The following is a 44,880-nucleotide window of genomic DNA, read 5'->3' on the forward strand; positions in this document are numbered from 1 at the left end:
CGGCAGCGGCGACCGGCGCGCGGCCCGCGGCAAGATCGACGATGGCCGGCACGAGATCGAGCGTGGTGCGGGACGCACCGTGACCGCCCGCCTCCGTTCCCTGCGCGATGAGGATATCGGCGCCGGCATCAAGCGCCTGCCGCGCCATCACCTCGTCCTGCACCTGGCAGATCAGGCGCGCGCCGGCGGACCTGATGCGCGGCGCGAACGGCGCGGGATCGCCGAAGGAGAGCATGATCGCGGCAGGCTTGGCGGCCAGCGCCACGTCGAGAAGCTCGGGCTTTTTGGCGAGGCTCCAGGTGATGAAGCCGATGCCGAACGGCTCGCGCAAGCCCGCGAGAGCCGCGGTCTCGCGCTCCAGCCAGGCGCGCTCGCCATAGCCGCCGCCCAGGATGCCGAAGCCGCCCGCACGGCTCACGGCCGTCACGAGCCGATGGCCGGCGATGACGTCCATCGGCGCCAGCAGGACGGGATGCGTGATCCCCAGCAGCGTGGTCAGCGACGTCGCAAGCGGCATGGCTTCCTCCCCGATCTGGACAGCGAGACTAGGCGCGATTACCATTCTCTAAAATTGAATTCTACAGAACGCTTCCATCACAAAAGCGAAACGCAATGGAACTCAGCGATCTCCAGACCTTCGCCGCTGTCGCGCGGACCGGCGGCATCACCCGCGCCGCCGAAGAGCTCAATACGGTGCAGTCCAATGTCACCCAGCGCGTGAAGGCGCTGGAGGCCGAGATCGGCACGCCCCTGTTCGAACGCCACAGCCGCGGCATGTCGCTGACCGGCGCGGGCAAGAGGCTCCTGCCCTATGCACAACGGATGACGGCGCTGTCGCGCGAAGCCGTGCTCGCCGCGCGCGACGACGGCGAGCCGAAGGGACCGCTCGCGATCGGTTCGATGGAGACGACGGCGGCCGTGCGGCTGCCGCCGCTGCTCGCCGATTTCCACCGCCGCTTCCCTGCCGTGCGGCTGAGCCTGCGTACGGCGACGACGGCAGACCTCGTCGCCAGCGTGCTCGAAGGCGCGCTGGACGGCGCTTTCGTCGCCGGCCCCGTCGCGCATCCCGATCTCGTCGCGACGAGCGCGTTCCGCGAGGAGCTGGTGCTGGTCAGCGCGCGGTGCTGGACCGGCCTTGCCGAACTGCGCGCGGGCACGCCGGAGTCCGGACCGACCGCATTGGTGTTCCGCACCGGCTGCACCTACCGCCAGCGGCTCGAGCAGATCTTCATCGACTTCGGCTGGCCTTCGGCGACACGCTTCGAACTCGGCACGCTCGACGGCATGATCGGCTGCGTCGCCGCCGACATGGGCGTGACGCTGCTGCCGCGCGCCGTCGTCGAACGCAGCGCGATGATCGGCAGCGTGTCGATCCATGCGCTCAGCCCGGCCCAGGCGCGGGTCGAGACACTGTTCGTCCAGCGCCGCGCCGGCCATCAATACAGCGCGCTCGGCGGTTTCGTGTCCTGCCTGAAAGGGCACGACGAGGTCATCGCGGCCTGAGATGCCATCGCCGCAGCGCGACGAAGGCCCATATCGCCTCGACCAGCCCGAACGGCCAGGCGCCCTGCATGAAGCCATAGGCCGAGCCGAGCGCACAGGACATTGCGAACAGCAGCACGAACCAATGGCTGCGGTCCTCGAGGGCATAGCTGACCAGCATCGCGGTCACGGCGAACAGGCCGAATAATGTCAGCGCATCCATAGTCGAGGGTTCACTCCGCCGCGCGGCGCATGCTATGCGCTGAGACCATGCCGGCTCTTATCCTACCCCTGGTCGATGCTGTAACACACTGGCCCGCGCGCGGAGCGCTGGTCGGGCTCGACCTCGGGACCAAGACCATCGGCGTCGCCGTGTCCGACCCGGATCGGCGGCTCGCGACCGGCGTGGAGACCGTTTCGCGCAAGGCGTTCAAGCAGGACGCGGCGCGGCTGCTCGCGATCGCGGCCGAGCGCAAGGCGGTCGGCTTCGTGCTCGGCCTGCCCATCAACATGGACGGCAGCGAGGGCCCGCGCGCGCAATCCACCCGCGCCTTCGCCCGCAATCTCGCCGGCCTGACCCCGCTGCCGATCGGCCTGTGGGACGAGCGCCTGTCGACCGCGGCGGTCGAGCGCGAGCTGATCGGCATGGATGTCAGCCGCGCCAAGCGCGCCGAGGTGATCGACGAGCACGCCGCGATCTTCATCCTGCAAGGCGCGCTCGACCGCCTCGCCAATCTGCGCACCGGCTGATCCATGGCCGTCGTGATCGCGGCGCTGCTGCCGGTCTTCATCCTCATCGTGCTCGGCGTCGTGCTGAAACACAGCCTGATGCGGCTCGACACCCAATGGCACGGGCTGGAGCGGCTGACCTATTTCGTGCTGTTTCCGATGCTGCTGATCCAGACGCTGGTGAAGGCCGACCTGTCCAGGGTCCCGGTCGCCGGCGTCGGCGGCGCGCTGCTGCTGTCGGCGTTCGCGATGTCGCTGCTCTGCCTCGCGCTGCGCCCGATCCTGGCGCGGCTCGGCATCGACGGTCCCGCCTTCACCTCGATCTTCCAGGGCGCAACGCGCTGGCAGACCTATGTGGCGCTCTCCGTCTCGGCGAACATGTTCGGCGACGTCGGGCTGGCGCTCGCCTCCGTGGCGATGGTCGCGATCATTCCCCTGGTCAACGTCTTCAGTGTCGCCGTGCTCGCCCATTATGCGTCGCCGGAGAAGCAATCCGCCCGCGCCATCGTCATGACCGTGATCCGCAATCCCCTGATCTGGGCCTGCGTCATCGGCCTCGTCATCAACATCATCCACCTGCCGCTGCCGAAGATCTGGCACGAAGTCGCCGATGCGCTCGGCCGCTCCTCGCTGGCGATCGGACTGCTCGTCACCGGGGCCGGACTGCAGCTCAAGGGGCTGTTCCACCCGAGCATCAGCGCGACGATCGGCGTAGCGTTCAAGCTGGTGCTGATGCCGGTGCTCGCGCTGGTGCTCGCCGCCTGGTTCGGCATGACCGGTGACAGCCTTGCGATCGTCGCGATCTGCGCGGCGGTGCCGACCTCGCCGAGTGCCTATGTGCTGGCCCGCCAGATGGGCGGCGATGCGCCGCTTCTGGCGCAGATCATCACGCTGCAGACGATCCTGGCGGCGATCACGATGCCGATCGCGATCGCGCTGGTGGCTTAGCATTCGCCATTGCGCGCCTCGTCATTGCGAGGAGCCCTTGCGACGAAGCAATCCAGGCTCTTTCTCGGAAAGACTCCGGATGGCGTCGCTCGCGATCGCCATGACGGAATGCCTTACCCTCCGAGCCACATCGTCAGCACCACGGCGGTCAGGTTGTTCAGCGCGTGCAGCGCGGTCGTGAGCCAGAGCGAATTGGCGCGGTAGCGCATGTAGCCGAACCACAATCCGATCGTGAAGACCTCGGCCAGAAAGTACATGTCGTACTGCAGATGCACGACCGTCCATACCAGCGACGACAGGATGATGGCGCCGGGCACGCGCAGGAAGCTCGCCGACCAGCCGCGGAAGAGGAAGCCTCGCGCGAGCACCTCCTCCGACATCGGCGCGGCCACGCTGAAGGCGATCAGCAGCAGGAAGGCCGCGCCCTTGTCGCGGCCCGATTTGAGCAGATCGGTCATGAAGCCCGGCGTCGCCTCGCGGCCGAGCGCGCGCGACATCGTCTCCCAGGCCAGCACGAGCACGATGAGGCCGATCGCGCCGAACAGAAGCTGCTTCCACGACGGCCAATACAGCGCGAGATAATCGACGAACGAGGCCTTCTTGATGCGGATGGCGAGCCACACCATCGCCAGCGTGGCCGGCAGGCCCATGATGACCGACAGCGCCAACGCCTGGGGTTCATGGCCGACGAGCTGGATCGAGGCGAGGTCCATCGGCAGGCCACGCTGCGCCACCAGCAGAACGATCGCGCCGATCTGGCCGACGAACATCGCCACGAAGATGAGAAGGCCCCACAGCGCCGTGCCCCAGAACTTCCAGACGCGCGGCGCGGGCTCCGCGGGCGTCACGATGAGCGGCGGCTGGGCGGGATTGAGGGAATCCATCAGGGGGCTTTCGTCAGGTTCAGCAGACTATCGAGGGCTCGTCGTGCCCGGGCTCGCCCCGGGCATCCACGTTCTTCGTGCCGCGCTGTGAGACGGGAATGGCCGGCACAAGCCCGGCCATGACGATGTGGCCACAGCATGCCTGCTCACGGCAGGGCCCGCTCGAGCAGCGCGCGGACGTCAGCGCTCTCCAGGTCCACCGCGCCGTACATGCTGGCGTGACTGGTGGCGAGGCGCGTGGCGGCGAACAGTTCGGCCTGGCGCGGCGACACGCCGTTGAGCGCCGCGGCCGCGGCCAGCAATGCCAGCCTCTCGACGGCGAGACGTGCAACGCGCTCGCCGTCTGCGCGGCGGAAGGCCTTGCCGATGAACGCCACCGCTTCGGCCGCTCCGGGCAGGCTCCTGGTCTCGGCCGCCAGCAATTGCAGCACCGCCATCGCCGCCTCCGGCTCGCGCGCGAGCGCGCGGAGCACGTCGAGGCACATCACGTTGCCCGAGCCCTCCCAGATCGCGTTGACCGGCGACTCCCGGTAGTGGCGCGCGAGAATGCCGTCCTCGACATAGCCATTGCCGCCGAGGCATTCCATCGCCTCGTAGAGGAAGCCGGGAGCGCTCTTGCAGGTCCAGTATTTGATCGCGGGCGTCAGGAGCCGCATGTAGGCGGCCTCGCCTGCATCGTGCGGCGTCCGGTCGAAGGCGCGGCAGAGCCGCATCACCAGCGCGACGCTCGCCTCCACGTGCAGCGCCATGTCCGACAGCACGGCCTGCATCAGCGGCTGATCGGCGAGATGCTTCTGGAACACGCTGCGGTGACGCGCGTGATGCAGCGCATGCGCAAGGCCGGAGCGCATCAGGCCGACGGAGGCGATCGCGCAATCCTGCCGCGTGAGCTGCACCATCTGGATGATGGTGCGGATGCCCTTGCCCTCCTCGCCGACACGTTCGCCATAGGCGCCGGCGAACTCGACCTCGGAAGATGCGTTGGAGCGGTTGCCGAGCTTGTCCTTGAGCCGCTGGAACTGCACCGCGTTGACCGATCCGTCCGGCGCGAAGCGCGGCATGAAGAAACAGGTCAGGCCCTCGTCGGCCTGCGCCAGCACCAGGAACGCGTCGCACATCGGCGCCGACATGAACCATTTGTGGCCGGTGATGCGATAGGCGTTTCCGTCCCGCACGGCGCGCGTCATGTTGGCGCGCACGTCGGTGCCGCCCTGCTTCTCGGTCATTCCCATGCCGAGCGTCATGCCGCGCTTCTGCGGCCACGGCCCGAAGGTGGGATCGTAGCTCCTCGTCGACAGCACCGGCATCACGCGCGCAAGCAGGTCCGGCTGCATCGCCAGCGCCGCGACGGAAGCGCGCGTCATCGTGATCGGACAGAGATGGCCGGTCTCGACCTGCGCAGCCATGTAGAATCTTGCCGCGCGCACGACCTCGGCGGCGTCGCCCGCGGGCCTGCCGTCCGCGGTCCAGGTCGAATTGTGCACGCCGGCATGCGCACTATGCGCCATCAACTCGTGATAGGCCGGATGAAACTCCACCTGATCGCGGCGATTGCCCTTGGCATCGAAGGTGCGCAGCTTCGGCGTGTTCTCGTTCGCGACACGCCCGCGATCGGCCATCGCCGCCGACCCCCAATGCCTGCCGAACTCGGACAGCTCCCGCTCCGCTGCCGCGCCGCCATTGGCCTTCACCGCCTCGACTAGGGGACGGTCGAGCGCGAACAGATCGACGTCCTCGAACGGCGGCGACTGGTTGAAGACCTCGTGGGTCGCGAAACTGGGCTGGGTCATGTCGTTTCCTCGGCGCGGAATCAGTTCCGGCGCGGCTGGATCGGGAAATCATAGGCCGCCCCGCCCGTCCCCGGCAGGGAAAAATGCCACCACTCCTTCGAATAGTTCACAAAGCCTTGCCGGGCCATCGCCGCCAGCAGTCGCTTGCGCCAGGCACGCTGCTCAGGTGTGATCGACGGTGCGGCGGTATGTCCCTTCGCATCGGTACAATCATATCCGGTGCCCATGTCGACGCTGCCCTCCGGCGGCCGCGCGCCGACCGGAGCCGTGCAGTCGGCATAGGTTTTCGACGGGTCGTATCTGCCGGAATTGTCGGCCTTGAGATCGACCAGAGTGAGGTCGAGCGCCGCACCCGTGGAATGCCGCGAGCGGCTCGCGATGTAGCCGAGGCGAAACAATTCGGTCTTGGGAATCCTGGGATTGTAGCGGCGCTCGGCCGCCGTCTCGTGTCCGTTCTGCGACCACTTGACCATGTCGAGCGAGGCGCGCGCCGGCCGGTAGCAGTCGAACATCTTGAGCGACAGGTTCTGCGCCGCCAGTTCCTGCTGAACCGCTTTCAGCCGCAGCCCCACCTCCCGCTTCACCACGCATTCGCCCGCGCCGTAGCCGGCGAGCGGACGGCCGACGAAATTGTTCGACGTGGCATAGCGGATGTCCTGCACGATGCTGGGATCGACATCGCGCAGATAGACGAAGCCGCCGGGGAGCGATTGGGCGTGGGCCGCGCTGAACGTCGCCGCGACCAGAAGAGTCATCGCCATTGTTCTCATCGGTGCCCCCACATCGTCACGGCCGGGCTTGTCCCGGCCATCCACGTCCTTTTTGCGTCAAATGCGATCAAAAGTCGTGGATGCCCGGGACGAGCCCGGGCATGACGGAGAAGATCGCGGTCGGTCACGACGCGGGCACGCGACGTCGGCAGAAACCGACAGACCGGGGGATAACTCGCCCCTTGCGGATTGGCCCTTGCCCACCCCCCCATCCACGCCTATAGCTCTGCTTTTAATGACATCGAAATCGACCTTTGTCCTCGGCCACCGGCATTTGCTGGGCATCGAGGGCCTTTCCGCCGCCGACATCACCGGCCTGCTCGACCTGTCCGAGGAATATGTCGAGCTCAATCGCCAGGTGGACAAGAAGCGCACCGTCCTGCGTGGACGGACGCAAGTGAACCTTTTCTTCGAGGCATCGACCCGGACCCAGTCCTCGTTCGAGCTCGCCGGCAAACGGCTGGGCGCGGACGTGATGAACATGTCGGTGTCCTCCTCGTCCATCAAGAAGGGCGAGACGCTGGTCGACACCGCGATGACGCTGAACGCCATGCACCCGGACATCCTGGTGGTGCGCCACCACGCCTCCGGCGCGGTGGAACTGCTGGCGCGCAAGGTCGACGGTTCCGTGATCAACGCCGGCGACGGCGCGCACGAGCATCCGACCCAGGCGCTGCTCGACGCGCTCACGATCCGCCGCAACAAGGGCCGGATCGAGGGGCTGGTCATCGCCATCTGCGGCGACGTGCTGCATTCGCGCGTCGCGCGCTCCAACATCATCCTGCTCAACACCATGGGCGCCCGCGTCCGCGTCGTCGGCCCCTCCACGCTGCTGCCGCCCGGCATCGAGCGCATGGGCGTCGAGGTCGCGCGCGACATGCGCGAAGGCCTCAACGGCGCCGACATCGTCATGATGCTGCGGCTCCAGCGCGAGCGCATGAACGGCTCGTTCGTGCCGTCGTCGTCCGAATACTTCCATTACTTCGGGCTGGACCAGAAAAAGCTCGCTTACGCCAAGCCCGATGCGCTCGTCATGCATCCCGGCCCGATGAACCGCGGCGTCGAGATCGACACCGCGGTCGCCGACGGCGCGCAGTCCCTGATCCGCGAACAGGTCGAGATGGGCGTGGCCGTACGCATGGCCGTGCTCGAAGCGCTCGCCCGCAACTTGCCGAACGCGTGATGCCGATGCTGACCGACCGCCGCCCGATCCTGCTCGCCAACGCCCGCGTCGTCGATCCCTCCCGGGATTTCGACGGCATCGGCGACGTCCTGATTGCCGACGGCACCGTCCGCGAGACCCGCCGCGGCATCGGTGCGGCCGGCGTTCCCGAAGGGACCGACATCGTCAACTGCTCCGGCAAGATCGTCGCGCCGGGCCTGATCGACATGCGCGCCTTCGTCGGCGAGCCCGGCTTCAGCCATCGCGAGACATTCGCCTCCGCGAGCCAGGCGGCCGCGACCGGCGGCATCACCACCATCATCTGCCAGCCGGACACCTCGCCCGTCATCGACAATTCCGCCACCGTCGACTTCGTGATGCGCCGCGCCCGCGACACCGCGATCGTCAACATCCAGCCGATGGCGGCACTGACCAAGGGCATGCGTGGCGAGGAGATGACCGAGTTCGGCCTGCTCAAGGCGGCCGGTGCGGTCGCCTTCAGCGACGGCGACAAGAGCGTGACCAATGCGCAGGTGATGCGCCGCGCGCTGACCTACGCCCGCGATTTCGACGCGCTGATCGTGCACCACACCGAAGATCCCGATCTCGTCGGCGAAGGCGTCATGAACGAAGGCGAGTTCGCCTCGCGGCTCGGCCTGATGGGCATTCCGAGCGCCGCCGAAGCCGTGATCCTCGAACGCGACATGCGCCTCGTCGCACTGACCGGCGGCCGTTATCACGCCGCCTCGCTGTCCTGCGTCGACTCGCTCGACATCCTCAAGCGCGCCCGCGATGCCGGGCTCGCCGTCAGCGCTTCGGTCTCGATCAATCATCTTGCGCTGAACGAGAACGACATCGGTCCCTACCGGTCGTTCCTGAAACTGTCGCCGCCGCTGCGGACCGAGGACGACCGCCGCGCGCTCGTGGCGGCGGTGGCCTCAGGCCTCGTCGACGTCATCATGTCCGACCACAATCCGCAGGACGTCGAGGTCAAGCGCCTGCCGTTCGCGGAAGCGGCGCCCGGCGCCGTGGGTCTCGAGACCATGCTGCCCGCCGGCCTGCGGCTCGTGCACAATGGCGAGATCGAGCTGAAGACGCTGATCAGGGCGATGTCGACCCGGCCGGCCGAACTGCTCGGCCTGCCCGGCGGCACCCTGCGCCCGGGCAGCCCGGCCGATATCATCGTGATCGATCCCGATACGCCCTGGATCGTCGATCCCGCGGACCTCAAATCGCCGTGCAAGAACACCCCGTTCGACGAAGCCCGCTTCTCGGGCCGCGTGGTGCGGACCATCGTCGGCGGGCGGACGGTCTTCGAGCATGTCTAGGGTGACGGCCTCACACAGCGCACGGCCGGGGACGGATCTCCGCCGGCGTCGCAATCGGACACGGAGATGCGGCCATGGGGCTTGAAACGTTCCTGCCGATCGCCTTCGTCATCGGCTACCTGCTGGGCTCGATCCCGTTCGGGCTGATCCTGACCCGGCTCGCCGGCACGCAGGATCTACGCTCGATCGGGTCCGGCAATATCGGCGCCACCAACGTGCTGCGCACCGGGCGCAAGGGCCTCGCCGCGGCGACGCTGCTGCTCGACGCGCTCAAGGGCACCGCGGCGGTGATGATCGCGGGCTACATCGCCGGTCCCAACGCCGCGATGCTGGCTGGGCTCGGCGCTTTCCTCGGCCATCTCTTCCCGGTCTGGCTGAAGTTCAGAGGTGGCAAGGGCGTTGCGGTCTATATCGGCATCCTGCTCGGCCTGTTCTGGCCGGGCGCGGTGGTGTTCTGCCTGCTGTGGCTCGCGACCGCCACGACCACCCGCTACTCCTCGCTCTCGGCGCTGGTGGCTGCCTTCGTCACGCCGCTGTTCCTGTGGTGGTTTGGACATCTGGCCCTGGCCTCGCTGTTCGCGATCCTGACGCTGCTCCTGTTCTACATGCATCGCGAGAACATCAAGCGATTGCAATCGGGCAAGGAAGGCCGGATCGGCGAGAAGGCCTGAGCCGGAAAAAGTACGGATACCGCCGCACCCCCTCCGCAATATATGCCAAATTCTGTTCGCAACTCATGGCCGACCCGCGGCCGGAGTGGCGAACGGGTTCCATGCCTGTCATCGTGACGGCGGAAATGGCGTTACGCGGTTGCTCAGAATGAGCGAGAAGTTTGTCGGCCCGCATCGTGATGATGGTTCGCAGGATGGCGCGCGCACCGCGGCCAGCCGGCTGCTGTCGATGACCAGCATCTGGTCCGATGCCCCACCCTCGCCGCCTCCTGCGGCAGAACCTGTCCCCGTCTTGACGCCGGCACCGCCGCCGCCCGCTCGCGCCGCGCAAGCTCCGGCGCCTGTCGCGGTCGTCGCCAGGCCCGCACCGGTCGAGACGCCCGCCCGGCCATGGCCGCCACGGAAACTCTCGCTGGCACTTCAGGGCGGCGGCACCTTCGCCGCCTTCAGCTGGGGCGTGCTCGAGCGGCTGCTGGAGGAGCCCGCGATCGCATTCGACACGATCAGCGGCGCCAGCGCCGGCGCAATCAACGCGCTTCTGCTCGCATCCGGCCTCGCCGAAGGCGGCCGCGAAGGCGCGCGGTCGCGGCTGAACCGGTTCTGGGTCCGCCTGATGCACGAGGCCTCATTCCGCTCGCTGATGCTGGTCGGCGGCTTTTCGCCGGCGGGCAGCTCGGTCGCCTTCGGCCCGACCCTGCGCTCCGGGCAGTTCGATCCGTTCGATCTCGATCCGCTGCGGCTGGCGCTCGCGCGCGACATCGATTTCGCGGTCCTGCGCGATCCGGCGTGCCCGAAACTTCTGATCGCGGCAACGCGCATCCGCGACGGGCAGCAACAGATTTTCCGCAACGACGCCGTGACCCCTGACGTCGCGCTGGCCTCGACCTGCCCTCCTTTGGTTCACTGCGCCGTGGAGGTCGACGGCGAGGCCTATTGGGACGGCGGCTTCGGCGGCAATCCGCCGTTGGTGCGGCTGGTGCAGGAATCGACGACCTCCGACATCCTGCTCGTCCAGGTCACGCCGGCGCGCGACAGCTATGTGCCGATCACGCTGGCCGCGATCGACCGCAGGCTCGACCAGATCGCGGCCAACGCCGCCCTCAATGCCGAGATCGCGGCGATCGAATGGGCGGCACAGTCGAGCGCGGCAGAGCCCGTCCGTCTCTTCAGGATCGCGGCGGAAGATTCCGTCGACAGCCTGGCGCAGCGCTCGTCGGCCGATCTCGGGCGCGGCTTCATTCGCCTGCTGCACCGGAGCGGCCGCGCGGCCGCCGAGCGTTGGCTCCGGCAGGATGAGAATGCCGATTTCCTGCCGCGTGGGATCGAGCAGCCGGACGTCGCGACCGAACCGGCGCTAGCCTGATTTCGCCAGCGCGTCCTCGAGGAACCACGCCGCCGCGAGCGCACGCGCGTCATTGCCGAAGCGCCCGATCACCTGGACCCCGATCGGCAGACCGCCGACTTTCAGCACCGGCACGTTGACGCAAGGATTTCCCATCAGCGTCCAGAGCCGGTTGAAACGGGGCGAGCCGGTCGAGGCGAGCTCCTTGGCCGGCGCCGGGCCCGGCGCCGAATAGGTCAGCAGCACGTCGACGTTCTCGAACACCTCGCCGAGCTCTCGACGGCCGCGACGACCGACCCGCCGCGCCTCGTCATAGTCCTTCGGCGTCAGTCCAACCGTCGCATCGAGGCTGGCGCGCAGCATCGGCGCGATCTCGTCGTGATGCTCGGAGAACTCCCAGGCGAGCGCGCGATGCGCCTCGAAATCCTGGATGATCGGGTGGATGTGCCAGGCCTCCTGCACCGCCTGGGGCAGATCGATGGTCTGCACGCTGGCGCCGGCCTGCTCGGCCGCCTTGATCGCAGCCTTCAGGCCCTCCTGGGCGGCCGGCTCCGCGGCATCCGCGAATTCCTGCCTGACCACGCCGATGCGCGGAGATCTGGCGGCGACGATTCCGGAGAATTCGGTACGCCCGGTCATCGCCAGCAATCCGCGCGCAAGATCCTCCGCGCGCGATCCGAACAGACCGACCGTGTCGAGCGCCCACGAATAGCATTTGACGCCGACCGTCGGCAGCATGCGGAACGACGGCTTGATCGCGGCAGCGCCGCAATAGGCGGCGGGCCGGATCACCGAGCCGCCGGTCTGCGTGCCCAGCGCCAGCGGGATCATGCCGGCGCCGACCGCCGCCGCCGAGCCCGAGGACGAGCCGCCCGGCGAATGGCCGGTGTCGTGCGGATTGAGCGTCACCGTCGGATCGCGCGAAGCGAACGCCGTGGTCGTGGTCTTGCCGATGATGGTGGCCCCCGCCCGCTTCAGCATCATCACGACCGGCGCATCGCCGCGCGGCTGCCAGCCGCGATAGATCTCCGAGCCCATCTCGGTCGGGAAATCGGCGGTGTCGATGATGTCCTTGATTCCGACCGCGATGCCGCGCAGCGGCCCCGACGCTTGCGCCTTGGCCGACTTGTCGTGACAGACGAATGCGCGGACGTCCTTCTCGCAGGCCTCGATCGCCGCGTGTGATTGGGCGATGGCGGCATCGGGCGAAAGCTCACCGGCTTCGATGCGGCGCTGGAGGTCGGCGAGTGAGATCATGGCGTAATCCTTCTTGTTGGAAGCGCTTTTAGCATCGCGACGAGGTCGCGCAAGCATATGCCGCTGTTGCCCACGCCCTCAGGTTGTTCCATGCTGTGCCCGCAAGGAGACGCCGTGGACGCCATCAATCCCCGCGTGGAGCTGACCGAGCCGGAGCGGATCGACCGCCTGCGGCTGATCCGGTCCGACAATGTCGGGCCGCGCACCTTCCGTTCGCTGGTCGATCATTTCGGCAGCGCACGCGCTGCGCTGGAGCGGCTGCCCGACCTGGCGCGCCGTGGCGGAGCGGCACGATCGGGACGCATCTGCAGCGCCGATGAAGCAAGGGCCGAGCTCGCCGCGAGCCGCAGATTCGGCATCGCCTGGATCGCGCCCGGCGAGGATGGCTATCCGTCGCGGCTGGCGACGCTCGACGATGCGCCGCCGCTGCTGGCGGTTCGCGGCGCCAACGCGACCCTGATGCGCCCGATGATCGCGATCGTCGGCTCGCGCAACGCCTCCGGCGCCGGGCTGAAGTTCGCCGGACAACTCGCCCGCGAGCTCGGCGAAGCCGGCTTCATCGTCATCTCGGGGCTCGCGCGCGGTGTCGACCAGGCCGCGCATCGCGCCAGCGTGGAGAGCGGCACGATCGCCGTGCTCGCCGGTGGACACGACTGCATCTATCCGCCCGAGCATGGCGACCTGCTCGCATCTATCCTCACGCGGGACGGCGCGGCAATCTCCGAGATGCCGCTGGGACACGAGCCGCGCGCCCGCGACTTCCCTCGCCGCAACCGGCTGATTTCGGGCGCCTCGCTCGGCGTGGTCGTGGTGGAAGCGGCGCACCGCTCGGGCTCGCTGATCACCGCGCGCATGGCCGCCGAACAGGGCCGCGAGGTGTTCGCGGTGCCGGGTTCGCCGCTCGATCCGCGCGCGGCCGGCACCAACGATCTGATCAAGCAGGGCGCGACGCTGGTCACGGAGGCGGCCGACATCGTCAACGCGGTCCAGCCGATCATGGAGCGGCCGGTGATGCATCCGCTCAGCGAGCCCGACAGCGAACCTTTCGAGAGCGATCCGCAGGCCCACGACCGCGACCAGATCAGCGGCCTGCTCGGCCCCGCCCCTGTCACGATCGACGACCTCGTGCGGATGTCCGGCGCATCGCCCGCGATCGTCTGCACCGTGCTGCTGGAGCTCGAACTGGCCGGCCGCCTCGAACGCCACGGCGGCGGATTGGTGTCGCTGCTCTAGGTTCGGTCGCTGGGCCGACGAGCAGAGCTCGCCTGCAACCATCCTTCGAAATGTCCGCCTGCGGCGGCCCCTCAGGACGAGGTCGCGTCTCGCGGATGTAAGATCAAGCCCTCATGGTGAGGAGCCCGCACGGGCGGGCGTCTCCGACTACGAGGGCCAAACTCGACCGACAGCCTCTCGACAATCGCAGCTCGGAGAAGCGAACGCCGGGCTCGCATCGCTTCCTGCCGTCACTTCCGCTTCAGGTCTCTTTGCGCTTATCGAAGCGCGAGCGCGCCGATGCGATCTGCTGCTGGTGGTCGATCGCCCATTGTCCGAGCGCCTTCACCGGTTGCTGCAGTCCGCGGCCGAGATCGGTCAGCTCGTAGTCGACCCGCGGCGGAATGGTCGGGAAGATCGTGCGCGTGACGAGCCCGTCGCGCTCCAACCCGCGCAGTGTCAGGGTCAGCATCCGCTGCGAGATGCCGTTGATCAACCGCTTGAGCTCGTTGAAACGCTTCGGCCCGTCGCTCAGCATCATGATCACGAACACGCTCCATTTGTCGCCGACGCGCGCGAGGATCGAGGCAACGTCGCGGCAATCGGCGTGGTCGGGATGCGGCGCTGCCGGCACTGCAGGCAAATGGCTGTGACTCGGTTTCAAGGATGTGCCCGGGGCTCAAAAAAGTGCGTTCTTGCGGGGATTTCGGCAGTCACTCATGTAGTGCGGGTTACAAATCTATACCATGGGTGACCCCAATGAAACTCCTCCATATCGACTCCAGTGTCCTCGGCCCCCACTCCGTCAGCCGGCAGGTTTCCTCCGCGATCGTCGACCGGCTGCGGCAGGCCACGCCGTCGCTCGACATCGTCTATCGCGATCTGACTCAGACCCCGCTCGCCCACCTCTCCGGTTCGCACCTTGCCGCGGCCCAGGGCGCGCCCGCGCCGACCGAGCTCGGTCCCGACCTTGCCGCGAGCGCGGCGGTGTTGAACGAGTTCCTCGATGCCGACATCGTGGTGATCGGCGCGCCCATGTACAACTTCACCATCCCGAGCCAGCTCAAGGCCTGGATCGACCGCATCCTGGTGCCGGAGAAGACGTTCAAATACGGCGAGAACGGCCCACAGGGTCTTGCGGGCGGCAAGCGCGTGATCCTGGCCATTTCACGCGGCGGCTATTACGGCGCGGAGACGCCGTACGCGGCCGGCGAGCATCTCGAAACCTATCTGCGTTGGGTGTTCGGCTTCATCGGCATTAGCAATCCCGAGTTCATCTTTGCCGACGGAATCCAGGTCGGACCTGATCACCGGGAAAAGGCGCTGGCGGGTGCTCTTCAGGCGGCGACCAGCCTCCGCGCGGCGTAAGGCGTGCACCGGCCGGATCTGTCGCCGCCGGTTTTCGGCGGCGGCGGAGCGGTCAGCCGGTGAGACGCCGGGCTAGAACCAGGCGCCCTGCACGCCCAGGATGACCGCGACGAGCGAGACGAGCAGGCCGATGCCGGAAAACAATGCGACCGCGATGAACTCGGAACTGTCGGAACGCTTCGCTGGAATAGCCGATCGTTCGGTGTAAATGCGCGGTTCTGAAACTTGCGAAAAAAAACGCGTTGCTGCCTTCGGCATATCGGGCTCCCTGAAACGAGTCCTATGACCCTCTGCCCGTAGAAATGTCTTCGCGGCCTGCGCGAAGGTTCAACACATCACGCAACGTTCAGAAAATACGCCTCGCAGGACGAGGGAACCATCCGGCGCAACCATCGTGTCGCGCCGGATGGATTCAATTTTCATCAGATTGATCAGCCGCGATAGATCGGTGCGCCGCTCGGCGAAGCCACCGCGCCGCCATCGACGAAGATTTCCTGCCCCTGCACATGCGCGGAATCATCCGAGGCGAGGAACAGCACCGTCCTCGACACGTGATCCGTCTCGCCGATACGACCGAGCGGCGTCGACAGCGCGATTCGTTTCTCGAACGCCTTCTCGGCTTCGGGCGTGGCGGTGGCGGGTCCCCAGATCGGCGTACGGATCGCGCCGGGAGCGACCACATTGACGCGGATGCCGCGTGGCGACAATTCGGATGCCATGATCCGCGCCATCGCCCGCACGCCGGCTTTCGCCGCGCCGTAGGCCGAATAACCGGGAATGCCGAGCACCGAGATCACCGAACCGTTGAGAATGATCGAGGCGTTGTCGTTGAGATAAGGCAGTGCGGACTGCACCGTGAAGAACACGCCGGTGAGATTCGTGCGGATCACCTTCTCGAACGTTTCGAGCGTGGCCGAGCCGAGCGGCGTGCCGCCGGCGATGCCGGCATTGGCGAACAGGATATCGAGCTTGCCGAACTTCTCGGCTGCCGTCCTGATCGCGGCTTCCGTGGCCGCAATGTCGGTGGCGTCGGCGGCGACTGCGAGCGCGTTCGGCCCAAGTTCCTTCGCGGCGGCCTCGAGCGTCTGCTTGTTGCGCCCGGTGATGGTCACCCTCGCGCCCTCGGCCACGAACAGTTTCGCCGTCGCAAGACCGATGCCGCTGTTGTCGCCGGTGATCAATGCCGTCTTGTTCTTCAGTCGCACGCTCGCCTCCAGTGGTTGCATTATGAAACTATGTTGCCATCTAGGGCCAATGGTTTTATGATGCAACCACACAAGCGCGTGATCGATGCCGGCACGCTCTTGGGCACGGCGGGACCGGAACGATGGTGAAACGCACGAGCTTCGAAGGGGACGCCTGCCCGATCGCGCGATCGCTGGAAGCGATCGGCGATTGGTGGTCGCTGCTGATCATCCGCGAGGCGCTGTTCGGGCTGCGGCGCTTTGGCGAGTTTCAGAACAAGCTCGGCATGGCGAAGAACATCCTGGCGGCGCGGCTGCGCGCGCTGGTCGATCACGGCATCCTGGCGACGGCGCCCGCTTCCGACGGCAGCGCATATCAGGAATATGTGCTGACGCCGAAAGGCCGCGGCACCTTCCCGATCCTCGTGGCGCTCCGGCAATGGAGCGAGGAGTTCGACGACCGGCCCGAGGAGATCGCGACCATCCTGGTCGATCGCGACAAGGGCCGCCCCGTGCGCAAGCTGGAAATGCGCGCCGAGGACGGGCGGCTGCTCGGTCCCGCAGACACGATGTTGAAATCGCGGCCGTTACGCCGGCGGACAGCCTGACCGGCGATGGGCTCGCGCCACGCGACATCGTCATTGCGCGCGAGGCGAAGCAATCCAGATCATATGTCCGCAGCGCTCGGCAGGATTGCTGCGCTCAATGACGATCACGGAGAGAGGTCTCCCTCGCCTCAAGACAGCTTGCGCTTGCTCCGCAGCCTCAGGCGCTCGTCGGCTTCGAGCTTGGCCATGCCCAGGAGATAATGCAGCACATCGAGCTTGTGGCGCTCGGCCAGCTTTCGCAGCGCCGTGACCTGCTCGGCGATGAAGGCGACCGCCTCATCCGCCCCGCCTTCTCCCGGTTCCTCATTGCGCGAGCGCGTCTGCGCACCTGATCGGGCGCGCGCCCGCTTCTTTGCCGGCTTTGTCACCAGAGCCCCACCCGAATCCATACCCCACGGAAATATTAAGCAGACGGGGAGCGCAACTCCAAGGTGGTATTCTGCAACTTTCTCGATATGAAACTTTTCTTCCAAAACGGCCTTTCAACAGCCCTCGATTTGACAGCGGGGGCCTCACCACCCATGTTCGGGGCGAAACGGCCGACCCGAGTCCCTTCGAATTCGGCCCAAGATTTTCCCGTAAGTTACTGGAACTACATGAATATCGTCATTGTGGAGTCGCCGGCGAAAGCCAAGACGATCAACAAGTATTTGGGCTCGTCCTACGAGGTTCTGGCCTCGTTCGGCCATGTCCGCGACTTGCCGGCGAAGAATGGTTCCGTCGATCCCGACGCCAATTTCAAGATGATCTGGGAGGTCGACCCGAAGGCGGCCGGCCGGCTCAACGACATCGCCAAATCCCTGAAGGGCGCCGACCGGCTCATTCTCGCCACCGACCCTGATCGCGAGGGCGAGGCGATCTCCTGGCACGTGCTGGAGGTTCTCAAGGAGAAGCGCGCGCTGAAGGATCACAAGATCGAGCGCGTGGTGTTCAACGCCATCACCAAGCAGGCGGTCTCGGAAGCGATGAAGCATCCGCGCGAGATCGACGGCGCGCTGGTCGACGCCTACATGGCGCGCCGCGCGCTGGACTATCTCGTCGGCTTCACCCTCTCCCCCGTGCTGTGGCGGAAACTGCCGGGCGCCCGCTCGGCCGGACGCGTGCAGTCGGTGGCGCTGCGCCTCGTCTGCGACCGCGAGCTCGAGATCGAGAAGTTCGTGCCCCGCGAATACTGGTCGCTGATCGCGACGCTGCTGACCCCGCGCGGCGATGCCTTCGAGGCCCGCCTGGTCGGCGCCGACGGCAAGAAGATCCAGCGTCTGGACATCGGCACCGGCACGGAGGCCGAAGACTTCAAGAAGGCGCTGGAACTGGCGAGCTACGCGGTGACCTCGGTCGACGCGAAGCCCGCCCGGCGCAACCCGCAGGCGCCCTTCACCACTTCGACGCTGCAGCAGGAAGCCAGCCGCAAATACGGCTTCGCGCCGGCGCACACGATGCGCATCGCTCAGCGCCTCTATGAGGGCATCGACATCGGCGGCGAGACCACCGGACTCATTACTTATATGCGTACCGACGGCGTGCAGATCGCGCCCGAGGCGATCACCCAGGCGCGCAAGGTGATCGGCGAGGATTACGGCAATGCCTACGTGCCGGACGCTCCCCGCCAGTACCAGGCCAAGGCCAAGAACGCCCAGGAAGCGCACGAAGCGATCCGCCCGACCGACATGTCCCGCCGTCCCGACAGCATGAGCCGCAAGCTCGATGCCGATCAGGCCAGGCTCTACGAGCTGATCTGGAAGCGCACCATCGCGAGCCAGATGGAAGCGGCCGAACTCGAGCGCACCACCGTCGACATCACCGCGAAGGCCGGCGGCCGCACGCTGGAACTTCGCGCCACCGGCCGGGTCGTCAAGTTCGACGGCTTCCTCGCGCTCTATCAGGAAGGCCGCGACGACGAGGAGGACGAAGACTCCCGCCGCCTGCCCGGCATGAGCGCAGGCGAAGGCCTGAAGCGGCAGTCGCTCGCCGTCACCCAGCATTTCACCGAGCCGCCGCCGCGCTTCTCCGAAGCATCGCTGGTCAAGCGCATGGAAGAGCTCGGCATCGGCCGGCCCTCGACCTACGCCTCCATTCTCCAGGTCCTGAAGGACCGCGGCTACGTCAAGCTCGAGAAGAAGCGGCTGCACGGAGAGGACAAGGGCCGCGTCGTGATCGCGTTCCTGGAGAGCTTCTTCAGCCGCTATGTCGAATACGACTTCACGGCCGGCCTGGAAGAGCAGCTCGACCGCATCTCCAACAACGAGATCTCCTGGCAGCAGGTGCTGAAGGATTTCTGGCGCGACTTCATCGGCGCCGTCGACGACATCAAGGATCTGCGCGTCGCGCAGGTGCTCGACGTGCTCGACGAGATGCTGGGGCCGCACATCTATCCGCCGCGCGCCGATGGCGGTGACGTCAGGCAGTGCCCGAGCTGCGGTACGGGCCGGCTCAATCTGAAGGCGGGCAAGTTCGGAGCCTTCGTCGGCTGCTCGAACTATCCGGAATGCCGCTACACCCGCCAGCTCGCCGCCGACAGCGAAGCCACCGCCGACCGTTCGCTCGGCCAGGATCCCGACACCGGCTTCGATGTCTGGGTCAAGGCCGGCCGCTTCGGCCCCTACATCCAGCTCGGCGAGCCGAAGGACTATGCGGAAGGCGAGAAGCCGAAGCGTGCGGGCATCCCGAAGGGCACCTCGCCCGGCGACGTCGAACTCGAGCTTGCGCTGAAGCTGTTGTCGCTGCCGCGCGAGATCGGCAAGCATCCGGAAACCGGTCAGCCGATCACGGCCGGTCTCGGTCGCTTCGGGCCGTTCGTGAAGCACGAGAAGACCTATGCGAGCCTCGAAGCTGGCGATGAAGTGTTCGACATCGGCCTCAACCGCGCCGTGACGCTGATCGCCGAGAAGGTCGCCAAGGGCCCGAGCCGCCGCTTCGGCGCCGACCCCGGCAAGGCGATCGGCGATCATCCGACGCTCGGCACCGTCACCGTGAAGAGCGGCCGCTACGGCGCCTATGTCACCGCGGGCGGCGTCAATGCGACGATCCCGGCCGAGTTCGAGAAGGACACGATCACGCTGCCGCAGGCGATCACCCTGATCGACGAGCGCGCAGCCAAGGGCGGCGGCAAGGCCAAGGCGAAGAAGGCGGCGAAGCCGGCCAAGGCCAAGAAGGCCGCCGATGGCGACGACACTGCGGCGAAGCCCAAGAAAGCCGCCGCGAAGAAATCCGCGGCCAAATCGAAGACTGAATCAACCAGCAAGGCGCGCGCGGGCGTGGCGTCGACGGCCAAGACTTCCGCCACAAAGCCGCCGGCGACCAAATCATCCGCCGCCAAAGCTCCGGCCAAGAAGAGTGCCGGCAAGAATTAGAGGTTAAGTGAAACGCAAGAATGACCATGGCTTTCCCGACCGGAGCGCCATCGTCGCCTTCATCAAGGCAAATCATGGAAAGGCCGGAACCCGCGAAATTGCGCGCGAGTTCGGCGTGAAGAATGCAGATCGGATCGAGCTCAAGCGCCTGCTGCGCGAGCTCGCCGACGACGGCACGATCAAGAAGAAGCGCCATACGGTCTCGGAGCCGGACGCACTTCCCTCGACCCTGGTCGCAGACATCGGGACTCGCGACGCCGACGGCGAGCTGATCGCCTCCCCCACCGAATGGGACGAGGTCGAAAGCGGCGAGCCGCCCAAGATCCTCATCATCATGCCGCGCCGGCCCAAGCCCGGCACCACGGCCGGTGTCGGCGACCGCGTGCTGCTGCGTGTCGAGCCGAGCAACGAGAGCGAAGGCCCCGCCTATCGCGGCCACATCATCAAGGTCTTCGACAAGGCCAAGAGCCGCATCCTCGGCGTGTTCCGCGCGCTGCCCGAAGGTGGCGGACGGCTGATCCCGGTCGACAAGAAATCCGCCGACCGCGAGCTGAACATCGCGGCAAATGACACGAAGGGCGCGCAGGACGGCGACCTCGTCAGTGTCGACATCGTCCGCACCCGCAGCTTCGGACTGGCCTCCGGCCGCGTGAAGGAAAGGCTCGGCTCGGTCAAGTCCGAGAAGGCGATCAGCCTGATCGCGATCTACGCCCACGACATCCCGCTGCAATTCTCCTCCGCCGCGGAGCGCGAGGCGGAAGCCGCGGAGCCCGCGAACCTGAAGGGGCGCGAGGATTGGCGCGATGTCCCGCTCGTCACCATCGATCCGCCGGATGCCAAGGATCACGACGACGCCGTGCACGCGCAGCCCGACGACGACCCCAACAACAAGGGCGGCTTCATCGTCAACGTCGCCATTGCCGACGTCAGCTTCTACGTGCGGCCGGGCACCGCGCTCGACCGCAGCGCGCTCGATCGCGGCAACTCCGTCTACTTCCCCGACCGCGTCGTGCCGATGCTGCCCGAGCGCATCTCCAACAATCTCTGTTCGCTGGTGCCGGGCGAGCCACGCGGCGCGCTGGCGGTGCGGATGGTGCTCGGCCCCGATGGCCGCAAGCGCTCGCATACGTTCCATCGCATCCTGATGCGCTCGGCGGCGAAGCTGAGCTACGCGCAGGCGCAGGCCGCGATCGACGGCCGGCCGGACGATACCACCGGCCCCCTGCTCGATCCGATCCTCAAGCCGCTCTATGCCGCCTATGCCTGCGCCAAGCGCGCGCGCGACGAGCGCGATCCGCTCAATCTCGATCTGCCCGAGCGCAAGATCCTGCTGAAGAGCGACGGCACGGTCGACCGGGTCGTCGTGCCGGAACGCCTCGACGCGCACAAGCTGATCGAGGAGTTCATGATCCTCGCCAACGTCGCGGCCGCCGAGATGCTGGAGAAGAAGTCGCTCCCGCTGATCTACCGCGTGCATGACGAGCCGACGCTGGAGAAGGTCCACGCGCTGTCGGAATTCCTGGAGACGCTGGACGTCCCGTTCGCCAAGACCGGCGCGCTGCGTCCGACGCTGTTCAACCGCGTGCTCGCCCAGCTCGAGGGCCACGACTATTATCCGCTGGTGAGCGAGGTCGTTCTGCGCGCCCAGGCGCAGGCCGAATACTCCTCGGAGAATTACGGACATTTCGGCCTGAACCTGCGCCGCTACGCGCATTTCACCTCGCCGATCCGCCGCTATGCCGACCTCGTCGTGCACCGCGCGCTGGTCCGTGCGCTCGGCCTCGGTGAAGGTGCCCTGCCCGACAGCGAGACGCCGGAGAGCCTCAGTGAGGTCGCCGCGCATATTTCGCTGACCGAGCGGCGCGCGATGAAGGCGGAGCGCGAGACCGTCGACCGGCTGATCGCCCACCATCTCGCCGACCGCATCGGCGCGAGCTTCCAGGGCCGCGTCTCCGGCGTCACGCGCGCCGGCCTGTTCGTCAAGCTGAGCGAAACCGGCGCGGACGGCTTGATCCCGATCCGGTCCCTCGGCACGGAATATTTCAATTATGACGAGGGCCGTCATGCGCTGGTCGGCACGCGCAGCGGTACCATGCATCAGCTGGGTGACGTGGTCGACGTCCGTCTGATAGAAGCGGCCCCCATAGCAGGCGCGTTGCGCTTCGAGCTGCTGTCGTCGGCCGGCGAGGCCGCACCGCGCGAGCGCAGGCCGTTCCGGGCGCAGCGCAAATCGTCCAAGGCGCATCCCGGACGCAGTCCGAAGGACAAGAAGCGCAGGCCGGACAAGCACAAGAAGAAGTCCGGCAAGGGGAAGAAGGGCAAAGGCAAGAAGGGCAAGGCGTGGTGACGATGAGCACGGCCCCCAAAATCTGGACGCGCGAGACCGGACTGGTCGAGAAGCGCGACGTCTGGGCCGCGATGAAGCGCGGCTTTCGCGGCCGCTGCCCGCGCTGCGGCGAAGGCAAGCTGTTCCGCGCCTTCCTGAAGACGGCGGACAATTGCGCGAATTGCGGCCTCGACTTCACGCCGCATCGCGCCGACGACCTGCCCGCCTATCTCGTGATCGTCATCGTCGGCCACATCGTGGTGCCGACCATCCTCTGGATCGAGACCAATTATTCGACGCCGGCCTGGCTCACCTTCGCGGCCTACCTGCCCTTCACCTTCGTCGCATCGCTCGCGCTGCTGCAGCCGGTGAAGGGAGCCGTGGTCGGATTGCAATGGGCTCTGCGCATGCACGGGTTTGACGACAACCCTCCGGATGGTATTCCGCCGGTATAGGCAAAATAAGCAAGAACGGTTTGGGTGAGGACATGACGGATACGGCGCAGGCAACGGAGAAGGCCAAGGTCCACGAGGAGAAGGAAGCCGATCATCATCCCTATTTCCGTCCCCGGGATGCGGCGACACTGATCCTGGTCGATCGCAGCGGCGCGATCCCGAAGGTCCTGGTCGGCAAGCGCCACGACAAGGTAGTGTTCATGCCCGGGAAATTCGTCTTCCCCGGCGGCCGCGTCGACAAGGCCGATTACCGCGTGCCGGTGGCCGCGCCGATCACATCCGAGCTGGAAGCCAATCTCGCCAAGGGCAGCCCGAAGACCCCGGCCTCGCGCGCGAAGTCGCTCGCCATCGCCGCGATCCGCGAGGCCTGCGAGGAGACCGGCCTGTGCCTCGGCCGCCGGACCGAGGGCAAGGCAGCGAAGCTCGAAGGCGCCTGGAAGCCGTTCGCGGATGCGGGCCTCCTGCCCGATCCCTCCAGCCTGTTCCTGATCGCGCGCGCGATCACGCCGCCCGGTCGCGTCAAGCGCTTCGACACCCGCTTCTTCACGGCGGATGCCTCGGCGATCACCCACCGGGTCGAGGGCGTGATCCATGCCGACGCCGAACTCGTCGAGCTGGTCTGGGTCGAGCTCGGCTCCAAGCCGCTGGCCGATCTGCACCCGATGACGCGCAACGTGCTCAACGAGCTCGACACGCGCCTTGCCACCGGCCCCCTGCGCCACGATGCGCCGGTCCCGTTCTTCCACTTCTACGGCGGCAAGATGCAGAAGGACATTTTGGGCTGAGCGCCGCCGCATCGCCCCCGGCAGTCCCTCGCCCGTGAATCCGGGATGCGCCGCTCGGCGCGCACCCGGACTCCATCCCTCCACCAGCAATGCGGCCCGGCGGGCGCGCCGCTTCGCGTCACCCCGAAATGACGCGAACGTGCTGAGAGCGCATCGAAAAACAAAATAATCTTCCCATCCGCCCCGATGGCGGAGTTCCCCGTCGTGCCTATGTCTTGACGAACGACACCCAGAATGGACACGGGGCGATGGCACAACGGCAACTCAAGCTTGGCGCGTTCATGCGCCCGATCAGCATCCACACGGGCGCCTGGCGCTATCCCGGGGCCTGGCCGGACGCCAATTTCAACGTCGGCCACATCAAGACCCTGATCAGGAAGCTGGAGGCCGGCAAGTTCGACGCCTTCTTCATGGCCGATCACCTCGCCGTGCTGAACATGCCGATCAATGCGCTGAAGCGCAGCCACACGGTGACCTCGTTCGAACCGTTCACCCTGCTCTCGGCGCTCTCGTCCGTCACCGAGCGGATCGGCCTGATCGCGACCGGGTCGACCACCTTTGACGAGCCCTATCACGTCGCGCGGCGCTTCGCCTCGCTCGACCATCTCAGCGGCGGGCGCGCCGGCTGGAACATCGTCACCACCTCGAACCCGGACGCGGCGCTGAATTTCGGCCTCGACGACCACATGGAGCACGCCGAGCGCTACAAGCGCGCCCGCGAATTCTACGACGTGGTCACCGGCCTCTGGGATTCCTTTGCCGACGACGCCTTCGTGCGCGATGTCGACAGCGGCCTGTTCGTCGAGCCGTCGAAGATGCATGTGCTCGACCACAACGGCAAATATCTGAAGGTGCGCGGTCCCCTCAACATCGCCCGCCCGGTGCAGGGCTGGCCGGTGATCGTGCAGGCCGGCGCCTCCGAGGATGGCAAGCAGCTCGCGGCCGAAACCGCCGAAGCCGTCTTCACCGGCGGCGGAAGCCTTGCCGACGGACAGAAGCTCTACGCCGACATCAAGGGCCGCATGGCGAAGGTCGGCCGCGATCCCGAGCATCTCAAGATTCTTCCCGGCGCCTTCGTCGTGGTCGGTGACAGCGTCGACGAGGCCAAGGAGAAGCGCGCGCTGCTCGACAGCCGCGTGCATTACGACAGCGCCATCGCCTCGCTCTCGGTCATCCTCGGCACCGATGCCTCGGGTTTCGATCCCGACGGCCCGCTGCCGGAGATCCCCGAGACCAACGCCAGCAAGAGCGGCCGGCAGCGGCTGGTCGACCTCGCCGCCCGCGACAAGCTCACGGTGCGCCAGCTCGCCCAGCGCGTCGGCGGCTATGGCGGGCTCGCCTTCGTGGGCACGGCGAAAACCATTGCCGACCAGATGGAGGAATGGCTGGTCGGACGCGGCTCGGACGGCTTCAACATCATGTTCCCGTTCCTCCCCGCCGGCCTCGACGACTTCGTCGACAAGGTGGTCCCCGAGCTGCAGAAGCGCGGAATCTTCCGCAAGGAGTACGAAGGGGCCACTTTGAGAGAGAATCTGGGCCTTCCGCGACCGAAAAACCGGTTCTTCGAGGCCTGATCCGCCCGATTTGAGTGGTTTTCCCGGCCTGGAGCCCCCTTTGGGGCTCCAGGTTCTTGTTTTTGGCGCGTTTTCCTGCCGTGTACAGGTCGCCGTTGCGCTGGAAAACGCTCCGAAACCTTGACATCAGGCGGTTTCTGGCTAGGTTGCCGGCCAACGCGGGCCATTTGGCCGGCTCCAGATTCCCTTCATTTCTGAGGTTCAGAACATGGCCAAAGCGGTCACCATCAAGGTCAAGCTCGTGTCCTCGGCCGACACCGGCTTCTACTACGTCGCCAAGAAGAATTCGCGCACCATGACCGACAAGCTGGTCAAGAAGAAGTATGACCCGGTCGCGCGCAAGCACGTCGAATTCCGCGAATCCAAGATCAAGTAAGAAGATCAGGTCAGACGCGGATAGACTGAAGACTTCTACGGGGCCCTTTCGGGCCCCGTTTCATTTTGCGCCTCTCCGTATTCTCACACGACAGCGCATCGCCGAAACGAAGCCGCACGGCGTTCGGGCATCACCTCCTCAATTGATCGATCGCGATCGCCGATCGCAGCTCATCGCACGACGGACATATCCTCGGCTCGAGCCGCGCGCTCGCGAAGTCTGCCCATGGATGATGCAGGCGACGACATGCACAACGCGAAACGCGGCGGCAACTGTCTGCCAGCAAGTGCAACGGCGCAGCCACGTCCAGTCGCCGATACTCTGCGCGAACTGCGATCCGGTCTACGTGCGCGGGACGCGCCTGTTCGGAAAACGCATCGACCGGCCGAGCGTGGCGAGAGAGCGAGACCGCAAGGCAGACATGACAGCGGCGCTTCTACGCTCAGTGGCCAAGTTTCGGCACTTCCGCTAGTGTTGAGGAGCGTATAGCCATTTGGACGGGATGCCCGTCCTCGAAAGGACATGTCATGAGACTGTCATCAAGGTTTGTCGCACCCTCAACCCTCGCTTTCCTCTCGACTGTCTTGCTCTGTGGTCCGGCAAACTCGCAGACCGCAACGACCGCTCCCGCCCCGCTTCCGTCCGTCACGGTCGACGCACCGAAGCAGGCGGCAAAGCCGAAGCCGGTGGTCAGCACCGGCCAGACATCGTCAACCAGCCGCGCACGATCTGCGACTGTTTCGTCAACCGCTCGAACGGCATCGGCAGCCCCGAATTCAGTGTTGGGGAGGATCGCCAAGCTGGAAAAACTCGCCAGCAGTTGCAACGGTGGCTGTGAATCGAGCCTGCCGCACGGCAAGGATCCGTGGGTCGGGTGCAGCGAGTCCGGCGGCGGACAAGCGAACGCGCCTTTCTCGCCAACCTGCCGGGACACCCTCACCTACAAGAACTACGTGGACTGCGTCGAGACCAAGGTGTTCCTCGGCGACTATCGCAACAGGGCCTACTGGATCTGCAGCAGCCTGTCCGCCGGCAACAAGTTTCAGGTCGCCGAACTCAAGCGGCCGAAGCATTAGTCGATATTTTCCGCAGGCTCTCCGGTCCTGCTGAGACCGTCACCCGCGCCGCCGCCGGCAATGGCGGCGGCAGCGGCGTGATCAGCGCGAACGCGACCTCGATGATGCCGTCGGCATGATCGGGCGGCACGTCGAAGCATCTCGTCTGTCCGGAATTTCACGGCGCTTGCGACGAACCGCTAGTGCTTTGGGACTAGTCGTTTGCCCCTAACACGCATGTCCGGCTTGGCGTCGCCGGCATGCGGTGGGATTGTTCGTGCTCGAAGTTATCGTATCGGCAGCGCTGCCTCGACAGGAGCCGACGCCAATGACTTTCCGAGCCATCTGCTTTTCATGTGTCGCCGTATGCGCATTGAGCGGCGCCGCGCGCGCCGACAGCAGCGCGACGAACAGCCTCTTGCCGATCATCATGGGTCCGATGCCACCGGTGCGCATCGGCCCCGTGCCGCTGCCATGGCCGCCGCATCTTCCCATCGAGCCTCCGCATCCCCCGCTTCCGTCGCCGCATCCGATCATTCCCGGCCAGGGATGCGTTCCGACCGCGGACACGGCTTGCCCGCTCTGAAGTGGGCACGACCGCGATCGCCTCAACTGTCGACGCATCGACGCCGATGACAACGACCGGATACGAACCACCCGGTCGGTACGCGTGACATCCAGAAAGCGTTCGGCGGTCGCGTTGTGCTCCCAGACCCAAGCCCGCGAGCATGCGACCTTGCCTATGCCGCCTTCAGCAACGGCCGGTGCGACGGCCGGATCAGCGCGAAGGCGACCTGGATGATGCCGCCGGCCAGACCGAGAGCGACACCGATGCGCCAGGCCATGGTGTAGGAGCCGAGCGTGTCGTAGAGCACGCCTCCGCCATAGGCGCCGAGGAAGCTGCCGATCTGGTGGCTCATGAAGGCGAGGCCCTGGATCATCGCCTGCCAGCGCAGTCCGAACATTTCGGCGACCGCGCCCGCCACCAGCGGCCCCACGCCCATCCACAGGAAGCCCATGATGGCGCCGAACAGCAGCGTCGAGGCCGGCGTCGCCGGCAGCATGAAATACCAGGCGAGCGCGAGCGAACGCAGGATGTAGATTCCACCGAGCAGCGCCAGCTTGTTCCAGCGCTGCCCCGCCCAGCCGAAGAACAGCGAGCCGAGCACGTTGAACCCACCTATCATTCCAAGTGTTTGAGCGCTGAGCATGGGGTCCAGCCCGCAGATCGCGAGATAGGACGGCAGATGCGTGGTGAGAAACACCAACTGCATGCCGCACACCATATAGGCGCAAGTCATCACCATGAACGGCGCATTGCCGAGCGCGGCTTTCGCGACCGACGCGGCGGTCGCATCGCCGATGTCGTCGGCGGCGGGCTTGGGCAGCGGAATCCGATCGATGCGTCCGGCGTACCAGGCCGCCGGAATCATCAGCACCGACATGATGACGAAGCCGGCGAGTCCGATACGCCAGCCGAACCCTTCATTGAGCATCTGTCCGATCGGCGCCGACAACAGAGCACCGAGCGAGCCCGCGCCGGAGACGATGCCGAGCACGGTCGAGCGGACTGTTTCGGGCACCGCGCGCGCGGCCACCGACATGGCGATCGCCGCCGCGGTGCAGGCCATCGAGGTGCCGATCAGCACACCTCCGCCGATCATCACGCTGATCAGGCCGCCGGCGGTCGCCATGAAGGCGAGGCCCGCGATGTACATCAGCGAGCCGACGATCATGATGGAACGGAAGCCGTAGCGCACGGTCATCGCTCCGGCGAGCGGCTGGAGGAAGCCCCAGGCGAGGTTCTGCACGGCCAGCGCCAGCGTGAAGTCCGACACCGAGATGTGGATGTCGTGCGTCATCGGCTGCAGGAAGATGCCGAGGCTCTGCCGCAGGCCCATGCTGAGCGTCAGCAAGATGGAGGCGCCGATCAGGATCGGCAGCGTCGGACGCAGAACCTGCAGCAGGGGCATTTCGTTCTCCCTCAGGGGCGCGGCGCGATAGCCGTCGTCTGCGATTCCCGTTGATTTTAGTTACACAGACCTGTGTACTTAGTCTATGAAAGGCTGGTGCTGTCAAGCGAAGAGGACCTATCCCGCCGCATGGCTCCCCCGCCCGCCCCACAGACGATGAAAGAGCGGATCCTCGAGACCGCCGACAAGCTGTTCTACCTGCAGGGCATTCGTGCCGTCGGCGTCGATACCATCGCGGCCGAGGTCGGCATCTCCAAGCGCACGCTCTACAACCACTTCCCGTCCAAGGACGCCCTGATCGCGGCCTATCTGCAGGGCCGCTTCGTGCAGCCGCGTCCGTCCGACAAGCCGCCCGCCGAGCAGATCCTGGCCACGTTCGATTCGCTGGAGCGGCGCTTCGCGGCGAAAGATTTTCGCGGCTGCCCGTTCGTGAACGCAGTCGCCGAGCTTGGCGCCGAAGACCGCGCGGTGAAGAAGATCGCGGTCGCTTTCAAGGAGAGCCGGCGCGTCTGGTTTCGCGAGCGGCTGAACGAACTCGCCGTCGCGGACGCCGAAGCCCTCGCCACGCAGCTCGTGCTGCTGGTCGACGGCTCGATCGCGCAAGACCTCGTGCGCGACGACCCAGCGATGGCCCGCGCCGCCAAGGACGCCGCCAAGGTCCTGCTGCGGAACGCGGGCGTCGACGTAGCCGAGGACGCGGGGAAGCCGGCGAAGGGACGAAGGCCCGAGCCGCGATAGCCGCTTTCGACACATCGGCCGCTTATCCGCGCAAGCCGATGATCCAGTATTTCAGAGACGTCGCTGGATACCAAGAAGCCGCGGCGTACCGGGTTCCTCGCCGGAGCCTGTCATCGGGCTCGCCAAAGGCGAGACCCGGTGGCGGGGAATGACGGGGAGGCTTTTGCGCACGCTGCAATAACCGTGGGGAACGACAACTGGAGTTCTGCGATGGCTCACGCCACTTGCCGTCGTCCCGGCGCAGGCTGGGATCCATGGCCACAGGTGGTGATTTAACGAAGACCCGGCGTTACCAGCGTGCGCCCCATCCCTGCCTCGGGTCATGGGTCTCGGCCTGCGCCGGGCCGACACTGCGCATGAGGCCACTCCCCGCCCCATAGCCATTTGCGCGATGATGACATCGTGCGCCTGTTTTGCCCGACGTGTCAAAGATCAAGACATCGCCGACCAACCGCCGCGCGCGCCCGCGCAAATCATCGATCCCGCCGAAGCGGGCTACTGTGCATGGGGTTGTTTTCGAGATTTCGTGCCGGGCGCCTTACGCCGCCTGCGACACCACGCGATTGCGGCCGTCGTGCTTGGCGCGATACAGCGCCGTGTCGGCGCGCTTGAGCACGTCGGCGACGGCCTCGCCCTTCTGCTCCAGCGTGGTCAGGCCGATCGAGATCGTGACCTCGATGCGCTTGGTGCCCTTGTGGATGGCGAAGGGCTCGCCGGCGATCGAGCGGCGCAGGCGTTCGGCCACCATGCCGGCGACGTGGAGATCGGTCTCCGGCATCACGATCACGAACTCCTCGCCGCCGTAGCGGCAGGCGAGATCGATGCCGCGGATCGACTTGCGCACGCGCACGGCGAATTCGCGCAGCACGTCGTCGCCGGCATCGTGGCCGTAATTGTCGTTGATCGACTTGAAGAAGTCGATGTCCAGGATCATCAGCGCCAGCGGCTTGCCGCGGGTCGAGGCCTGCTCGGCGAGCGTCGCCAGATGGCTCTCCATGTAGCGGCGATTGTGCAGGCCGGTGAGCGCGTCGGTGATCGCCATCTCGATCGAGTTCTGCACGTTGTCGCGCAGATGATCGGTGTAGCGGCGCCGCCGGATCTGCGTACGCACGCGCGCCAGCAGCTCGTTCTTGTCGATCGGACGCAGCAGATAGTCGTTGACGCCGATCTCGAGGCCGCGGAGCAGCCGCGTCGCGTTCTCGGCATCCGCAAGCGCGAGGATCGGCACGTGGCGCGTGCGCTCCAGCGAGCGCGCTTGGCTGCACAGCCGCAGGCCGTCGAAATTGTTGAGGTCGAGCGAGACGATCAGCAGGTCGTAATTGCCTTCTGCGGCGTGGAACAGCGCCTCGGTCGGATTGGGCTCGACATCGACGGTGTGCTCGGCGGCGAGCATCGTCGCCAGCCGCTCGTAGGAGGTCTCGCGGTCGTCGACCAGCAGGACGCGGCCGCCCTTGCCGGTGTCGGCCACCGCGCTGCGCTCCGGCGCCTGCATGCCGATCTCGAGCGAGGTGATGGCGCGCATGCGCAGCTCGTCGGTCATCATCTTCAGCCGCGTCAGCGAGCGCACGCGCGCGATCAGCACGACGTCGGAAACCGGCTTGGTCAGGAAGTCGTCGGCGCCCGCCTCCAGCCCGCGGTTGCGGTCGGCGGGGCTGTCGAGCGCCGTCACCATCACGACGGGAATGTGGTGCGTCGCCGGATCGGTCTTCAGGCGGCGGCAGACCTCGAAGCCGTCCATGTCGGGCATCATCACGTCGAGCAGGATGATGTCGCATTCGGCGCGGCGGCAGATCGCCAGCGCTTCGGTACCGTTCGAGGCGGTCATTACGTCGAAATATTCGGCGGACAGGCGGGCTTCGAGAAGCTTGACGTTGGCGGGAACGTCATCGACGACCAGGATACGCGCGGACACTGAAAAACACTCCCTAGCCGATGAAACGCCGGACCGTCTCAATGAATTTGCCGACCGAGATCGGCTTGGACAAATAGGCCTCGCAGCCGCCCTCGCGGATGCGTTCTTCGTCGCCCTTCATCGCGAAGGCCGTGACCGCAACGACGGGAATGGTGCGCAGTTCCGGATCGTCCTTGATCCAGCGCGTCACCTCCAGGCCCGAGACCTGCGGCAACTGAATGTCCATCAGCACGAGGTCGGGCCGCATCTTGCGAACGAGGTCGAGCGCCTCGTAGCCGTTGCTGGTGCCGGAAGTCTGATAACCGTGTGCCTCCAACAGGTCGCGGAAGAGCTTCATGTTGAGCTCGTTGTCTTCCACGATCAGGACGGTCTTAGCCATCCCGTCCTCCTGATTGGCAAGAAGACCGATACATGTGACGCCTCAGGCGCCGCTCGCCGGCGCTTCGAAAACTGGATTCAAACTAGCCTCAGATTCGCTCTAGTTTCGTTAAACCCGAGGGCCGACTTTCTGCGATGTGGTTTCCAGTTGCTTGTCTGGGGTCGCAAGACTCGGGCAGAAGACTCGGGCATGATGATTGCAAATTAGAGCCCGAAAGTTAACGGAAAGGCAAACCGGCCCCTTGAAAAAGCCTGTTCACAACCCCCGCGAAGTCGCTGAAATCGTTGCGATTCAGGCGCTGTCTTTTGTTGCGAGCGACCCCGAGCGGCTGGGCCTGTTCCTGGCCGAGACAGGGGTCGGCCCGGAGACGCTGCGCAATGCCGCCTCGGACCCCAATTTCCTCCTCAGTGTGCTCGATTTCGTGATGCGCGATGACGCCACCGTGAAGGCCTTCGCCAGCACCTCGGAACTGCATCCGACCAACGTCGCGGCGGCCCGCCAGGTGCTCGGCGATGCGCTCGGCGACCGGACCTGGGAGCGCGACGTGCCGTGAGCACCCCTGATCCGGCCGGGCCCCGCTGCTTCTGCCGGGATTGTCTGGCCGATCTGGACATGGGCGTGCGGCGCTGCTCGGCCTGCGGCTCTCCCCGCCTCGTCCGCCACCGTGCGCTCTCGACGCTGACCATCGCCCATATCGATTGCGACGCCTTCTATGCGACCGTCGAGAAGCGCGACAGTCCCGATCTCGCCGACAAGCCGGTCATCATCGGCGGAGGCAAGCGCGGCGTGGTGTCGGCCGCCTGCTACATCGCGCGCACCTACGGTGTCCGCTCGGCCATGCCGATGTTCAAGGCGCTGGAAGCCTGCCCGCATGCGACCGTGATCCGGCCCGACATGGCGAAATACGTCCGGGTCGGCCGCGAAGTGCGCCAGGCCATGCAGGCGCTGACGCCGCTGGTCGAGCCGCTCTCGATCGACGAAGCCTTTCTCGATCTCTCGGGCACCGAGCGCGTTCACGGCATGGTTCCCGCCAAGGTGCTGGCGCGGTTCGCCCGCGACGTCGAGCGCGATATCGGGATCAGCGTGTCGGTCGGCCTGTCCTGCAACAAGTTCCTGGCCAAGATCGCCTCCGACCTCGACAAGCCGCGCGGCTTCGCTGCGCTCGATCAGGAGGAAGCGCGTGCGATGCTGGCGGAGAAGCCGGTCGGCTTCATCTTCGGGGTCGGACCCGCGACGCAGGAACGCCTGGTGCAGCGCGGCTTTCGCATCATCGCGGACCTGCAGAAGGCCGACGAGATCGAGATGATGCGGCAGTTTCCGAGCGATGGCCGGCGGCTCTGGCGGCTTGCCCGCGGCATCGACGACCGGCGCGTCGAGCCCGACCGCGGCGCCAAGACGATTTCGAGCGAGACCACGTTCGAGACCGACATCCGCGATTTCGCGACGCTGGAGAAGATCCTCTGGCGGCTCTGCGAGAAGACCTCGTCGCGCCTCAAAGGCAGCGAGCTTGCCGGCTCCACCGTGACGCTGAAGCTGAAGACCGCCGATTTCCGCCAGCGCACGCGCTCGCAATCGATCGCGGCACCGACGCAGCTCGCCGCGAAGATCTTCGCGATCTGCCGCGAAATGCTGGCCAAGGAGATCGACGGCACGGCGTTCCGCCTGATGGGCGCCGGCGTCAGCGCGTTGCGCGCGGGCTCGGCCGCCGACGACACCGACATGCTCGATCGCCGTGCCGCGCATGCCGAGCGGGCGGTCGACAGTCTGCGCAAGAAGTTCGGCAGCGCCGCCGTCATTCGCGGGATCGCCTATGACGGGCCGGAGAAGGCGCAGGACTGATCGTCACCCGCGGTTGCGGACGGTGCAATCCAGCGGCATCCCGTCACACAGGGCTCACTCCGGCCGCGCGCAGAGCGGAAGCAGCTTGTCACGCGTGAGCGGCGCGAGTTTCACCGACGCGGGGATGGTCGGATCGAGCCAGAGGATCTCCTCGATCTCCGCCCCGGGCGTGACGGAACGCGCGATGGCGACACGAAAAATCTCGGCATCGACCTGACGGCCCGGCTCGTTCGCTGCAGGGGCAGTGTACCGTCCGATATAGGTCATCTCCGCCGGATCGACTTCGATTCCGAGCTCCTCGAACAATTCCCGCTGCAACGCAGCCTCGGGATGCTCGCCGGCTTCGATCTTTCCCCCAGGCTGCATGAAGCTGTCGGTAGCGCGCTTCCTGACGAGCAGGACGCGTCCATCGCTCCTGCTCATCAGCGCGGCTGCAATCCGAATCGACGTCATATCCCCGTCACTTCAGTCCGCGACCGCCACCGCTTCGATCTCGATCAGCCACTCCGGCGCCGCGAGCGCGGAAACGCCGACGAGGGTGCTTGCGGGCGGCTCCATGCCTTCGAAGAAGGCCGAGCGGGCCTTGCCGATGACCGGACGCAATTCCGGCTTGTAGTTCACGACGAAGGTCGTGATCTTCACGATGTTGGCGTAGGTCGCCCCTGCCGCCTTCAGCGCATGGCCGAGGTTCTGCATCACCTGCGTGGTCTGCGCGGCGAGATCGCCCTCGCCGACGATCCGTCCCTCCTCGTCAACCGACACCTGGCCCGAGATGTAGATGGTGCGTCCACCGGACGCCGTGACGACGTGGGAATAGGCCGGATTGTGGTGCAGGCCGCTGGGGCGGAGATGATCGAGCTTGGGCATGGTGCTGTTCCCGGAGTTTGTGGTTCGCGGGAAGCCTAGCGGGGCGCACGGCTCAAAGCCAGCCCGTCATTGCGCGGCGCGACGAAGCGATCCAGGCTGACCTTTGCGCAGGGAAGACGCCCGTCAATGACAGGGCTTGCTGTCCTTGACGTCGAACTTGCCGAGCACGCCGGAGATCACGAAATCATTGTAGTCGAGCACGAGCTGGCGCGAGACGCCGTTCTCGTAGAGCTCGAAGGACATGGCGTAGACCGGGGTCTGCTCGCCCTCCTTCTGCTGCGCTTCGCGATCGAAATAGCTGACGGTGACCGGCCAGCGCGTCAGCGCCTTCATGTGCTCATCGGACGTCGACGGATCGGGCGACTGCGTGGCGCGGTCGCCCGGGATCGGCTGGCCGATCACGGTCAGCGTGTTGTAGACCTTCTGGCCGTCATCGGAGCCGTCGTAGACGGAGAGCTCCAGGAGCGACTTGCCGTCCTTCGCGGCGGCGATGATGCGCTGGATCTGCTCGGTCGGAAACACGATCTTGCCGTCGAGCGTGAACGTCTTCGGCTCCGGCAGCTTCAGTTTGACGTTGATGTGGTCGCCGTCGCGCTCCGCCGTGCCGTCGACGCGGCCGGCGTCGGTTTCGTTCATCCGCGTCTCGATCTTGAAGCGGTAGCTCTTGCCGGCGGCGTCTTCCCAGGAGTTGGAGCGGAGATCACTCAGCGTGATCTTGCCCTCGCCGCTGTCGAGCTCGGAGACCTGGCGAAATTCGGAGGTGTAGCCCTCGCAGCTGCTGCCTGCGAAATTATAGAGGATGCGCCCCCTCGCACTGTTGATCGAATTGGAGCGGGATTTCACGAGGCTGAGGTCGTAGAGCGCCTGGTGCGCAAGAAACGGACCATTGGCTGCGCTGGCTCCGCCGCTGCCACCGAAAATGGCCACTGCGAGCGCCATGACGCCGAGCGAAGTCCGGAAAAGGTGCACCATGTCTGTCCCTTGGGAACGCAGATTCGACACTTTAATGACCGTTCCATTGCGTCGCAACTGCGGCCATTTCACGTAAAGTTGCGGCTCCTCGTCGAACCTCTTGGTCTGCCTGTGAAAAATGCAATCGGGCCGAGCGTCTCCCTCGCTCCATCGGCTTGCTTGCATGTGGCGGCGCTATGGGCGAAACAGGGCGCGCCCGGCCGAGACTGTCAGGCCGGGATGGATGAATTCAGGGATATCGAGGTCGGACATGGCGGGCACGGTCGAACAGAAACTGGCGGAACAGGGCATCAAGCTGCATGAGGCCCCCACCCCTGTCGCGAATTACGTGCCCTTCGTGCGCACCGGCAATCTGCTGTTCGTCTCGGGCCAGGTCTGCTTCGACCCGCAAGGTAAGCTGATCGCCAAGGGCAAGCTCGGCGCCGGCGTCTCGATCGAACAGGGCGCGGCGGCTGCGCGCGGCTGCGCCGTCAATCTGCTCGCCCAGGTCAAGGCGGCGCTCGGCGACCTCGACAAGGTCGTGCGCGTGGTGCGCCTCGGCGGGTTCATCAATTCGGCGCCCGACTTCCTGGACGGACCGAAGGTGCTGAACGGCGCCTCCGACCTCATGGTCGCCGCGTTCGGCGACAAGGGCCGGCATGCCCGCACCACCGTCGGCGTCGCTTCGCTGCCGGCGGACGCGGCGGTCGAGGTCGAAGGCGTTTTCGAGATCGCCTGACGCGGAGCTGACGGCGTTGCGTGCTCCTGATTGGTTGACGGCGCGGCCGGTCGCCCATCGCGGCCTGCACGATATTGCGCGTGGCATCGTCGAGAACATGCCGGGCGCGGTGCAGGCGGCGATCGCGGGCAATTTCGCCATCGAGGTCGACATCCAGCTCAGCGCCGACGGCGAGGCGATGATCCATCACGACCATGCGCTCGGCCGCCTCACCGAGGCGACCGGCGACGTGATCGGGAAGACCGCGGCCGAGCTGAAGGCCGTCAAATTCAAGGACACGGCCGAGCGGATGATGTCGCTGTCCGACCTCTGTGCCATGGTCGCCGGCCGGGTGCCGCTGGTGATCGAGGTGAAGAGCCATTTCGGTGGCGACCGCAAACTGGTGAAGCGGATGGCCGAGGTGCTGGCGTCCTATCAGGGTCCAGCGGTCGGCATGTCCTTCGATCCCGACCAGGTGCTGGCGTTACGCGAGTTGCTGCCCTCCCGCCCGCGCGGCATCGTTGCGCAGCGGAGCTACGAGGACGAGTACTGGGCCTACCTCACGCAGGAACAGCGGGACAGCATGCTGTACCTGCGCCACGGCTTTCAGACCCAGCCGCACTTCGTCGCCTTCAAGGTCGACCACCTGCCGGCCCCGGCCCCGTGGATCGCCAGGAACGTGTTCGGCTGTGCGCTGCTTGGCTGGACCGTGCGCACGCCTGAGCAGCGGGCGCGCGCCGGACAATACGCCGACCAGATGATCTTCGAGGGCTTCGTGCCGCAGGGTTGATATTCCCGACCCTTGAAGTCGCTGCTGCAATGCACGATCTTGGGCGCGATGGCATCATCTGAAATCACGCTCGAGGCCGTACCGTCCATCGGCGAGGTATCACCTCAGGATTGGGACGCCTGCGCCAATCCCGGCGGGTGCGGTGGGAACGGCAAGGCAACCTCACCCGGGCTTCCAGGCGATTCCCTCGGGATCTCAAAGCCCGCCTATAACCCGTTCGTCTCGCATGCCTTTTTCTCGGCGGTCGAGACATCGGGTTCGGCCACATCGCGCACCGGTTGGGCGCCGCGGCATCTCGTGGCCAAGATCGGAGACCGCGTCGCCGGCGTCGCGCCCTGCTATCTGAAATCGCATTCCCAGGGAGAATACGTTTTCGACCGCGGCTGGGCGGACGCCTATGAGCGCGCCGGCGGCCGTTATTATCCGAAGCTGCAAGTCTCGGTTCCCTTCACACCGGCCACCGGCCCGCGTCTGCTGATCCGCGACGGGGTCGATCGCGACAAAATCGCGGAGGCTCTGGCGGGCGGACTGGTGGCACTGTGCGGCGTCAGCAAAGCCTCCTCGGTGCACGTCACCTTCGCGCGCGAGACGGAGGCTAAGCTGCTCGCGGGGCATGGCTTCCTGCAACGGACCGACCAGCAATTCCACTGGCACAATCAGGGTTTTGCGACGTTCGACGATTTCCTCGCGACGCTGAACTCGCGCCACCGCAAGTCGATCAAGCGCGAACGGCGCGATGCGCTCGCCGCCGGGATCACGATCCACTGGCTCACCGGCGACGACATCACCGAAGACGCCTGGGACGCCTTCTTCGCGTTCTATATGGAGACCGGCTCGCGCAAATGGGGCCGCCCCTACCTGACGCGCGAATTCTTCTCGCTGATCGGCGAGACGATGAGCCGGGATGTGCTCCTGGTGATGGCGCGCCGCAACGATCGCTGGATCGCGGGTGCGATCAACTTCATCGGCTCGGACACGCTGTTCGGCCGCAACTGGGGCGCGGTCGAGCATCATCCCTTCCTGCATTTCGAAGTCTGCTACTATCAGGCGATCGATTTCGCGATCAGGCACGGCCTCGGCAATGTCGAAGCCGGCGCGCAGGGCGAGCACAAGATCGCGCGCGGCTACCTGCCGCGAACGACCCACTCCGCCCACTTCATCGCCGATCCGGGCTTGCGCCGCGCCATCGCCGATTATCTGAAGCGTGAACGCGCTTATGTCACGGAGGCCGGACGGGAGCTTGCCGAGCTCGGGCCATTCCGCAAAGACGCCGACGAGGCGCCTTGACGCCCTGCCGCGGCTGGTGACAGTAAGTGCAAAATCTCGAGGAGCTGCGATGACCGCCTACGATCCCAACAACATCTTCGCAAAGATCCTGCGCGGCGAGCTGACCTGCCACAAGGTCTATGAGGACGAGCACGTGTTCGCCTTCCTCGACATCATGCCGCGCGTGCCTGGCCATACGCTGGTGATCCCGAAGGCCCCTGCCCGCAACATTCTCGACATCAAGCCCGACGACTACGCCCACGTCGCGCGCGGAGCGCACAAGATCGCCGCCGCCGCCATGAAGGCCTTCAAGGCCGACGGCATCACCGTGCAGCAGTTCAACGAGCCCGCCGGCGGACAGGTTGTCTTCCACCTGCACATGCATGTGATGCCGCGCCACGACGGCGTGGCGATGCTGCCGCCCGCCAGCCGCAAGGAAGACGTCAAGGTGCTGGAAGAGAACGCGACCAGGCTGATCGCGGCGCTGAAGGCCTGACGCTCTCCATCGTCATTGCGGGCGAAGCAACCCAGGGGCTCCACGCGGCAGCAGTCCGGATTGCTTCGTCGCTGCGCTCCCGCAATGACGAAGTGGGAAAACCTCACTCCGTCTGGAAATCCCCCGCCTGCGGCGCGGCTAGCGGGGTGAATTCGCAACGATCCGGCTTGATGTCGATCAGCGGCGTGTGATCGATGCAGTCGAGGCCGCGCACCAGGATCGCGTTGCCCTCGATGCCGACCAGCTTCACGATCGAGGTGCCGATCGGATTGGGCCGCACCGGCGAGCGCAGAGAAAACGTGCCGCGGGTCTTTTCATTGTTCTTCGGGCTCTGCAGGATGATGTCGCGGCGCGACTTGTCGAGCCAGTAGAGCACTTCGAGATTGTTGTAGAAATCGACGCCCTTGATGGCCGGCACGAACGGCTCGAAGATCTCGAGCCTGCACACGGGACCGTCCTGCCGGCCCTGCCGCGGCGTCTCCAGCCGCGAGGTCCAGGGCGTGCGGATGCGTCCGATGAAGACGAGGCCGGCGTCCAGCGTCGACGGCAGCTCGATGGCGACCTCACCCTCGCGGAGTTCGTTCTCGCGAACCATATGTCCCGTTCCTTGGCTGTTCGCGGACGTTTTAGCCCAACCACCACTTCCCGGCCAGCATGAAGACCTCGCCGGCGACGACGCCGGCGAAGATCGAGCGGCGGGTCAGCAGGAACACGACGAGGCCGGCGGCCACCGCGCCGTAGCGCAAGCCGTCCGGCACGCTGGCGAGCGCGCCCGGCGGCTCGACCACGATCTGGGCGATGACGCCGGCCAGGATCGCGGTCGCCACCGCCTTCACCCAGACCAGCAGCTCGGAGCCCTCGTCGATGCCTCCGCCGAAATACAGGCCCAGCATGCGCCATATCTGGTTGGGGATGACGCCGGCCACGAACAGCACGAACAGCGCGTGCCAATCGCCGATGAGTTGCGCCGCGCTCATGCGCGCACCTCCCGCCACCAATGGACGCCGTAGGCGATCGTGCCCGCCACCAGGCCACTGACGAGGATGTCGAGACCGGAGTTCATCTTCGCCGCCAGCGGATAGAGCAGAACCCCGAGCGCCAGCGCGACGACGTCGGCAACCTCGCGGCTGTTGCGCGCGGTCGAGAACAGGAACGACAAGGGCGTGAGCATCAGGATCGCGGCACCCAATGTCTGCGTAAGGTTGGCGGCGAGGAAATAGCCGACCGTGTTGGCGGTGAGGCACACCGAGACCAGGCCGAAGCCGAGACCGTTGACGAAGGCGATGCGCCGTTCGCGCGGCACCTGCGGCAGGAAGCGATGGCATTCGACCCACAGCGTCACGGCCGTGAGGTGCGCCGCGAAGAACAGTTCACGCCGCTTGGTCGTCGGCGAGCGCATCAGCGGCAGCACCGAGACCACCATGGGAAACAGCCTGATGGCGCTGACCGTGACCGCGATCCCCGACTGGATGATGGTCGCGCCTGAACCGAGCGTGGTGATCAGGATGATCTGGGCCGGACCCGCCCAGACGAACAGTGTCGAGCAGAGCGCCCAGAGCAGGCTGAAATGGGTGTCGTGGGCGAGCGCGCCGATGCCGAGATAGGTCGCGAACAGGACGAGCGTGAGGATCGTCTGCGTGATCGAGCGCAGACCCCACGCAAAGGCGCGCCAGGGACTTTGCCATTGAGGTGAATCGAGCGGAGGAAGCGCCACGGGAAAGTTTGGCCGGGATGAGGAATCGTGCTCGCATAACGGGCAATACGGAAGCCGGCGTCAAGGAAGCGCGCGGCGGGTCTGGCATGCGCGCGGCCAATCCCCGAGCCTCGTCTTTCCCGGCCCGCGTCCGGACATGCGCCCCGCTACCCGCTCACGCCCCGGTTCTTCAGCACGAAGCAGGCGCCGCTCGCCTTGCGGATGCGATTGCAGAGATCATCGGCCTCGGCACGCGTATCGGTGCCGATGCGCACCTGGTAGAACGCGTGCGTACCGCGGCTACGCACCACCGAGGAGAGCAGGCTCGGATCGCGATTGCCGATCACCGCGCTCAGCCGCTTGACGGCGCGGGAATACATCGCGAGAGCCTTGTTGCGGTCGAAGCCGGCGGCAAGCTGCACACCCCAGATCTTCGCGGCGGCAAGCTCGACATGCTGCTCGAGCTCGGCGACGAAGGGATTGGGCGCGCGCTTCAAGAGAGCCATCAGGTCGCGGCAACTCGTCGGCGGCGAGCTCGGCGGCCCCTTGCCGGTCGCGCCGGCCTTGGCCCAGGCATCGACCGTCGCGCCGGTGATCGCGAAGACGTAGTTGCGCGTCTGCTCCGGCATGCCGCCGGTGCCGGCAAGCCATTCCTGCACCCGCCGCGGCCCGGCATTATAGGCCGCAGCCGCCAGGCCGAGATTGCCGAACTGGTTGCGCAGCTCGTTGAGAAACTCCGCGGACTTCGGCAGCGCCTGCACCGGATTGAAGGGATTGAGCAGTCCGCGCTCGCTCGCCGTGCCCGGCATGAACTGCGCGATCCCCTGCGCGTGCTCGCCGCTGCGCGTCATGGGCCCCACCGCATCGGCCTGGAAGCGGCTTTCCTGCCAGATCACGCGGGCGAAAAATTCCAGCGGCAGATTGGCGTCACGCGCAGCCGCCTCCACGATCAGACAGATGGATTCCCGTGTGTCGCTCTCGCGCGCATCGGCCGGCTTTTCCGGAGGCCTTGCAAGCTCCTCGACGCTCGGATGCACGAAGCGGTTCGGCGCCTCCTGGCCAAGCGCCGGCCACGCCGCGAGGGCGTAGCACGACACGGCGAGTACCCGGGCAATACGCATGGCGTCCACGATACCGGACAAATCGGACCTTGACTTGAGGGCCCAGCCAACTAGCAACGGGCGACGATATCAACACCGGGCCGCCCTGATGGTTACAATCTATTTTGATCTCGACGGCACCCTGACCAACCCGAAGCCGGGGATCACCCGTTCGATCCAGTATGCGCTGGAGCGGCTGGGCGTTGCGGTGCCGAGCGAAGACGATCTGGTCTGGTGCATCGGCCCACCCCTGCATGCGAGCCTGGAAAAGCTCACCGGCAGCACCGATCTCGCCGATCGCGCGCTGCTGCTCTACCGCGAGCGCTTCAGCGACGTCGGCCTGTTCGAAAACGAAGCCTATGGCGGGATCAAGGATACGCTGTCTTCGATCGCGGCGACGCATCAGCGCATGTTCGTCGCCACCAGCAAGCCCGCGGTCTATGCCAATCGCATCGTCGATCATTTCGGCTTGCGGCCGTATTTCGAGCGCGTATTCGGCTCGGAGCTCGACGGCACCCGTGTCGACAAGCGCGACCTGCTTCGTTACGCGCTCGACGAGGCGAAGGTCGATCCCCGCAACGCGATCATGATCGGCGACCGCAGCCATGACGTGGTCGGCGCGAGAACCAATGGCATGACCGCCATCGGCGTCCTCTATGGTTACGGCAGCGAAGCCGAGCTGCGGGACGCCGGCGCGCATCACATCTGCTCAACGCACCCCGAGCTGCCCGGTCACTGCCTGGCTCGATAACGGATCGAGCCATCAGATTCAGCCTTCGTTTCAGACGAAGGCAACGCTCGGGAATCCCAGATTGTGTTGCCGCGCGCCATGGATCAGTTTGGCGGCATGAGGATAGATTCCAAGACGAGCGGATCCGAGCTGCTGCTGAGCGTGATCGCCATCCGGCTTGCGGTGCTTGTCCTCGCAGGCTGGAGTCTCAGCCTTCTGCCGCGGCAAAATACCGACAGTCTGCCCGCCTGCATTCCGGCGACGCGGATCGAGGCACCGGCGCCGGCAAAGATGGTCAGCCCACGTGTCGGAGATCCCGCACTCGCCGACATGCTTCTTCACGACTGAGGCCCGCCGCCGCAGCAGCCTGCGCGGACAAACGCCCAGTCGTTCTCGCCCTCGCTCGTCTTGAGCTGCATCAAGCCGGCCGGACGCCCGCTGTAGCATCGTGGCGGCCTAGCGAGGCTGCCGATGCGCCGATTTGCCATGAAGGCCCTGTTCGCGGTGCTCAATCTCCGCCGCGCCGAGCGGACCCGGATCGATTGGGATCGCACCGTCCTGATCGGCTCGACGGCTGTCACGCTCGGGCTCGTCGCTCTCTACATCTTCGGAAAGTCGACGGCGCGCTGGTGAACGCGCGCAAGCAATCCGACCCATGCTCGCCGCGCCGGGCGGCCTGCTCCCGGCACAGGAACCGACCGGGGCCTGCCGGGTTGCGGTCCATCCCGCAATTTCCTAATCCGGGGGTGATCTACGCCTCCAATCAAGCTCGCTTCCATCATGTCGCCCGCCCCGATCGAGCACGCCGACGGCCTGCCGCAGCCACAGCGCAACCAGGCGATCCTGACCATCGCGCTCGGCATCACCATGGCCGTCGTCGACAGCGCCATCGCCAACGTGGCGCTGCCGACGATCGCAGCCGACCTCGATGCGAGCCCGGCCTTCTCGATCTGGATCGTGAACGGCTACCAGCTCGCCATCACCATCTCGCTGCTGCCGCTGGCATCCCTCGGCGAGATCATCGGCTATCGCCGCGTCTATCTGGTCGGCCTGCTGTTGTTCACGCTGGCCTCGGCATTCTGCGCGCTGGCGCATACGCTGTCCCTGCTCACGATCGCGCGCATCGTTCAGGGCTTCGGCGCGGCCGGCATCATGAGCGTCAACTCGGCGCTGGTGCGCTTCACCTACCCGCGCAGCCTGCTCGGCCGCGGGATCGGGCTGAACGCGCTCGTCGTCGCCTTCTCGGCCGCGATCGGACCGACGATTGCCGCCGGCATCCTCGCGGTCGGAAGCTGGCCGTGGCTGTTCGCCATCAACGTGCCGCTGGGCGTGGTCACGCTGGCGCTTGGATGGCGCAGTCTTCCCCATACCGAGCCGGCCGGCCACTCCTTCGACTGGCAAAGCGCCGGACTCTCCGCGATCGCGTTCGGCGTCGGAATCGCGGCGATCGACAGTCTCGGTCATGGCGAGGCGCCCGTCGTGTACCTGGTCCAGTTCGCGGTCGCCATCGTCGCCGGCGCGATGCTGGTCTATCGCGAAACCCACATGGCCTCGCCGCTGCTGCCGGTCGACCTGTTGCGGATTCCCGTCTTCGGACTGTCGATCGCGACCTCGATCGCCTCGTTCTGCGGGCAGATGCTGGCCTTCGTCGCGATCCCCTTCTACCTCCAAAGCCGCTTCGGCTATTCGGCCGTGCATATGGGCCTGCTGATCACGCCGTGGCCGATCGCGGTGGCCTGTGCGGCCCCGCTCGCGGGCCGGCTGGTCGAGCATTATCCGGCCGGGTTGCTCGGGGGCATCGGGTTGGCGCTGTTTGCCTGTGGCCTCGGCACGCTCGCCTTCCTTCCGGCGAACCCCACGCCGTTCGACGTGATCTGGCGCATGGCGCTCGCCGGTGCAGGGTTCGGCCTGTTCCAGACCCCCAACAACCGAACCATGATCGCGGCGGCTCCGCGCGAGCGCTCGGGCGGCGCCAGCGGCATGCTGGGTACGGCACGCCTGCTCGGCCAGACCACCGGCGCGGCGCTGGTGGCGTTGTTCCTCGGCCGCTACCCGCTGGAAGGAACCAGGATCGCGCTCCTCACCGGCGTCGGCTTTGCGCTGTGCGGCGCCCTGCTGAGCATGCTGCGGCTGTCCCCGGCCGGCGCCCGCGGTGCCGAGCATGTCCGCATCCAGGACGATCAGCGTTTCCGCGGCGATTGACATCGCCCCACGTGACGGCAGGCAGCAAAAAGGCCGGCTTCGCAGCCGGCCTTTTCAATTCATGACAGTCGGGATCAGGCCTTGACCAGCGGTCCCCTTGAGCTTGGCCCCTTCGAGCCGCCGGAACCGCCCGGCTTGGACTTGCCCGGCGGACGCTTGCGGGTGCCGGGCAGCTTCTCCTGCTTCGGCGTAACCGGTCCCTCGACGAACTCGAAGCCGATCTTGTCCTTGGTCTCATCGGCCTCGTCCTTCACCAGGACGACACGGACATGTCCGCCGCCCTTGAGCTTGCCGAACAGCACCTCGTCGGCCAGCGGCTTCTTGATGTGCTCCTGGATCACGCGCGCCATCGGGCGCGCGCCCATCTGCTCGTCATAGCCGTGCTGGACCAGCCAGGCCTTGGCGGGCTCGGACAGCTCGATGGTGACGTCGCGGTCACCGAGTTGCGCCTCGAGCTGAAGCACGAACTTCTCGACGACGGTGCCGATCACCTCGACGCTGAGATGGCCGAACGAGACGATGGCATCGAGACGGTTGCGGAATTCCGGCGCGAACTGCCGGTTGATCGCC

General features: G+C 66.3%; 48 protein-coding genes and 1 pseudogene. 28 read left to right on the forward strand and 21 right to left on the reverse strand.

The genetic code is table 11. The annotated features are described in order from the left end of the window. Positions 1 to 517: nitronate monooxygenase (locus tag QM712_RS28605; protein ID WP_415026510.1), on the reverse strand; the 517-nt coding region annotated here is incomplete at its 3' end. Positions 518 to 612: 95 nt separating this feature from the next. Here QM712_RS28605 and QM712_RS28610 point away from each other — a divergent pair. Continuing rightward, positions 613 to 1,503, forward strand: a complete 891-nt coding sequence (locus QM712_RS28610) for a LysR substrate-binding domain-containing protein (protein ID WP_415026511.1) — start codon at positions 613 to 615, stop codon at positions 1,501 to 1,503. Here the strand turns inward: QM712_RS28610 and QM712_RS28615 are convergent. Beyond that, positions 1,490 to 1,705 carry a hypothetical protein gene (locus QM712_RS28615; RefSeq protein ID WP_415026512.1) on the reverse strand — a complete coding sequence of 72 codons (216 nt, stop codon included), beginning with the start codon at positions 1,703 to 1,705 and terminating at the stop codon, positions 1,490 to 1,492. The genes QM712_RS28610 and QM712_RS28615 overlap by 14 nt on opposite strands. Positions 1,706 to 1,752: 47 nt before the next feature. Between QM712_RS28615 and ruvX the strand changes: the two genes are divergently transcribed. Together ruvX and QM712_RS28625 are read left to right on the forward strand one after the other, a co-directional pair. Further along, positions 1,753 to 2,232, forward strand: coding sequence for a Holliday junction resolvase RuvX (gene ruvX / locus QM712_RS28620; RefSeq protein ID WP_415026513.1), 480 nt, complete (start codon positions 1,753 to 1,755; stop codon positions 2,230 to 2,232). A 3-nt stretch (positions 2,233 to 2,235) separates the two neighbouring features. Further along, complete coding sequence (locus QM712_RS28625) at positions 2,236 to 3,159, forward strand: AEC family transporter (RefSeq protein ID WP_415026514.1); 924 nt, start codon at positions 2,236 to 2,238, stop codon at positions 3,157 to 3,159. A 113-nt stretch (positions 3,160 to 3,272) separates the two neighbouring features. Here the strand turns inward: QM712_RS28625 and QM712_RS28630 are convergent, their stop codons facing one another. From QM712_RS28630 to QM712_RS28640, 3 genes are all read right to left on the reverse strand, one after another. After that, positions 3,273 to 4,043 (reverse strand): lysostaphin resistance A-like protein, encoded by a 771-nt coding sequence (locus tag QM712_RS28630; RefSeq protein ID WP_415026515.1) that lies wholly within the window; start codon positions 4,041 to 4,043, stop codon positions 3,273 to 3,275. A 146-nt stretch (positions 4,044 to 4,189) separates the two neighbouring features. Continuing rightward, positions 4,190 to 5,833 (reverse strand): acyl-CoA dehydrogenase family protein, encoded by a 1,644-nt coding sequence (locus QM712_RS28635; protein WP_415026516.1) that lies wholly within the window; start codon positions 5,831 to 5,833, stop codon positions 4,190 to 4,192. Positions 5,834 to 5,853: 20 nt separating this feature from the next. Next, positions 5,854 to 6,588, reverse strand: a complete 735-nt coding sequence (locus QM712_RS28640; protein WP_415026554.1) for a M15 family metallopeptidase — start codon at positions 6,586 to 6,588, stop codon at positions 5,854 to 5,856. 250 nt (positions 6,589 to 6,838) lie between these two features. Here QM712_RS28640 and QM712_RS28645 point away from each other — a divergent pair, with 250 nt between their 5' ends. The 4 genes from QM712_RS28645 (at position 6,839) to QM712_RS28660 (ending at position 11,127) form a co-directional block, all read left to right on the forward strand. Further along, entirely contained in the window at positions 6,839 to 7,786 is a 948-nt protein-coding gene (locus tag QM712_RS28645) for an aspartate carbamoyltransferase catalytic subunit (protein ID WP_415026517.1), read from the forward strand. A gap of 5 nt (positions 7,787 to 7,791) precedes the next feature. Beyond that, positions 7,792 to 9,093 (forward strand): dihydroorotase, encoded by a 1,302-nt coding sequence (locus QM712_RS28650; protein WP_415026555.1) that lies wholly within the window; start codon positions 7,792 to 7,794, stop codon positions 9,091 to 9,093. 74 nt (positions 9,094 to 9,167) lie between these two features. Then, positions 9,168 to 9,764: a glycerol-3-phosphate 1-O-acyltransferase PlsY gene (plsY, locus tag QM712_RS28655; protein WP_415026518.1), complete on the forward strand. Its 597-nt coding sequence runs from the start codon at positions 9,168 to 9,170 to the stop codon at positions 9,762 to 9,764. A gap of 148 nt (positions 9,765 to 9,912) precedes the next feature. Beyond that, positions 9,913 to 11,127 carry a patatin-like phospholipase family protein gene (locus QM712_RS28660; protein ID WP_415026519.1) on the forward strand — a complete coding sequence of 405 codons (1,215 nt, stop codon included), beginning with the start codon at positions 9,913 to 9,915 and terminating at the stop codon, positions 11,125 to 11,127. Here the strand turns inward: QM712_RS28660 and QM712_RS28665 are convergent. After that, positions 11,119 to 12,363, reverse strand: coding sequence for an amidase (locus QM712_RS28665; RefSeq protein WP_415026520.1), 1,245 nt, complete (start codon positions 12,361 to 12,363; stop codon positions 11,119 to 11,121). The genes QM712_RS28660 and QM712_RS28665 overlap by 9 nt on opposite strands. Positions 12,364 to 12,453: 90 nt before the next feature. On the opposite strand from QM712_RS28665, the gene dprA reads away from it, so the two are divergent. Continuing rightward, the gene (dprA, locus tag QM712_RS28670; protein ID WP_415026521.1) at positions 12,454 to 13,596 is read left to right on the forward strand and encodes a DNA-processing protein DprA; all 1,143 of its coding nucleotides are present in this window, start codon (positions 12,454 to 12,456) and stop codon (positions 13,594 to 13,596) included. Positions 13,597 to 13,837: 241 nt separating this feature from the next. Here the strand turns inward: dprA and QM712_RS28675 are convergent, their stop codons facing one another. After that, on the reverse strand, positions 13,838 to 14,239 hold the full coding sequence (locus QM712_RS28675; RefSeq protein WP_415026522.1) for a winged helix-turn-helix transcriptional regulator: 402 nt from the start codon (positions 14,237 to 14,239) through the stop codon (positions 13,838 to 13,840). Positions 14,240 to 14,334: 95 nt separating this feature from the next. Between QM712_RS28675 and QM712_RS28680 the strand changes: the two genes are divergently transcribed. After that, a complete protein-coding gene (locus tag QM712_RS28680) occupies positions 14,335 to 14,943 on the forward strand; it encodes an FMN-dependent NADH-azoreductase (protein WP_415026523.1) in 609 nt (202 codons plus the stop codon). A 72-nt stretch (positions 14,944 to 15,015) separates the two neighbouring features. Here the strand turns inward: QM712_RS28680 and QM712_RS28685 are convergent, their stop codons facing one another. Next, a complete protein-coding gene (locus QM712_RS28685; RefSeq protein WP_415026524.1) occupies positions 15,016 to 15,201 on the reverse strand; it encodes a hypothetical protein in 186 nt (61 codons plus the stop codon). Positions 15,202 to 15,374: 173 nt separating this feature from the next. Further along, positions 15,375 to 16,148 (reverse strand): SDR family oxidoreductase, encoded by a 774-nt coding sequence (locus tag QM712_RS28690; RefSeq protein WP_415026525.1) that lies wholly within the window; start codon positions 16,146 to 16,148, stop codon positions 15,375 to 15,377. A gap of 122 nt (positions 16,149 to 16,270) precedes the next feature. Between QM712_RS28690 and QM712_RS28695 the strand changes: the two genes are divergently transcribed. Beyond that, a complete protein-coding gene (locus QM712_RS28695) occupies positions 16,271 to 16,735 on the forward strand; it encodes a winged helix-turn-helix transcriptional regulator (RefSeq protein WP_415026526.1) in 465 nt (154 codons plus the stop codon). 128 nt (positions 16,736 to 16,863) lie between these two features. Here QM712_RS28695 and QM712_RS28700 read toward each other — a convergent pair whose 3' ends face one another. Beyond that, positions 16,864 to 17,103: a hypothetical protein gene (locus tag QM712_RS28700; RefSeq protein ID WP_415026527.1), complete on the reverse strand. Its 240-nt coding sequence runs from the start codon at positions 17,101 to 17,103 to the stop codon at positions 16,864 to 16,866. Between the two features lie 228 nt (positions 17,104 to 17,331). Here QM712_RS28700 and topA point away from each other — a divergent pair, with 228 nt between their 5' ends. The 7 genes from topA (at position 17,332) to QM712_RS28735 (ending at position 26,677) form a co-directional block, all read left to right on the forward strand. Beyond that, entirely contained in the window at positions 17,332 to 20,085 is a 2,754-nt protein-coding gene (gene topA, locus QM712_RS28705; protein WP_415026528.1) for a type I DNA topoisomerase, read from the forward strand. A 7-nt stretch (positions 20,086 to 20,092) separates the two neighbouring features. Further along, entirely contained in the window at positions 20,093 to 22,432 is a 2,340-nt protein-coding gene (gene rnr / locus QM712_RS28710) for a ribonuclease R (RefSeq protein ID WP_415026529.1), read from the forward strand. Beyond that, positions 22,426 to 22,866 (forward strand): DUF983 domain-containing protein, encoded by a 441-nt coding sequence (locus tag QM712_RS28715; RefSeq protein WP_415026530.1) that lies wholly within the window; start codon positions 22,426 to 22,428, stop codon positions 22,864 to 22,866. The genes rnr and QM712_RS28715 overlap by 7 nt, the downstream gene beginning before the upstream one ends. Before the next feature lie 32 nt (positions 22,867 to 22,898). Further along, positions 22,899 to 23,651, forward strand: coding sequence for an NUDIX hydrolase (locus QM712_RS28720; RefSeq protein ID WP_415026531.1), 753 nt, complete (start codon positions 22,899 to 22,901; stop codon positions 23,649 to 23,651). Positions 23,652 to 23,899: 248 nt separating this feature from the next. After that, positions 23,900 to 25,225, forward strand: a complete 1,326-nt coding sequence (locus QM712_RS28725) for an LLM class flavin-dependent oxidoreductase (RefSeq protein WP_415026532.1) — start codon at positions 23,900 to 23,902, stop codon at positions 25,223 to 25,225. Between the two features lie 208 nt (positions 25,226 to 25,433). After that, positions 25,434 to 25,601: a 50S ribosomal protein L33 gene (gene rpmG, locus QM712_RS28730; RefSeq protein WP_045008041.1), complete on the forward strand. Its 168-nt coding sequence runs from the start codon at positions 25,434 to 25,436 to the stop codon at positions 25,599 to 25,601. Between the two features lie 782 nt (positions 25,602 to 26,383). Beyond that, positions 26,384 to 26,677, forward strand: coding sequence for a hypothetical protein (locus QM712_RS28735; RefSeq protein WP_415026533.1), 294 nt, complete (start codon positions 26,384 to 26,386; stop codon positions 26,675 to 26,677). 719 nt (positions 26,678 to 27,396) lie between these two features. Here the strand turns inward: QM712_RS28735 and QM712_RS28740 are convergent. Beyond that, positions 27,397 to 28,629, reverse strand: a complete 1,233-nt coding sequence (locus QM712_RS28740) for an MFS transporter (protein WP_415026534.1) — start codon at positions 28,627 to 28,629, stop codon at positions 27,397 to 27,399. Positions 28,630 to 28,758: 129 nt separating this feature from the next. On the opposite strand from QM712_RS28740, the gene QM712_RS28745 reads away from it, so the two are divergent. Then, positions 28,759 to 29,367 carry a TetR/AcrR family transcriptional regulator gene (locus QM712_RS28745; protein WP_415026535.1) on the forward strand — a complete coding sequence of 203 codons (609 nt, stop codon included), beginning with the start codon at positions 28,759 to 28,761 and terminating at the stop codon, positions 29,365 to 29,367. 538 nt (positions 29,368 to 29,905) lie between these two features. Here the strand turns inward: QM712_RS28745 and QM712_RS28750 are convergent. Then, positions 29,906 to 31,279 carry a PleD family two-component system response regulator gene (locus tag QM712_RS28750; protein WP_415026536.1) on the reverse strand — a complete coding sequence of 458 codons (1,374 nt, stop codon included), beginning with the start codon at positions 31,277 to 31,279 and terminating at the stop codon, positions 29,906 to 29,908. A gap of 13 nt (positions 31,280 to 31,292) precedes the next feature. Continuing rightward, positions 31,293 to 31,658, reverse strand: coding sequence for a response regulator (locus QM712_RS28755; RefSeq protein ID WP_027553080.1), 366 nt, complete (start codon positions 31,656 to 31,658; stop codon positions 31,293 to 31,295). Between the two features lie 241 nt (positions 31,659 to 31,899). Here QM712_RS28755 and QM712_RS28760 point away from each other — a divergent pair, with 241 nt between their 5' ends. After that, the gene (locus QM712_RS28760) at positions 31,900 to 32,211 is read left to right on the forward strand and encodes a DUF3572 domain-containing protein (protein WP_415026537.1); all 312 of its coding nucleotides are present in this window, start codon (positions 31,900 to 31,902) and stop codon (positions 32,209 to 32,211) included. Continuing rightward, entirely contained in the window at positions 32,208 to 33,497 is a 1,290-nt protein-coding gene (locus QM712_RS28765) for a DNA polymerase IV (RefSeq protein ID WP_415026538.1), read from the forward strand. Before QM712_RS28760 ends, QM712_RS28765 begins: the two co-directional genes overlap by 4 nt. Positions 33,498 to 33,551: 54 nt before the next feature. On the opposite strand, the gene QM712_RS28770 is transcribed toward QM712_RS28765, so the two are convergent. The 3 genes from QM712_RS28770 to QM712_RS28780 all read right to left on the reverse strand — a co-directional run bounded on the left by QM712_RS28770 (position 33,552) and on the right by QM712_RS28780 (position 35,336). Next, a complete protein-coding gene (locus QM712_RS28770; RefSeq protein WP_415026539.1) occupies positions 33,552 to 33,950 on the reverse strand; it encodes an NUDIX hydrolase in 399 nt (132 codons plus the stop codon). 12 nt (positions 33,951 to 33,962) lie between these two features. Beyond that, positions 33,963 to 34,364, reverse strand: coding sequence for a RidA family protein (locus QM712_RS28775; RefSeq protein ID WP_415026540.1), 402 nt, complete (start codon positions 34,362 to 34,364; stop codon positions 33,963 to 33,965). Positions 34,365 to 34,487: 123 nt separating this feature from the next. Then, complete coding sequence (locus QM712_RS28780; RefSeq protein WP_415026541.1) at positions 34,488 to 35,336, reverse strand: cell envelope integrity EipB family protein; 849 nt, start codon at positions 35,334 to 35,336, stop codon at positions 34,488 to 34,490. A gap of 250 nt (positions 35,337 to 35,586) precedes the next feature. Between QM712_RS28780 and QM712_RS28785 the strand changes: the two genes are divergently transcribed. Genes QM712_RS28785 through QM712_RS28800 form a run of 4 tightly spaced genes read left to right on the forward strand, consistent with a single transcriptional unit; the run spans position 35,587 to position 38,585 of the window. After that, positions 35,587 to 36,054 carry a RidA family protein gene (locus tag QM712_RS28785; protein WP_415026542.1) on the forward strand — a complete coding sequence of 156 codons (468 nt, stop codon included), beginning with the start codon at positions 35,587 to 35,589 and terminating at the stop codon, positions 36,052 to 36,054. 16 nt (positions 36,055 to 36,070) lie between these two features. Continuing rightward, complete coding sequence (locus tag QM712_RS28790; RefSeq protein ID WP_415026543.1) at positions 36,071 to 36,823, forward strand: glycerophosphodiester phosphodiesterase; 753 nt, start codon at positions 36,071 to 36,073, stop codon at positions 36,821 to 36,823. A 48-nt stretch (positions 36,824 to 36,871) separates the two neighbouring features. Further along, positions 36,872 to 38,110: a GNAT family N-acetyltransferase gene (locus QM712_RS28795; RefSeq protein ID WP_415026544.1), complete on the forward strand. Its 1,239-nt coding sequence runs from the start codon at positions 36,872 to 36,874 to the stop codon at positions 38,108 to 38,110. 49 nt (positions 38,111 to 38,159) lie between these two features. Then, positions 38,160 to 38,585, forward strand: coding sequence for an HIT domain-containing protein (locus QM712_RS28800; protein ID WP_415026545.1), 426 nt, complete (start codon positions 38,160 to 38,162; stop codon positions 38,583 to 38,585). Positions 38,586 to 38,688: 103 nt separating this feature from the next. On the opposite strand, the gene tsaA is transcribed toward QM712_RS28800, so the two are convergent. The 4 genes from tsaA to QM712_RS28820 all read right to left on the reverse strand — a co-directional run bounded on the left by tsaA (position 38,689) and on the right by QM712_RS28820 (position 41,399). Then, positions 38,689 to 39,180 carry a tRNA (N6-threonylcarbamoyladenosine(37)-N6)-methyltransferase TrmO gene (gene tsaA, locus QM712_RS28805; RefSeq protein WP_415026546.1) on the reverse strand — a complete coding sequence of 164 codons (492 nt, stop codon included), beginning with the start codon at positions 39,178 to 39,180 and terminating at the stop codon, positions 38,689 to 38,691. 31 nt (positions 39,181 to 39,211) lie between these two features. Further along, complete coding sequence (locus tag QM712_RS28810; RefSeq protein WP_415026547.1) at positions 39,212 to 39,562, reverse strand: AzlD domain-containing protein; 351 nt, start codon at positions 39,560 to 39,562, stop codon at positions 39,212 to 39,214. Beyond that, positions 39,559 to 40,299: an AzlC family ABC transporter permease gene (locus tag QM712_RS28815; RefSeq protein ID WP_415026548.1), complete on the reverse strand. Its 741-nt coding sequence runs from the start codon at positions 40,297 to 40,299 to the stop codon at positions 39,559 to 39,561. The genes QM712_RS28810 and QM712_RS28815 overlap by 4 nt, the downstream gene beginning before the upstream one ends. A 146-nt stretch (positions 40,300 to 40,445) precedes the next feature. After that, the gene (locus QM712_RS28820; protein WP_415026549.1) at positions 40,446 to 41,399 is read right to left on the reverse strand and encodes a transglycosylase SLT domain-containing protein; all 954 of its coding nucleotides are present in this window, start codon (positions 41,397 to 41,399) and stop codon (positions 40,446 to 40,448) included. 88 nt (positions 41,400 to 41,487) lie between these two features. Between QM712_RS28820 and QM712_RS28825 the strand changes: the two genes are divergently transcribed. The 4 genes from QM712_RS28825 to QM712_RS28840 all read left to right on the forward strand — a co-directional run bounded on the left by QM712_RS28825 (position 41,488) and on the right by QM712_RS28840 (position 44,310). Next, positions 41,488 to 42,129 (forward strand): HAD family hydrolase, encoded by a 642-nt coding sequence (locus QM712_RS28825; protein ID WP_415026550.1) that lies wholly within the window; start codon positions 41,488 to 41,490, stop codon positions 42,127 to 42,129. Positions 42,130 to 42,192: 63 nt separating this feature from the next. Then, on the forward strand, positions 42,193 to 42,456 hold the full coding sequence (locus tag QM712_RS28830; protein WP_415026551.1) for a hypothetical protein: 264 nt from the start codon (positions 42,193 to 42,195) through the stop codon (positions 42,454 to 42,456). 123 nt (positions 42,457 to 42,579) lie between these two features. After that, positions 42,580 to 42,741 carry a hypothetical protein gene (locus QM712_RS28835; RefSeq protein ID WP_415026552.1) on the forward strand — a complete coding sequence of 54 codons (162 nt, stop codon included), beginning with the start codon at positions 42,580 to 42,582 and terminating at the stop codon, positions 42,739 to 42,741. A gap of 147 nt (positions 42,742 to 42,888) precedes the next feature. Then, positions 42,889 to 44,310, forward strand: a complete 1,422-nt coding sequence (locus tag QM712_RS28840) for an MFS transporter (RefSeq protein ID WP_415026553.1) — start codon at positions 42,889 to 42,891, stop codon at positions 44,308 to 44,310. Positions 44,311 to 44,384: 74 nt separating this feature from the next. Here QM712_RS28840 and clpA read toward each other — a convergent pair. Continuing rightward, positions 44,385 to 44,880 (reverse strand): annotated as a pseudogene (clpA, locus tag QM712_RS28845) (ATP-dependent Clp protease ATP-binding subunit ClpA); the annotation flags it as partial.

It is taken from the genome of Bradyrhizobium sp. (genome assembly GCF_047605465.1).
In the GTDB taxonomy this organism is placed as follows: Bacteria; Pseudomonadota; Alphaproteobacteria; order Rhizobiales; family Xanthobacteraceae; genus Bradyrhizobium.

Bases quoted from the DNA above. Each gene is read 5' to 3' on its own strand.
- QM712_RS28610 (WP_415026511.1), top strand. From the start codon at position 613: ATGGAACTCAGCGATCTCCAGACCTTCGCCGCTGTCGCGCGGACCGGC.
- QM712_RS28725 (WP_415026532.1), top strand. From the start codon at position 23,900: ATGGCACAACGGCAACTCAAGCTTGGCGCGTTCATGCGCCCGATCAGC.
- QM712_RS28645 (WP_415026517.1), top strand. From the start codon at position 6,839: ATGACATCGAAATCGACCTTTGTCCTCGGCCACCGGCATTTGCTGGGC.
- QM712_RS28650 (WP_415026555.1), top strand. From the start codon at position 7,792: ATGCTGACCGACCGCCGCCCGATCCTGCTCGCCAACGCCCGCGTCGTC.
- QM712_RS28775 (WP_415026540.1), bottom strand. From the start codon at position 34,364: ATGCCCAAGCTCGATCATCTCCGCCCCAGCGGCCTGCACCACAATCCG.
- QM712_RS28640 (WP_415026554.1), bottom strand. From the start codon at position 6,588: ATGACTCTTCTGGTCGCGGCGACGTTCAGCGCGGCCCACGCCCAATCG.
- QM712_RS28680 (WP_415026523.1), top strand. From the start codon at position 14,335: ATGAAACTCCTCCATATCGACTCCAGTGTCCTCGGCCCCCACTCCGTC.
- QM712_RS28770 (WP_415026539.1), bottom strand. From the start codon at position 33,950: ATGACGTCGATTCGGATTGCAGCCGCGCTGATGAGCAGGAGCGATGGA.
- QM712_RS28835 (WP_415026552.1), top strand. From the start codon at position 42,580: ATGCGCCGATTTGCCATGAAGGCCCTGTTCGCGGTGCTCAATCTCCGC.
- QM712_RS28685 (WP_415026524.1), bottom strand. From the start codon at position 15,201: ATGCCGAAGGCAGCAACGCGTTTTTTTTCGCAAGTTTCAGAACCGCGC.
- tsaA (WP_415026546.1), bottom strand. From the start codon at position 39,180: ATGGTTCGCGAGAACGAACTCCGCGAGGGTGAGGTCGCCATCGAGCTG.
- QM712_RS28720 (WP_415026531.1), top strand. From the start codon at position 22,899: ATGACGGATACGGCGCAGGCAACGGAGAAGGCCAAGGTCCACGAGGAG.
- plsY (WP_415026518.1), top strand. From the start codon at position 9,168: ATGGGGCTTGAAACGTTCCTGCCGATCGCCTTCGTCATCGGCTACCTG.
- QM712_RS28810 (WP_415026547.1), bottom strand. From the start codon at position 39,562: ATGAGCGCGGCGCAACTCATCGGCGATTGGCACGCGCTGTTCGTGCTG.
- QM712_RS28630 (WP_415026515.1), bottom strand. From the start codon at position 4,043: ATGGATTCCCTCAATCCCGCCCAGCCGCCGCTCATCGTGACGCCCGCG.
- QM712_RS28740 (WP_415026534.1), bottom strand. From the start codon at position 28,629: ATGCCCCTGCTGCAGGTTCTGCGTCCGACGCTGCCGATCCTGATCGGC.
- QM712_RS28660 (WP_415026519.1), top strand. From the start codon at position 9,913: ATGAGCGAGAAGTTTGTCGGCCCGCATCGTGATGATGGTTCGCAGGAT.
- rpmG (WP_045008041.1), top strand. From the start codon at position 25,434: ATGGCCAAAGCGGTCACCATCAAGGTCAAGCTCGTGTCCTCGGCCGAC.
- QM712_RS28840 (WP_415026553.1), top strand. From the start codon at position 42,889: ATGTCGCCCGCCCCGATCGAGCACGCCGACGGCCTGCCGCAGCCACAG.
- QM712_RS28615 (WP_415026512.1), bottom strand. From the start codon at position 1,705: ATGGATGCGCTGACATTATTCGGCCTGTTCGCCGTGACCGCGATGCTG.
- QM712_RS28625 (WP_415026514.1), top strand. From the start codon at position 2,236: ATGGCCGTCGTGATCGCGGCGCTGCTGCCGGTCTTCATCCTCATCGTG.
- QM712_RS28745 (WP_415026535.1), top strand. From the start codon at position 28,759: ATGGCTCCCCCGCCCGCCCCACAGACGATGAAAGAGCGGATCCTCGAG.
- dprA (WP_415026521.1), top strand. From the start codon at position 12,454: ATGCTGTGCCCGCAAGGAGACGCCGTGGACGCCATCAATCCCCGCGTG.
- QM712_RS28695 (WP_415026526.1), top strand. From the start codon at position 16,271: ATGGTGAAACGCACGAGCTTCGAAGGGGACGCCTGCCCGATCGCGCGA.
- QM712_RS28780 (WP_415026541.1), bottom strand. From the start codon at position 35,336: ATGGTGCACCTTTTCCGGACTTCGCTCGGCGTCATGGCGCTCGCAGTG.
- QM712_RS28795 (WP_415026544.1), top strand. From the start codon at position 36,872: ATGGCATCATCTGAAATCACGCTCGAGGCCGTACCGTCCATCGGCGAG.
- topA (WP_415026528.1), top strand. From the start codon at position 17,332: ATGAATATCGTCATTGTGGAGTCGCCGGCGAAAGCCAAGACGATCAAC.
- QM712_RS28785 (WP_415026542.1), top strand. From the start codon at position 35,587: ATGGCGGGCACGGTCGAACAGAAACTGGCGGAACAGGGCATCAAGCTG.
- QM712_RS28665 (WP_415026520.1), bottom strand. From the start codon at position 12,363: ATGATCTCACTCGCCGACCTCCAGCGCCGCATCGAAGCCGGTGAGCTT.
- ruvX (WP_415026513.1), top strand. From the start codon at position 1,753: ATGCCGGCTCTTATCCTACCCCTGGTCGATGCTGTAACACACTGGCCC.
- QM712_RS28820 (WP_415026549.1), bottom strand. From the start codon at position 41,399: ATGCGTATTGCCCGGGTACTCGCCGTGTCGTGCTACGCCCTCGCGGCG.
- QM712_RS28755 (WP_027553080.1), bottom strand. From the start codon at position 31,658: ATGGCTAAGACCGTCCTGATCGTGGAAGACAACGAGCTCAACATGAAG.
- QM712_RS28800 (WP_415026545.1), top strand. From the start codon at position 38,160: ATGACCGCCTACGATCCCAACAACATCTTCGCAAAGATCCTGCGCGGC.
- QM712_RS28825 (WP_415026550.1), top strand. From the start codon at position 41,488: ATGGTTACAATCTATTTTGATCTCGACGGCACCCTGACCAACCCGAAG.
- QM712_RS28635 (WP_415026516.1), bottom strand. From the start codon at position 5,833: ATGACCCAGCCCAGTTTCGCGACCCACGAGGTCTTCAACCAGTCGCCG.